We start from the raw sequence: 57,671 nt of genomic DNA, 5'->3' as shown, positions 1-57,671 counted from the left end.
AACATGACAATCACCGACTGTAGCAATTTTTTTTGCGTAGTGGTTTCAAAATCATGTCTATTAGCAATCGATCTTATCTCTACTTCAATATCGTTATCTAATGGATTTTCATTGTATAGATAGTCATACACGTTATCGAGGATAAAGAAGCGTAAATCTAACTCATTGCCTTTTAAAAACATTCCGCTGTTCGGCTTCCCTTGAATCGATAAATGATACGTCTCAAGAACAACAGCAGCCCTTTTTAATTCATTCACGAGGGTTGAACGGCTGAGATTCATCTCGTATGCCCACTCATCAAGCGTATTATTCTCCTCACTGTTAAGTAAGCGGTTGATAATAAAGGCAATTCGGCGTATCGGTGAATCTTGTTCCGTTTTCTCCTCATGGACTTTTTGCAGGAGTTCCTCAAACACTGGCTGATTTTCAATTGTCAGCCTGAATCCTTTTCCACGCTCATTCTCTAGAACCGCTATTCCCTTAAGGTCACTATTGAACCGCTTGATATCATTTCGGATTGTTCGAGTACTAACTCCAATGGATTCTGCCAGCTCGTCCAACGTGCAGTACGTTTTCTTTCTAGTCAGTTCAATAATTTGTACAATCCGCTCATCCATCATGAAATCAGACATGTAATTCACCACCTTACTTTAAAATGAATGTTATCTTTGGTTTATTTACGTTTCAATTCCTCAAATCCGACCTCAGCTAACATTCATTTTTAACAGAAAGGTTGGCTTTTCACCTTGAACACACCTCTTAACCGCGGGATTTACCGCCTGAGATGTTAACCGTTGTACCCGTTACATAGCTTGAACGGTCTGATGCAAGGTATGAAACTAAATCGCCAATTTCCTTTAATTGTCCTTCTCGGCCTAGAGGAATAGATTTACTGTAATCTGTATTTAAACCATCAACTGTTACGCCGCGTGTATAAGCAAGTGCTTCGTTATATGCATCCGTTCTTAAGCCCGTTGCTTCCATAATTCCAGGAGCAATCGCTACAACGCGAATATTGTATTTTCCTAACTCCTTCGCCCAGGCACGAGTGAAAGAAATCACAGCACCTTTTGTGGCTGAATAACAGCTTTGTCCTGCTGATCCTTCCTGACCTGCTTCAGACGCCACGTTCACAATGACACCCTTGTCCTGCTTTAACATTTGCTTAGCAGCAGCCTGCGCACATAGGAATGGTCCTTTTTGGTTTACCGCCACCATAAAGTCAAAATCTTTTTCGCTTAGTTCGTATTCAGGTTTTTCACCTTGAATATCGACTAACAAGCGTGGAAGATTAACCCCGGCATTATTTACTAGGATGTCCACAGAGCCAAATAATTCAACCGTTCGGGCTACCATATTGTCTACGCTTTCTTTTTTCGTTACATCACATTTTATAAAATAAATGCCGTCAGCCTGTTTTCCTTCTTCTACATTTAAATCTGAAACAACTACTGTTGCACCGTTATTTAATAGCTCCTTTGCAATATGCAAGCCAATCCCGGAGGCACCGCCTGTTACAATTGCTACTTTTCCTTCTAATTCAAGCCATGAATTGCTCATGTTCTTTCCTCCTCTTGAAACGTTTTCATCTGATGTACTCAGTATAAAAACTTTCGCTCCATTGATTAATACAATGTTTTTCACACAAAAGTGAAAACGGTTGAAATAAATGAAAAACGCCTGCTTCAACGTTGGAGGAATACACGTTTAAAGCAGGCGAAGTGTTTTTAAATTTTATATTTAGAAAAATGTTGGCGTGGGTTTGTAATTATTGTTTTATACTATTGATTTAATTACCTGTTCAGGCTTTGCGCGGAATACAGGATACTCCTGACCATTCTGAATAACGGTTTCTCCCTCATTGGTAAATCCCATTTTAGGAAGGACCTTTGCTCCCTCCGAGCTAACAGCAAAACCTCCAATTTCTTTTATTTCAATCCCTTTTTCACGAAGTCTCACTAATTCATTTGGGATATCTTTAATCACCATACTTGCATATTCTTTACAGCGGTCATCATGTATATCAACGATAAGCGTAATAAAGTAAAGATAAACTTCTTTTGGCTGATTGTAGGTCAGAAGATGTTCCCCAATCTCATATTCACTGAGCCTTCCTTCTAGAACTGCTGAATAAGCCTCTTGGTTCAGGGGAATCAGACTATACATTCCCTTCACACCCTCAGGAGTTTTGAGAATACGATAAATTTCCGGATTGACCTGCAGGATTTCTTTCAGCAGGTCTGGAGAGACATGCCACTCTTTTGGATATACTTTATCATTTAAAGCTGCCATACTTTCGCAATCTTGTAATATTGCGGCAGCCATTGCAGCCTGTTTAAAATTCTTGTATTGATTCATTTGTTTCCCTCCGATAGGACAGTTAAATTGATTTTCTGTTAAACATGCATTTTTTGATTAGTTTAACAGAGCCGGTAAAAAAAGAAAAAAAGCACAGGCAGTCTGCCCATGCTCAAAAAAGAAAATAGATGGATGATTTAAGAAATGGAAACACAAAATCATTTATTATTATAGCATTATTCCATTCTGCCTAAGAATGATATAAATCACAGGAGGAGCCAAATTACTTGGAATCTGTTTTTATCTCCCCTTACCTTATCTCCCTTACCTAAAAAAACCCTAAGTCCAGAAGCTTGGTCTTAGGGTTTTCAAGAGAATTTGGGGTTGTTTATGGGGAAAAGAATATTTTAATGGGGGATATCTTTTAGAGGAGTAAGGAGATTATTCAGGAATGGACTTTTCTGCGTTGATATAACCAGCACCATAGATATTAGGATCTCTTCCTTTCCACAAATCTGCATTCGTCATCAGTGCTGTTTTTACTTGATCAGGTGTTAGGGAAGGATTACGCTCTAACATGAGGGCGATAATTCCAGCGCATATCGGAGTGGCCATAGACGTTCCTGAAAGTACAAAATAATCATTCTCCACTCTGGCCGTTTTTTGCAGTTTATCTAAATAGGAATTTGGTGCTCGCAATGAAACAATATTCACACCTGGTGCTAAAATATCCGGTTTCTTTAACCCGTATCTCGTTGGCCCGCGGCTGGAGAAGCTGGCAACATCATCGTCTGTTCTTTCAATAGAATCACTGTCATCAAGCGCTCCGACTGTAATTACCTTATCGCTAATGCCAGGGCTGGCAATTGTTCCGCTGTTCGGACCCTCATTTCCAGCTGCGACGACGACGACAATCCCGGATTCCCAAGCTTTTTCAACTATTTTCACCATTGGATCAGCATCTTCGGAACCATAGTTTTGCGCAGTGCTTCCTAATGACATCGAGATAATATCAATTCGGTCTAACGGATGATCATTATTATACTGAATACACCATTCCACTCCTTGCATAACGGTTTCTAGCGAGCCGGACCCCAGTTTGTCCAACACCTTTACACCAACAAGACGGGCATTCGGTGCCGGCCCTGCATAGGTTGCAGAAGCAGATGCCGCATCGCCTGCACAATGTGTGCCATGTCCATTATCGTCATATGCATCCGTACGGTCGTTAACAAAATCAACAAAGTCTGTAATTCGATTAGACAAATCTTGATGCGGATGAATCCCTGTATCGATGACGGCAATTTTTACACCCTCACCTGTTAAGTTGATTCCTCTCCGATTCACTCCTTTTGCACCGGCTGCTGGCACAGCTACGTTAAGCAGCGCCTTCACCTCGCTGTTTAAATACACCTTTTTAATATGCGGACAGCTATTCAGAACCTCTTCCAATCCAGAAGGCGTCATATCCACACTGCAGCAGGATACCCGTGGAAAATAGTGCCTGACATTATTTCTCATGTGACTATCCATAATTCCCCTAATCTGTTTGCAGCCCTCTTCATAGCAGCCGTCCTGGAACTCCACAATGACGGAAAACTTTTTCCCCCTTTTAATCGTCCCCTCAAAAAATTTATGCAAGAAGCACGGGGTCCATTTAAAAGGTCTGTAAAGGTTCAAAATTAATTCTCTTAATGGCCGTTCCAGCTTATCGGCATGAGCTCGTACCATTTGAACCATTGAATAACCAAACAATTTTCTATCAACTCCATTTTTTGTTTTTAGTACATACTATGAAATACTAGAAGACTTGTATCAACGCTTGTCCTCTTTTCTAGCAAAAAGGGCTTTTACTTTCTATTAAGCTTTATTTATTCACATGGTTGATTTTTAACTTGTCTAAAGCTTGCATGGTTAGGAAGGGACATTTCTCACAGATGAGTCAAAAATCTGACTGATTAACATGATTCGCTAACATAGCCTTCTATTAAAATAAAATACCGTTCCCCCAAAATACAAAAAACCGGCCTCCAAATGGAGAACCGGTTATTTTATCTTATGCTAATTTTTCAAGAGAAGCTTTATCTTCAATTGGAAGATCCTTGACACCTTCTGGGTTAAAGCGGCCTTCCCATTTTGACATAACAACCGTTGCCAGTGCGTTTCCTACTACGTTAACGACTGTACGGGCCATATCTAGAAGTCTATCAATACCTGCAATAAAGGCAAGTCCTTCAAGCGGAATCCCTACTGTACCTAATGTTGCTAGTAAAACAACGAAAGATACTCCAGGTACACCAGCGATTCCTTTTGATGTAACCATTAGAACTAATACTAATGTTACTTGTTCCATGATGCTTAGATCAATACCGTACATTTGCGCGATAAAAATAGCTGCAAGTGCCTGATATAATGTAGAGCCATCTAGGTTAAAAGAGTAACCTGTCGGAACCACAAAGGAAACGATATCCTTTGGACAGCCAAACTTCTGCATTTTTTCAATTACCTTTGGCAGTACTGTTTCAGAACTAGAAGTTGAATAGGCTAATAGAAGTTCGTCTTTTAATGTCTTCATTAAGTGAAAAATGTTGACGCCCACAAGCTTTGCAATTCCACCTAGAACAACAACAATAAAGAAGAGCATTGTTGCATAAACAAGAATCATTAATTTTCCTAGCGGCAGTAATGATGCTAGACCAAATTTGGAAACCGTTACCCCGATTAAACCAAAAACACCAATCGGTGCAAATCGCATGATTAGGTTTGTCACCCAGAACATAGCTTCTGCAACACCTTCGAAGAAAGCAAGCACTGGCTTTCCTTTTTCCCCAATTGCTGCTACCCCTAAACCAAAGATAACCGAGAAGAAGATGATTGCCAGCATATCGCCGCCTGCCATCGCTGAAACGACGTTACTTGGAACAATATCAACAATAATGTCCAAAAGACCATGACTTGAGTTTTGAACGCTCTCCGTTGTTTCCACGTATTGATCAATGGAAGTTTTTGATAGTGAAGACATATCAATTCCTTCACCAGGCTTGAAAAGGTTAGCCGACATTAAACCAACAATAATGGCAATCGTTGTGACAATCTCAAAGTAAATGAGCGTTTTCCCGCCAAGCTTTCCTAATTGTTTGATATTCCCTGTCCCAGCAACCCCAATAATTAAGGTCGAAACAATAATTGGAACGACAATCATTTTAATCATATTTAAAAAGATGGTACCAAGCGGCTGTAAATACTTCTCTACACCAGGATTCCCGTAAAATACCGCACCGACAATGATACCTAAGATTAAACCAGCCAGAATTTGATAGGCTAATGAAAATTTAAATCTTTTCTTCATCAAAAAGTCACCCCTTTATTGAAATTATTTTTCATGCTAAAAGTGAGCTAATTCCAATAATAAGGAGCCCCTATTGAATCCGACAGAATCCGACATTTCTTTTTCTATCCATTAACCCTGTTGATATTTTTCCAACGTTTCCAAATATAGCACCTGCAAAAATTTCTTAATATTAATTTTGACTCTTACTTCATCATCCTTTTCTTCTTGAATAGACACCATATGCTTTCTAATCTCCTGAAAATCAAAATAACGCGGCGCATAGTATTCAAACTCAGGGTTGGTATAATCGATTGACCCTAACGAAACTAAGTTATTAAATGCCGTTAGAATCGTGCGGCGAATACGCTGCTCAATGGCTTTACTTTCTTTTTTCACATCCACATTAGTCCATTCGCCCTTCTCTGCCACTGCTTCGTATAAATCCTTCAAGGGCGGAAGCTGGGCAGCTCTTTCACTGGAATTCATCATATGTTCGATAATCAAAACAATGTCATCACTGCCAGCCCCCCCGATTATGCCCATATCATTCAAGATAGACATGACAATTTCTTTCACACTCTTCTCTTTCGTTTTAGATGTATCCAAGCCAATATGCGCCAGCGTTTCTTGAATGGTACGTAAAGAGTTTTTTAACAAGAACTGCTCAGCTGTTTTCTTTAAAATACTTTGCACTTCTACACGATTGATCGGTTTATGAATAAAAAATTCAACGCCCTTCTCGTACGCTTCCCCAACCATTTCCTTCGTGATAACTTGGGAAATCATGATAAATTGTCCTTGGAATCCGTCTGACCGAAGGCGTTCCATCGTTTCAATTCCGTCAAGTTCAGGCATGAGTAAATCAATTAACACAACATCAGGATTTCTAGCAAGAATGGGCGAGAGACTTTCTACACCGTTTTCCGCCTCCCCAATCACCATACCAAGATCACCATCGATGATGATATTTTTTAGCATGGACCTGCTTGCCTTGTCATCATCTACAATATAATAGCGCAGCTTTAATCCCCCTCACTTTCGTATGGACTTTATTGGAATATGGATGATAAAAACAGTCCCTTTTTCTGGTCTTTCTATGTATATTTTTCCTTTTAATGTATTTACAATCTCCTGCACGTGGGAGAGACCAATACCGGTTGCGGCCACACCATGCTCATTGTACTTTGTTGTATAGCCTGGCTCAAAGATAACAGGTACATCCTCTTCCGGAATTCCTTTACCCGTATCCTTCATGACAAATACAATGTTTCCCGATTCCTCATAGATGTTGATATGAATTTCACCTTTATCTGAGATCGATTCAACTGCATTGGCAGCAAGATTATTTAACAGCGCCAGCAGCGGTATTTGCTGATGGGTTTCGAAATCAACTTCTATTTTCTTATGAAAAAGAATCCGTTTCTTTAACAGCAAACTATATCGTTCATTGGCAATCACGACAAGGTTTAATACATCAGAAAGGTGAAGTTTCTTTTGTATTTTTTCAACACTTAATTTCGTCAGTCCCGAAAGAATCCGCTGGGAATCTTTTTTGACTTCATGAATTTCTTGGGCAATCTGCAGCGCTTGAACACTTAACAAATGCAGCTCCTTCTTTTTCAATTTACGGTATAAATCATGACTGGAAGCAGTGATTTGTTCAATATGATTCATCGATTTCTGCAAATAAAGACTTTCGGCATAAAGCTCCGATCCTACCTGAAGCATTTCCTGCATGCGCTTCTTCTGTTCCGAAATCGTAATAGAGCTGTACAAACCTACGACAAAATAACTGCGGACAAGAGCAACGCCGATTATCATTCCCAGCGCTTTCACGTCAAAGCTTCCCTCATGGAGCAGGACGTTTCGTGTGAGCTGCTCTGCACCATTTGCTATTAATTCAAACAAGAACGCCCAGCCTCCTAATTGAAGCGGAAGGGTTTTGTAACGATTGATTTTAATCAGATGAAAACCTATCGCAAAAAGAAAATAAAATAAAAAAGCTGGTGAATGGCTGATAAAGCTCGCTGACCAAAGGGCTTCTTGCAAAATAATGTCTTCGATTGTACGAATGCAAACAACAACCAGCCCTGTCACAATCCCTGTCCGGATGAAAGATACCTGCGGCCAAATCAAGATTAATAGGAAAAACGCAGCACTTCCCAGCCCAAATCGGAAATCCTCTCCTTCGAAAGGAACCACCTTGATTTCGCTGGCAATTGTCGTCAGGATTGCCGTCAAAAACATGACAAGCCCATTTTTTCTGCTAAGTGTTCGTGTTGAAAATCGTTTTGAACCTAACATGGAAATCTCCTATATAAAGCATAAATTTTACTGTTCACTAAAAGACTATAAACCGAGTATAGCATGATATCCATTTTTATTTTTCCTATTTATTGTTACTCACTTGTGAACGATTTATTTTAGAAAGAGAAGAGAATTGAAAAAGCAGGGACTGACTGTTATTGTAAGGATTGTTGTATAGTGTACCTTTCTAATAGTTGGAGGGAAATGAATGTTAAGAACAATGAAATTAGGCAGCAGCAACTTAGAAGTGCCGGTGTTGGCTGTTGGCTGCATGCGGATAAATAAGATAGACAAGTCTAAAGCTGAGCGTTTTGTTCAAACCGCACTAGAAGAAGGAGCCAACTTTTTTGATCATGCCGATATATACGGTCATGGAGAATGCGAGAAAATTTTCGCTGATGTGATACATATGAATGATGATATCCGTGAGAAAATTATTTTGCAATCGAAATGCGGCATACGAAAGGGATTGTTCGACTTTTCAAAAGAACATATTTTAGAATCAGTTGATAGGATTTTGAAACGACTAAGAACTGATTATCTTGACGTTTTGCTTCTACACCGGCCGGATGCTCTCGCAGAGCCTGAAGAAGTTGCGGAAACCTTTGATATTCTCGAAAGCTCTGGAAAGGTTCGTCATTTCGGTGTTTCGAACCATAATTCGATGCAAATTCAGCTGCTTCAAAAATTCGTTAAGCAGCCTCTTGTGGCAAACCAGTTGCAATTAAGCATTACCAACTCCACCATGATTACAAGCGGACTCAATGTCAACATGGAAAATGACGCCGCTGTTAATCGAGATGGAAGTGTGCTTGATTTTTGCAGACTTAACGATATTACGATCCAGCCATGGTCCCCTTTTCAGTACGGCTTTTTCGAAGGAGTGTTCCTTGGTAACGATAGGTTCCCAGAGCTGAATCAAAAGCTTGATGAAGTGGCATCCAAATACAACGTTTCAAACACAACCATTGCCATTGCATGGCTCTTACGCCATCCTGCAAACATGCAGCCAATCATCGGCACAATGAATACCGATAGACTAAAAGACTGCTGTCAGGCTGCCAATACCACCCTAACCCGTGAAGAATGGTACAGCATTTACCGTTCAGCTGGGAATATACTGCCTTAATAAAAGAGGACGGTTCTATTAGAACCGCCCCTCTGCATTATAGTCCAATTGAGAACAATAAGACAGCCAAGACTACACCGATGGCCGGTACAATAACGGTAAGTGCACCAAACATTGGGTAGGCATCTCTATGTGTTTCTCCTGCAATAGAGCGAATGGTTGTTACTACATAGCCCCCTGATGGCAAAGAGTCTAAGGATCCTGAGGAAATCGCTACAACACGGTGCAGCGCTTCTGGATCAACGCCGATATCTAAGTAGTGTGGAGCTAGTAATGGTAGAGCAATCGCTTGACCGCCAGATGCTGAGCCTGTTAAACCGGCAATGATTGATACGGCTAGGGCGCCGCCAATCAGCGGGCTGCCTGGAATTTCCGTCATATACGCAACGACCTGCTCAAAGGATGCGGTAGCTTTGACCACTCCGCCAAAGCCTACGACTGCGGAAGTATTTGCAATCGCAATAATTGCTCCGATTGTGCCCTCTGAAATCGCTTTCCCGACATTCCTGAAATATTTTCGATTAATGAGATAAGTAGCAATAATACCGCTTGTTAACGCAATAATTAAAGCAGATTGTTTAAGTGAATCATGGAAAATAAATGAAATCACTAATACAACTAATAAAGGAATTAAGCTTAACATTGGATTCGGTAAATGTTCACGAACTTCTAAGTTATCTGTATCTCTCTCAATAAATTTTTCCCCTTTGTTCACCGCATTTTTGATTACTTTCGTTAACCACCAATAACCAAAAACCATCATAAATACAGCTACAATTAAACTGACTTCCCACCCCGCATAAGCATTCGTACCTAAATATTCAATTGGGATCCAGTTTTGGATTTCAGGAGACCCCGCAGAAGTCATCGTGAAGGTGGTTGATCCAAAGGCCAGTGCCGCCGGGATAAACCGTCTTGGTAAATTAGCTTCTTTAAATAAGCTAACCGCCATTGGATAGACAGAAAAGGCAACCACAAATAAACTTACCCCGCCGTAGGTTAAAACAGCACAAGCAATAATAATCGCTAAAGCGGCGCGTTTCATGCCGATTTTTCCAACGATCCATTTCGATATACTATCTGCTGCGCCGCTGTCCTCCATGACCTTTCCGAATATAGCTCCGGTTAAGAACATTAAATACCATGAAGCAATAAACCCTGAAAATCCCGCCATATAGTTCGTTAAAAAGTTAGCCGCACCTTCCTCAGCAAGCTGAGGAAAAAGCGGCAATCCATTTAATAACGTGACAAATAAAGCAGAAAGAGGAGCTGCGATCAGCAAGTTCATTCCCCGCATGGTCAGGTATATTAACAAGCCCAAACCACCTATAAGACCAATAAACCCCAGTACCATAAAACCCTCTCCCCTGTATAAAAATTACTTTTTATTTCCGTATCTGCGTACACGTAATAGCGCTTGCTCTGCATGCCCTGCAAAGTTTTCAATCATACATAAACGGGCAGCATATTCTCCGATGTAAGCGCTCGCCTCAGGGGTTACTTTTTGATAAGTAACCGTTTTAATAAATTTACCTACCCAAAGACCGCCAGTGTAACGAGCTGCTCCTTTTGTAGGTAATGTATGGTTCGTACCGATCACCTTGTCTCCATAAGCAACATTTGTTTCAGGCCCCAAGAATAGACAGCCATAGTTTGTCATATTTTCTAAAAAGTAATCTGGGTTTTCTGTTAGGATTTCAACATGCTCAAATGCAAGGCGATCTGCTTCTACTACAGCCTCTTCTAAACTATCAACCACTAAAATTTGACCATAATCTTCCCATGAAACTCTAGCAATATCTGCTGTTGGTAAAACTTTAAGCTGTCTTTCGATTTCTTCGATTGTTTCATAAGCTAGTTTTTCTGAAGTTGTAATTAGTGCACCTGGTGATGTAGGACCATGCTCGCCTTGACCTAATATGTCAGTTGCAATCATCTCGGCATCGGCTGTTTCATCCGCAACCACCAATGTTTCTGTTGGTCCTGCAAATAAATCAATTCCAACGCGGCCGAATAATTGACGCTTAGCTTCTGCAACGAAAGCATTTCCAGGTCCTACAATCATATCAACGGCTTGAATCGTCTCCGTTCCAATGGCCATTGCTGCCATTGCTTGAATACCGCCAAGTAAATAAATTTCATCAGCCCCTGCCAGATACATAGCTGCAATCGTAGCATTTGGAACTTCTCCGTTAATCGGCGGTGTGCATGCAATTACACGTTTAACACCAGCAACCTTCGCAGTGAGAACACTCATGTGTGCAGATGCAACCATTGGATAACGTCCGCCAGGTATATAGCATCCAACACTGTTCATTGGGATATTTTTATGACCTAAAATAACGCCTGGTATATTTTCAACCTCTACATCATGAAGAGAAGCTAGCTGTGCTTCAGCAAATTCACGAATATTCTTTTGCGCAAATTTGATATCCTCAATAACCTCTTGTGGAACCTTCGCAACAATTTCCTTAATTTGTTCTTCAGTTAAACGGAAAGATTCTGGAGACCATTTATCGAATTTTGCAGAATACTCGCGTACTGCTTCATCTCCACGAGCTTCAATATCTTTAATAGCATTTGCTACAATTTGTGATACTTGCAAATCATTTTGTGATACTTCCTCTTGTGACTTACCTGCTTTAATAACTTTGACCATTTCTAGTTCCTCCTTATTTTTTGCATACGTATTCAAATTGTAATAAAAAAAATTATTATTAAACAAATCAATATTTATGAATACGTATGCAATTATAATCAAAAAAAATATTAAACGCTTTCAATACTAATTTAAAATATGAATACGTATGTATTTTTGTTAATGAATACGTATTCATAACTTATATATAAAGATTATTCTAAAAATAAGAATAAGTCAACCCCTATGTTGTCTTTCTTTTTATTAATTTTCCTCTTATTTCTACATTACCAGTTGCACCAGTATATTCCTCGATTTCAGCCAGCATATATTCTACTGTTTCATCCACCATTTCAGAGATTGGCTGCTCCCATGTGGTTAAATTATAGATTGGCCAGGAAGCCATATCAATATTGTCAAACCCCACGACTTTAACCTGTCCTGGAACTTCAATGGAATGCTCACGAAGGGCATCTAATACACCAAAAGACATAATATCGTTCGCAACAAAAAAAGCTGAAGGAATACGCCCTTTTTTTAAAATAAGCCTTGTTGTGTCGTACCCTCCTTGATACGAGTAGTCTGAATCATATCTTTCATACGGCAGCTGATGTTTTTCAACCACCTCAAAAAAGCCCTTTTCACGTTCCAAACTGGTTGACGTATTACGGTCCCCGGAGATATACACCATATCCGTGCACCCTTTTTGGATTAAAAACTCTGCAATTTGACGACTCGCCTCAAGATTATTAGTGCATACGGAGAAGAACTCTTGTTTCTCCACTTTCCGGTTAAAGAGCACAAGTGGAATTTTAAATTTTTTAAAATCCTCAGATAAGTTCAAAGAAAGTGCTGCATCCGTAATGATGACACCCGCAACATTATAATGTAAGAGCATTTTAACATCTTCCTTTTGTATTTCATCATGGTTTGTATGAACGAATAATATGCTATAACCTAATTTCTTAAAAGCAACCGTAAATTCCTTTAATACTTGTGGATAGAATGGATTTTTAATTCCCTTCATCACAAGGCCGATGATTTTCGATTTATTTGTGATTAAACTTCGAGCAAACTCATTCGGTATATAACCTAACTCTTCTGCCGCTGCTAACACCTTTTGGCGCGTCTTTTCCGAAACAGATGCCCCTCCAAAAAATACCCGTGAAACAGAAGATTGCGAAACGCCTGCCAGCCTGGCAACATCCTTTGCATTCACACCATTACTCATAATTCACCCTATCCTCTTCCAAAGTCATATTTTAATTAGATTATAGAGAATATATCAAAATTTGAAAAGCAAAGAAGCAATCCCTTCGCAATCTAAAATCCATTTATTAAGCCCAAAAAAACCAATTTGTATGTGATTTTTCACACATGATTACGCTTTCAATAGTCTAAAAATTATTTTATGAAATCCAATATTATACAAAAAAAGTGTGATTAGACAATTTTCGCCAAGTCTATTAAATTTAAAGTGTAAAGAAAATATTGGGGATTCGGATTATTATAGTAAGGGGAGGATCTAGTAATGATACGTTATAAAAAATTGGGATATGCCGTTTTATGTGTAACAGACCTTGATAAATCAATTGATTTCTACACAAATATTGTGGGAATGCAGTTCGTTGAGCGTGTAGGTGAAACCGCTTACCTTCGTACCAGCCATGACCACCACAACTTAATTCTTGAACAAGCTCCTGAAGCTGGCCTAAAGCGTGTTGGTTTTGAACTTGAAAAAGCATCGCAATTCCAGGATGTATTCAATTATTTAGAGGAAAAAGGCTTAAATCCAAGAGAATTAAGTGCAAAAGAAACGCAAGAATTAGCGCAAGGCAGAACACTGCGCTTTAAGGACCCACTCCTTGGTGTAACCTATGAAATGTACGTGGAAATGATGCAAATGGGTACTGCTTACAAACCAACAAACGGACTGGAAATTGAGTGCTTGCTGCACGTTGTATATGAAACAAATCAATTTGATGAAGTTTATGACTTCCTTGTTAATACAATGAACATGGCTGTCTCTGATATCCAAGGCCGTGAAATGGCATGGGCCTGGTTACGCGTGTGGCCTAACCCTTACCACCATTCATTCGCAATTACAAAAGGACCTGAAAATAAATTAAACCACATCGCTTATAAAGTAAAATCAATCGATGATATCGGCAAACAAGTGAACGTTCTAAAGAATCACGATGTAAAAATCCACTTAGGACCTGGCCGCCATCATCCATCTGGAAGCGTATTCCTATACTTTGCTGACCCAGATGGTCTTACATTGGAGTACAGCCAAGGAATGGAAGAATTCCCTGAAGAAAACCCACGCGAACCTCGCCGCTTAGAGCCTAGTCTCTTAACGCTTGATGAGTGGGGCGGACAGCCTGGAAAAGACTTTGGAAAATATGGAAAACTAATTGTTGAAGACGGAGAAGTTGTTCCTCAATAAAACGAATAGAAAAGAATCTTTCTTTTAAAAAGAAGGGTTCTTTTTTGAAAGATTAATAATAAAAAAAAATCCCCCATTATCCTTCACTAGGAAAATAATGGGGGTGCCTTATGAGCCGTACACTTACATTAAACATAAAGTAACTCGCCTTCTCTATCATTTACGTCCATGAACTCTGCTTCCCACCATAAACTAGAATCTGGGATGAGATCCTTCATGAAGTCTAGCTTTTCCTCCACTGGCTCAGCCTTCACCAAAACTGCTTCCTCCGCCGTCATTCCACAACAAATTTCATAAATTTCGTCGAAATGAGTGAATGACATCATCGGCACCTTCTTTCTTGTTTTGAGGGGATTTTCTTAAGTACCTCCCTCTTGCTATTATTATAAGCGCGAAAAGCGGATTAAAACCCCCTCAATTTTGTCAATATTTTGAATAGTATCGACATCAGAGTTTTCGATCGAACCTACTTAAACTTTGTCTATAAGAAATAGCATCTGACTACCGTACCGACTCGGCTTTTTTGCTTAACATAAAGCTCTTTGCTGCTTTTTTGCGAGAGGCAAAGCTATGCAGAATCACACCTAAAATAACGGTCAACACTCCGGCCCATGATAATAGGGATGGAATATCAGCAGATAAGAAGAACAATTCCCCAAGCAAAGCAAACAAGACGGCTACAGGCTGCGTTGCTTCGACTGCTGCCAATTTAGTCATTTCCCCATTAACCAAATCTGTTGCCCTAAAGAACAAAACAGTTGCAATGACTCCGGCAAAAAGGGCGACCATCCCGGATTGAACCGTTTGCTGCGAACTTGGCATTCCTTCTGTAAAAAGACCATACAGAGAAAGCAACAGCCAGAATGGCAGACTAGCAATGGTCATTCCCAAAACCCGTTCAAACGTATGCAGCCGGCCACCGCTGACTTCCATCATTTTACGATTCCCGAGCGGATAGGCAATGGCAGAAATCACCATAGGAATCGTGGCAAATAATAGCTCTTTTCCTGTAATGTCTTTTGCATGTTCAATTTGCATAAGAATAATTCCAGCTAAAATAATGAGCGAAAAAGAAAGCCCTCGAAACGGAATTTTACTCCGAACCCTTTTTATCCCTTCAGCTGTTTCAATATTTACGTAGAATAGCGGTGCAAGCAAAGATCCGAACACAATCGTCATTTGAAAGGTTGCCGCTACCAGCCATCCTGGAGCATAAGCAGTGGAAAAACACATAGGGGCATAAAATAAACCAAAGCCGATAGAGCTCCACCAAAGCCATTTTAACGGCTCTTCCCTCATTATTTTCCAAAGCGGCACCAGCTGTTTTCTCACCAGCACAATAATCAAAAGGAATAATACTGTCCAAAAGTATCGGAGGGAAGCACTCCAAATCCAACTGCCGCCTGATATTTCCATAGAACGATTAAGTATAAAAGTAAAAGCAAAAAAGAACGCACCACAAATGCCATATAATACAGGCCGCATTCTGCACCTCCTTGATGTTGTGAAATGATAATAAAAGAATGAAGCCTGATAGAGTTAACTCTATTCTAGTTATTTCGACTGAATTTTTCAATATTTTTGAATATAAACAAGTTCTGTCACTTCTATCAAAAAAAATGGTACGCCTATACGTACCATTCTTTCATAATATTGTTACAAAAATCCTCATGGTGATTAATGACCATCTCTCTCAGTATAGGGCTCCATCCTATCCTCTGCAGCAGTTTCAACCATTCCGTATAAACCGTTCATTTCCTGCTCATCAATATCTAGGCCCAGTGCTGCCTCGTTTGCATTTTGCTGATTGTTTTGCTGATTGTTTTCCAATGTATTATTCATTTGCTGACCTTTGCTATTTGGCATTTCCATCTCGACACCTCCTCATTATAGAGTGTCTAAATTAAGCATATGTAATTCAAATTAATTTTGAACATTTGGTGAAAACACGGTCCTCCATCATATATTACAAAACAATAGCACAAACTAGATATGGAGGTGATATATATGACAAATAAGGAAAGATTTCCAGAAGGTGCAAGCAACACAAAGGACAATCAAATCTTTGCCCCTGACGGCAGCTCCCATAAAGTAAAAGGCCAAAAACATTCAGCAAAAGGCTCCAACCGTGGTTATGGCCAGAAATAAGCAGGATATTTTCTCCTGCTTCCATCTTAAAAAGCAGGATGGCAGAGAATTTGAACATTTAGTGAAACTTTGGTAATCCCATTATAATAACCATCTATTCGTCAACACTAGAAATGGAGGTGATGAACATGAAACCAGAAGAAGAATTTTTAGAAGAAGAAAACACATTGGAGGAAAACCCGTTATTTGCTCCTGATGAAATCAATGAACCTGTTAAGCCTATTGCTGAACGTGGATTTAAAATGTGGTGGGATGGCTGGGAATAGAGAACCTATTTTGAATGCAGCAGAACATCCCTCAATAGCCTGCCCTTTAAACAAAAACAAATAGGGACAGCCCATGTAACTGTCCCCATTTTTTACATAACAGCTCTTTTTTCTTGCAGAATAAATGTATTTCGAATGATGTCACCGCGGCTTACCATACCGACGAGTGCACCGTTTCGCACCACAGGTATTTTTTGAATATCCTTTTCCCCTAGAAAAGCGGCGATATCCTCTACCTCTACCTCAGATGATATTTTGTATACCTTTGTCTGGGCAATCTCCATCACATTTAAGTCCATTAATCGTTTAGCCCTGCCCTCAAAATCATCATGGTCACCTTGCATAATCTGCGAAAAAAATAACGTGCCAAAGACTTGGTCCTTTTGTCTCCCGATATAACGCATGATATCACCGTCACTTATGTATGCAACCATTTCATTTTTGTCATTCACAACCGGGAGACCACTAAGACCATGTTCAATCAATTTTTCGATAACCAACCCTACACTGTTCTCTTTCTTTACTTTAATGACCTTTTTGTTCATGATATCAAGCGCTTTCAATTTTATCCCTCCTAATTTCTAATAAATTAATAATCAGAAATTCTAGGCTGTTAATTAATCATTTTCCTATACCGATACTAAAAAGTTGTATTATAACAGAAATATATCGTAATCTTCATAACATTACAAATATTCCGCTTGCAGAATCAAAGCATATTACATCCAAAGATGAGCACTATAACTAATGGGCATGTAAGTTCCAAATACTGATTCTGGAGGCTTATTCATGACACAGAATAATCAGAAGCATAACACTGAAAAACAGTTACAATATGCACAAAATGAGGTTCAAAAGGCACATGCAGAACTACAAATAGAGGAAAATGAATTATTAAAGGCCAAGCAGCAGGAGGAAATGGAGTTTCAGCAATTAAAACAAGCCCAACAGAAGGTAAAACAAGAACAATATGACGTTCAAAAAGCACAAGAAAAACTGCAGCGCGCACAAGAAGTGGTTATGACCTATCAAAACCTGCAATAAAAAAAGGTCTTTTGCTTCCGTCTGAATATCAATCGGAAGCAAAAGAACCTATATTCTGCTTACTGTTCTTCCAGTAGCTTTATTTTTTCTTCAATGTATTGTTTTTCTAATGCTCCTAACTGAAGTGATAGATTTATATATTTGGAGCTGTTTCCCCCGCTTTGAGTATATAGTTCCCCTAGGTTGTTCCTAAGTTTCAAAATTTGTTTTAGTATTACATAGTCGTTTTGAATGTGTTGTTCAGTGACTGCCATCATTATACACCTCTCCATAATAGAAATTTTGGAATGAATGACATATTGAACCGTAAAGACTCTTATATCAAATTCGCCCGTCGAATTTGCGTCCGGATTACCTGAGCTCGCTCGATAAATTACCCTTAAAAAATCCGAGACATCCGCCGGAGGCTTAACTTTATTCAGCCGAGGTTTGGGCCCACACTGAATCGAAGAGCAACTTGCATTCATCCCCCACTTGTAGAAGTGGAGGATGAATGCTGAATGAAGTTAAACCATTAAATTCATTCGATGTATCATAAGAGCGGATCATCTTAATTCCAATACGAGCGTATCATAATTACTAGTAACATGAAAATACGTAAAAAAATAGTAAAACAATTTACAAAAATCCCACTATATTTCAGTATAACTTTTTAGTCAACCCTACATGTTATCCCCTGAAAAAATACCTGCTTCCTTTAGAACTCTTGTTAGTATGAACCACCTTTTATAAATAAGATACTTTCCTATGATAACGACCCTTCATAAAGTAAAAATATTCAGAAAATATATAAAAAACCATTTCCAGCTTTTCATTTCTAAGTATTCAGATTGGTTAAATTAAAAAAGACCGAATTCAAAGCGCACAAAAATTAATAGTTATTGGAAATAATAGAATCATTTTGGTTTCTTCTGTTCTATGAATAGTAGAACAATTTTGTTATAATAAGAGTAGAACAGATAGGAGGGATGGAGGGTGATTATTCATATCGAACCCCAATCGGATATTCCGATTTATACACAGTTGTCGAATCAGATTATTGAGGGGATTGCTCGAGGGAAACTGATTCCTGGGGATTCACTGCCATCTGTAAGAGCGTTTGCCGCAGATTTAGGTGTGAATATGCATACAGTGAGCAAAAGCTATCACCAATTAGAGAAAAAAGGTATTATTCGAATCGTACCTAAGTCCGGTGCTATCATTCGCTCCACAGATGAGCTATTAAAAGAAAATCTCTATGATGAACGATTTATCGATGCATGTAAACCTGTTATTGCGGAAGCATTGGTTGCTGGATTGACTAGAGAGCAAATTGAAGCACTTGTCTCCAGAGTAATCGATGATTTCAAGGGCAAGACATAATCCAAATGTCCTCATTCTATTTCCACTATTTACAAACATTGAAAGGAGAAACCTATATGGCATTTATCGTCTTTTTCATATTAATCCTGTTTATGGCCTGTATGGAGTCTGCCATCCCCTATTTAGTTAGACGGTCAGTTATATTTGGCGTATCTGTTCCAGAATCACATGTAACAGATGATAAGCTTCTAAGTTTTAAAAAAACCTATTCCATTATTGTCGCTGCTGTTTCTGCCACAACCCTCATCTTTTTCTTCTTTTGGTATAGCCAAACGAACCCAAACGAAGAACTCATGGTTTTAATCGGGACAGCCATTCAATTTGGCATCATGATATTGAGCCTTGCGCTATACTTTTTTTACCATGGAAAAACCGTTCAACGAAAAAAGGCTGAGAAATGGGGAGAAAATGTAAAGCAGGTCAAAACCGCTGACTTATCGGCAAGAGTTCAGGATGAAATGCTTCCATGGTCTGTCTTCCTACTGCCGATGTTCATTACAATCGGTGTCTTAATCTATACCATTATGAAATATCCAGTCCTTCCCGAACAAATCCCAACGCACTGGGGAATCAATGGTAAACCAGATGCCTTTACAGCTAAAAATCCTGTTTCAGCCATTCAAATGCCGTTAATTCTGTTAGTCATGCAAGCAATGATGATGGCTATAAATCTATCGCAGAAGCGTTCAGGTATTAAAGTAAGTGCTACAAATCCAAAAGGAACTCGTACTCGGCAGCTTGCATTAAGAAAGTATTCAAGCTGGTTTACATTTATCATAAGCGTGTTGCTTACCATGTTATTTTCATTCTTTCAATTATCCACGATACATGAGAACTTAGCAGGAGATGCCGTTATGTTTGCCTTGCCTCTGGTATTCATGCTTATTGTGCTGGCAGGTACGATTATTTTTGCAGTAAAAGTAGGAACGGCTGGGAATAAGTCTGCAGATGTACAAGCGGAAGGAATCGGGGACTATGATGAAGATGAATATTGGAAAGGCGGCCTTTTTTACTTCAACAAAAGCGACCCTTCCATCTTTGTGGAAAAAAGATTCGGAGTCGGCTGGACCTTGAACTTTGCCAACCCAATCGGGTACATCATAATACTCGTACCGATCATTGTGATTTTGACGCTTAGTTACTTATAGGTTTTGATGTAATAAAGAGGCAAGACAGTGGTCCTGCTTCTTTTTTTGCTTGAAAAACACGTATTTTTGTTAAATAGCTTTCTACTGCATTTTCAGCAAAACTCACTTATCTCAAACTCCCTTGTTTCAAACTCTCAAATTTCTCATGAAACTCCTCCGGAAATAGCGGCGGACAGAAGAGATAGCCTTGGATTTGCTGACAGCGGCGACTTTTCAAAAATTCCTTTTGTGTGTCAGTTTCCACCGTTCGAAGATAAGTAGAAATAAGTATAAGTCTACTTAACGCAAGGGCAAGAACGATAACCCCCTTACGGTTCGCATGAGAGAATTTCACTCTCACATCAAAGGTGTCAAGCTACATCACACAGATAGCCGAGGACATCTGAGGACCAGTACCACTGCCTTGATGGGTAATCCAATACCTGCTAAGTCTTTCGGTGTTGCACGTAAATCTACGATTTCATGGGCATGCTTTCTTCCTTACAGGTTCAACATGGCATTGCCACCGTACATGCAACTAGATTCGATATAATACATACAGTTTATTGTTAAAACTATAGTTCTTCCATTGCTGACCAATCTCTTTCCACTGGCTCCGTCTGTCCATTTGTAAGATAGAGTCTTTCTTTTTCTGATTTAAAATGTGGTGTGGAGGAATTTTTTCGATTCTTTTGAAGTGTAAACCTCTTCTGCCAATGACAAGTGCTGCACTTTCGTGTGAGCTAATCCCGTACTTTTTCATAAACTTATGCTGTCCAATTTGACTCGTATAGGCAGGATTTACTGCAATCGATTCAATACCAGCTGCTTCACATTTGCTTTGCAACAGCGATTGATAAGTGGAATAAGCAAAGCCACTTAACATTTTTGCTTGTTTTGAGGACATCTGCTTCAAATTTTGTTTTTTCCTTTTGAAATCTAAGTTCTCAAACCCAATTGGTTTTGCTTTTTTTACCGCATATTGGACGACCGCTTTTAAAGCTACGCTGAGGCTTTGCTTTGTTTGTTCGCTTGTGCAATGAGTTGATTGATAGGGAACTTGAAAGGAATACACGAGATTTCCAAATCCGTCTACATCGGATACAGCTAAGAAACCGTAGTTAAAATCAATCGAAAGAACTCCGTTGTTTTTCAATGTGATAATGGGCGGAACATCCACATCAACCGAAACGCATGCATACCAATGGCCACTCTTACGAACAAACTTCCACGTTAACGCTCTGTAGTATTTAACTGGGTTCCTTTTTCCTTTGGTATAACCTAGGCTGGAGATTTTGGCCTTATCTATATTTTCTTGTCCATAACCGAACTGAACATTTTTAAGGGTGACATAGTTGCCAAACACTTCTTCATCTTTTGAAAACACACGAATTCTCAGATGATTCTCTAAATCATACGTGCATGATTGATTCCCGAATGTTTCGTCTTTTGAACCGATAAAGGTGAATTGGGCTGCTCTTTTTTCTCCCCATTCTTTTTTCCACTGTTGAAAAGTCAGGCCATTTTCCTCAAGATGAAATTGTTTTTGGAACAGTTCTTTTGAGCCAAAACAAATCCTTACAATCCCATGATGAAAATCGCTCTCTACTTTCTTTAGTTTCAGGTTCATAGAATATAGCTTTCTTTTCTTTTGGTGAATAAATCTCTTTATATTCCGATATCGCTTCACCTTTTTAAGGAAATTTGCTTCATTTCCCTTCATTTTGAGAAGTGTAGATTGAAGTTTCGCTTTCTGTTCTTCTTTTGATTTGATCCGTTTAGTCGTGCTTTTGATTTTTTCATTCCATTCTTTCATATATAACTTCGATAATTCCAACTTTGATGAAATTCGGCCATCTAATTGTTTTTTGATGCTGTTATATTGACGAGCCGTTATGTTGTATGTAGCACAATAGAATTTCTTTACATCACCTGATGGTTTCTTTCGCACATATAAATCAACAAAGAGCTTTCTTTCTAGCATGCCAAAGTATTTGGCAATCTGATGGAAATACTCATAAACAGGTAGGGTGCTAGTATTCTTGAGAACGATTAGGTCATTCTTCAACTTCGTTTGATAGGTTTTGAACATCCATAATCGACTCCTTCACTGTTTTCTGTCGTTCTTTGCATTTTTCATTATGAATATTCTGAATTATTTTAGTTGACGCTCTTATTCCTTCTTTTGCTTCTTTCATTGTCATTAACTGACCCTAAATCAATTGTAATATTTACCATTTAAATATTCAAATACTAAAATAACACATTATTAATTTCTATATATTTCTACCTTTTTATACGAAAACGGTCAACTGTTGTTAACCCCTTCAGCTATTACATTCAGGTTCAGGTTATTTGCGAGTGAGATAATTATTGAGACAATAGCTGTATCTGTTTCTTCCCGATTATAGACGATGTCACGGACAAAGGATTGATCAATTTTCAAACGGTCGACAGGCAGATGCTTTAAGTAGGACAAGGATGAATAGTCTGTCCCAAAGTCATCGATTGAAATCTGCACCCCGATTTCCTTTAAATCCCTTAGCTTTTTCATCGCATAATCCGCATTCATCATTATACTTTCCGTAATTTCTAAATCTAAATATTTGGGCGCAAGCTGTGTCGCAGCTAACACTTCTTTGACCATTCCGACTAAATCCTCTTGGTAAAATTGCCTGATAGAAAGATTAACACTAATTGTCAGGGGAGGAAAGCTGTGCATATGCCGAAAAGGAACCCTATCTTTTCTTCATATTTTCCATCAACTGAGGAATAATAAGCAAAAAGTAATGAAAAGTGGTGCGTTTATGAAAAAAGGAACTATTCTTTTTCTATGGGTATTTCTTTTGTGTTTCCCCTCACAGGCTTTTGCAGAACGAGGAATCCCGATTCTTGTTTATCATTCGATTGATGAATACAAAGGAACCGGCCAAAAGGAACTGTATGTCACACCGAAGAATTTCGAGGAGCAAATGAGGTATTTGCGTGACCATGGCTACACGTTATTAACCTTTGAACAATGGGAGGATCGAAAGAAAGTGAATAAACCCATCTTTATTACCTTTGATGATGGGTATAAAAACAATTTAAAAGCCTTCGACATATTAAAAAAACTGCAAACGAGGCGCTTTAAACCAGCAGGTACGATTTTTGTTATCTCAGATTTCATTGGCGGTGTCGGACGCTTAACTTCAGCCGATTTGAAAATGCTGGCGAATTCGGGATTTTCCATCCAATCCCATACAGCAACACACCCAGATTTGACGAAAAGAGAGAAACTAGAATACGAACTCAAGGAGGCAAAGGGAAAAATTGAAAACATAACCCGCAAACCTGTACTTGCCCTATCCTATCCGTACGGAAATTTCAATCCTAGGGTAGTAGAAGAAACAAAGAAATATTATCAATTTGGTCTCACTACAACACCTGGTCCCTATAAGGAGCAGAACATAAAGAACGAACGCTATCTCTTACCAAGAATCTATGTCAAATACTCAACGACCATGGAGGATTTTGCTAGGATAGTTGAATAGGAAAATCCCTCTGCTTCCAAGCGGAGGGATTTTATTTGATTGGACAGGTTGAAGTTTCCCGCCTTCATCCATTTTATCGCCCCATTTGAATCGTAAATTTATAACGATCTGCACGATAGATGGATTTCACCAATTCAACAGGTGTACCATTCTGGAGGAATGTGTTCCTTTGAATAAGCATGACAGGTGCTCCTACCTTTACTTTTAAAAAGTTTGCCTCCATTTCTTCAGCAAGGGAAGATTCTATCGTTTGTGACGCACTCTCAATAATTATGCTTTGAGCCTCCATATAAGCATAAAGTGATTGATTGATAATTTGTTCCGTAAGACCCTTCAATAAGTTAGCTGAAATATAATTCGTTTCTAAGGCCATCGGAACGTCATCGGCTAAGCGAATTCTTTTAATTTCATAAACGGGGTCATATTCTTTTATATACAATTGATTTGCGATATGAAGGGTTGCCGGGATGATTTCAAATTGCAGTAATCGACTACTTGGTTTTAGCCCTCTAGCAGTCATATCCTCTGTAAAGCTTGTTAAACCAAGAAGGTGCTTCTCAATTTTCTGCTCAGAAACAAAAGTACCTTTCCCTTGAATTCTATAGAGTTTTCCATTATTCTCAAGTAAATTCAAGGCTTGTCTAACAGTCATTCTACTGATTTGATATTTTTCTGCAAATTCTCTCTCAGATGGGAGAGCATCTCCAGGTTGTAGGTTCCCACTTTCAATTTCTTCTTGAATGAGTTCTGCTAACTGATAATAAATAGGAATAGGAGAATTTTTTTCTATCATGTTATATTCACCTTTTTTCTTTCTAAACGACTGCTATTCGATTGGACTGACAGCGGAAGGGATATAACACCTTCCACGAAATTAAACAGCTATTTTCCCTATTGCGGCCTTGTCTGCGATAATTGTAACACAAGGATGTGTTCTTAAAATAGATGCTGGAAAATTTTCATTTACATCTCCTTGTAAAAGTTGCACTAAAGCATCCCTTTTGCTTTCTCCGGAAACTAGCAATAGAATTTCTTTGCTTCTCATAATACTGGCAATTCCCATTGTAATCGCATGGGTTGGTACCTCATCCAGGCTGTTAAAAAATCTCGCATTCGCTTCTCTAGTGGATGCCTCCAATTCGACAAGATGGGTTTCCGATTGAAACGAAGTATATGGCTCATTAAAACCAATATGTCCGTTACTGCCAATGCCAAGGATCTGCAAATCCACTCCGCCATGTGCTGCCAGCAGCTTTTCATACTCTACACAGAATTGCTGAGGATTCTGAGTATCACCTAGCGGAACAAATGTATTCGATTTTTGAATATCAATATGGTTAAATAACTGTTCGTTCATGTAAAAACGGTAGCTATTCGGATTCTCCCCGGAAAGGCCAATGTATTCGTCTAAATTAAACGTTGTAACATTGCGGTAGGAAGTGTTATTTTGTTTATGATTCTTCACTAATTGTTCATATAATCCAACAGGAGTACCGCCTGTCGCTAATCCAAGATTTAGCTTAGGGTTATGTTGTAATTTTCCAATAATAAATTCAGCAGCTTTACTGCTCATTTCTGCATAATCACTAACTTTTAATATTTTCATTTTGTTTCTCCTCCTCTTATAAAGGCACATTCTCCGCGGCAAAATGTCATCGCAACTTCAAGATTTTCATCCAAAATGACAATATCTGCATCCTTTCCTGTTGCAATACTTCCTTTGCGGTTAAAAAGATTTAATTGTTTTGCAGGATTAGTTGAGGCCATTTTAATCGTATCCTCTAGAGTACAGCCGGCGAAATTCAGCATATTTTTCAGGGCCTGCCCCAGTTTTAGAATGCTGCCGGCGAGTGTTCCATCCTTTAGCAGAGCTTTTCCATCTGCCACAGTTACAGCCTGGCCGCCTAAATCATAAATGCCATTTTTCAAGCATTTTGCTCTCATTGCATCTGTAATGAGAATTAATCCATGTTTTCCTTTTTGTTGGAAGGCAAGATTCACCATTTCAGGCCGGACATGCACACCATCTACAATTATTTCTGCTTTTAGTTCCTCTTGTAAAAAGGCAGCACCTACCACGCCTGGTTCACGATGATGAAGCCCCCTCATTTGATTAAATAAATGAGTTACATGATTTGCACCTGCCTCAATGGCTTGGATTACTTCTTCGTAAGTAGCATCAGAATGGCCAATAGAGGCAATTATGCCGTTCTCTTTTAAAAATCGCACCATTTCTAATCCACCTGGTAATTCAGGTGCTAATGTCACAAGCTTAATTGATTGTTTCGCTAATGCATTCCACTTTTTAAAATCATCTATATTTGAATTCACAATAAAATTGACTGGCTGTGCACCAGCTCGCACCTTGTTAACAAATGGCCCTTCAAGATGAATGCCAAGGATTTCAGCCTTACCCGGCTGCTGATGGTCCTGTATATAATTTCCGGCATTCATTAATGCATTTTCAATGATTGTCTGGCTCTGTGTCATTGTCGTTGCCAAAAAACTAGTTGTGCCTTCCTTTGGAAGCGCCGTAGTCATGGTTTCTAATGCATCAAAGGTTGCATCCATGACATCTGCCCCATTCACTCCATGAATATGGACATCAATCAAGCCTGGAATGGCTTTATAGCCAGATGGAACATCAATGACCCAATATTCTTCGGATGAACTTACCTTTTCTATTGGACCGTACTCCACGATTTTTTGGTCCTTTAAAAGCATATATCCAGATTCAATCATTTGATCTTCAGCATATATTTGCATTCCTCTTAGCAAAATAGGTTTAACCTTCTGTTTCATTGCAAACCCATCCTTTCCGATTTCGACCCAATCTTAGCATGTAAAGATATAGTTGTCTATACCAATTATAACAACATAATTTAAACAACAATAATAATTCAATTAGAACACCATGCTACATAAGGATATTTATTCTTTTAATCCCTATCTTTTATAATGTGGTATAGACAACTATATTATCTTGGTGATATAGTTGTTTCTAATCATTTAGTCAAAAGGAGAGATACTCTTATGTTTGGTCTTTTTAAACGTAAAAATAAAGAAGCAGCCAGTACGACGAAGATACAGGAAGAAAAGGCTGAAAAAGCTCTTGATTTTATTATGCCAATTGAAGGCAGGATAATAGCGATTACGGAAGTGGAAGATCCTGTATTTTCTGAAAAAATGATGGGGGACGGATTTGCCATTATTCCTGAAGCGGGCTTAGTCATTTCACCTGTCGATGGTGAAATTATCAACGTCTTCCCTACAAAACACGCAATGGGAATTCGGTCAAAGGAGGGATTTGAATTTCTTATCCATGTTGGATTAGAAACAGTTAACTTAAAGGGTGAAGGTTTTACAGCACTGGTTAGTGATGGAGATTGTATTGAAAAGGGACAGGAACTATTGAAGTTTGATTTAGACTATATTAAGAAAAATGCCACTTCTTCTGTTGTTCCTATCATATTTACAGATAATACAAAGATACATGTCAAAAAGCTCGGAAAAGTAAAACAAGGGGAAAGTGATATCTTGTCCTTTGAATAACAAGGAGTACAGCTAGTTCGAGTATTTCTTCGTAAAAGACTGTTTGAATGGGATGAAGTCTCAATTCAAGCAGTCTTTTTGTTATGACCAAACAAATGAATAAAGAAGGGATATGTATAGAATACTTCATGTACATAGATGAAAAGATTTTCATAAATGAGAGCTGATTATTGAAAACAGATGAAAACGGATTCAACTCCATTGAATATCCTTCGTTAGGCCTCTATGATAACCATGTAACGTAAATTAAATCGTTGTTAAAACATGAAGGAGGTTTCATCAATGAAAAAAGCTTTTGAAAAAGCTCAGCAGTTTGGTAAATCGTTCATGCTTCCGATTGCCGTTTTACCTGCGGCTGGTTTATTACTGGGTATTGGTGGTGCGCTATCTAACCCGAATACCGTTTCAGCTTATCCATTTCTCGATATTGCATGGCTTCAGGCTATTTTTACAATTATGAGTGCTGCAGGTAGTATTGTGTTTGCCAACCTGCCAATTATTTTTGCTGTTGGTGTAGCAGTTGGACTCGCTCGTTCTGATAAAGGAACGGCTGGATTAGCAGCTATGATTGGTTATTTTGTTATGAATGCTACTATTAGCGCCTTACTTGCTCTTACAGGAGAGCTTGCTGCAGAAAATTTAGCAGGAGCAGGTCAGGGAATGGCTGTTGGGATTCAGACACTAGAAACAGGTGTGTTTGGCGGGATTATCATTGGAATTGTGGCAGCCGCGTTACACAATAAATATAACAAAATACAGTTACCACAAGTATTAGGATTCTTTGGTGGATCACGATTTATTCCAATCATTGTGTCTTTCACTGCTATTATTGTCGGTGCCATCTTATTTGTGATTTGGCCTTATTTCCAACTTTTTATCAATCAACTTGGAGCATTGGTAACGACAACAGGTGAAATTGGGACATTATTATATGGTTTTATTTTACGTATGCTTGGACCATTAGGACTGCATCATATCTTCTATCTTCCATTCTGGCAAACAGCTCTTGGCGGTACGATGGAAATTGGAGGAAAGTTAATCGCCGGTACACAAAACATTTTCTTTGCTCAATTAGCTGATCCAACAACCGAACAATATTATGAAGGTGTATCAAGATTCATGTCAGGTCGTTTTATTACGATGATGTTTGGATTACCAGGTGCAGCATTAGCCATTTATCATTGTGCTAAACCTAAAAATAGAAAAGTAGTAGCGGGTATCTTACTTTCAGCAGCATTAACTTCTTTCTTAACAGGTATTACAGAACCACTTGAATTCAGTTTCTTATTCGTTGCTCCTATATTATATGTCGTACATGCTGCCTTTGATGGACTAGCGTTTATGATGGCAGATATTTTCAATATTACAGTTGGTCAAACTTTCTCTGGCGGATTTATTGACTTTATCTTATTTGGACTTTTGCAAGGAGTAGATAAAACAAATTGGCCATATGTACTATTAGTGGGAATTCCATGGTTCTTCCTATACTATTTTACATTCAAGATTTTAATCACAAAACGAAACCTGAAAGTGATTGGTCGTGAAGATGAAGAGCAGCAAACAGCTGGTGGAGCACAAGTTACCGCTACAGACCGTGCGAAAACAATCGTAGAAGGATTGGGTGGAGCTGAGAACATTGATATCGTTGACTGCTGTGCGACTCGTTTACGTGTAACCGTTAAAGATGGAGACTTGGTAAATGATGATATTATTAAAACAACAGGTTCAAAGGGAATTGTGAAAAAAGGAACTGGTATCCAAGTCATTTACGGACCACAAGTGACGATTGTTAAAAATGAAGTAGAAGAGCTACTAGATAAATAATGAAGGTAATTTCCTATAAGGACGTGTGAATATGCAACAAATATTAGAAAAGATTGAAAAAGGATTGATCGTTTCTTGCCAAGCTTTAGAAGGTGAACCCTTACACAGCTCATTTATTATGGGTCGCATGGCATTAGCAGCAAAAGAAGGTGGAGCAGTTGGAATTCGTGCTAATTCCGCTGCTGATATCGTGGAAATCAAGAAACAAGTGGATCTCCCTGTTATCGGAATCATTAAACAGGTCTACGGCGAGAATCCTGTTTTTATAACACCGACCATGAAAGAAATTGATGCTTTAGCAGCCACAGGTGCTGAAATCATTGCAACAGACGCGACCGCACGAATTCGTCCGGATGGAAGTGATTTAGAAACATTTTATAAAAATATAAAAGCAAAATACCCTAATCTAGTTTTAATGGCAGATGTATCGACTGTGGAGGAAGCCATTTTTGCTGAAGAATTAGGATTTGATATTGTAGCACCGACTTTATATGGCTATACAGAAGAAACAAACGGTTTGAAAATAAATGACCATGATTATTCCGTAATTAAACAGATTGTTAAAGAAGTGAAAAAAGCAAAGGTGATTGCAGAGGGAAATGTATCGACACCAGAAATTGCCCGATCTGTGTTAGATATTGGTGTTCATGCCGTTGTCGTAGGCGGTGCAATTACGAGACCACAGATTATCACGAAACGATTTGCTGATGCTCTGAAAAACGAATAAGGTAATAAGCAAATGTTTGCATAAATAACTCAGGCTCTTGCCTGGGTTATTTTTTGCGGGATGGATTTTGTTCTTTCGTATAGGAGTCCTTTCTACTCAGCAAAATACATCTTAAGCAGTCTTTTTTTAAAAAATTAATCATCTGAGGAGAAAAGATATGGAGTATCTTGGTGAGAATCTACTTAATGGAATCCTATGCAATATGGGGAACTTTACAAGCTCTGAGGCCGAACTAGCACATTATATCATACATAATCCTGATGAAATCAGTCAGCTGTCTATTAGCCAAATTGCAAAGAAGATTCATATATCACCAGCAACAATCACTCGTTTCTGTCAAAAGCTTTCTTTCTCAGGCTTTAATGAATTTAAGCATGAACTGAAACGATATATTGATTTAAGAAACAAACCTGTGATGAATAGCGATATTAAAAACATCGATTATTTTGCCAAGTTGTATCAAAACCATATTGACCTCATTGAAAATACGTTTCGGAAAATAACTTATGATAATATCCAGGAGGCTGTGACCCTTTTAAATGCTGCAAAGAAGGTTCATGTCTATGGAATTGGCAATTCAGGGATTGCTTCACAAGAATTCAAATGGAAGTTTTTCCGGATAGGCCTAAACGTAGAATCCATCACAGACCCGCATCAGGCAGCGATGGATGCCGCCTTGTGTACAGAAAACAGTTTAGTCATTGGAATTTCTGTTTCAGGTAACACAAAAGAAGTCATTGATGCCGTTAAAATTGCTAAGCAGCAAGGAGCAGCCATTCTTGCCATCACAAGCGAAAAAGAATCAGAGCTGTCCCGTTTAGCCAATTTAACACTCGTTGTAACCAGTAAAAGTAATATGCACATGGGGCAGAATATTTCCCCTTCCCTGCCGCTATTTTTACTCTTTGATCTTCTCTATACAGAACTAGTAGCCAAAGACTACATAAATCGTAATCAAATCCGCGATAAAACATTAAAAGCCTTAAAAGACATTCATTGAAGCAGAGAAACGATTCCCAAGCTTCTATGTTCTTTATGATTTTCATAAGTGTATAAATATCCTTAATATACTTAATGGACCCAGAAAATTCAACTTGCTATACAACTCAACTAATGATATATTGAAAAAGCGATGAGCTAATTTGCATAAGTCAATGGGCATGCTTTTGCTAAACGTATGAATGTGGTCATACGGTCCATTGCCGCAATACGCAGAAAAGACGTCTGTCCCTGACAGGCGTCTTTTGCATTTTCGATAAAAAGAAGAGAGCCGATTATTTTTGTATTTGCTCTTCTTTTCAACCGATAATATTTCTTCCCATTTAACCGCACTCGTAACCTATATAGAAGCAACCAAACCAGCCTTCTGATTGAGTGATTTTTGCAGACGGATGGTTTCCTTTTGGATGCTTGGGTATTGTTGAATTTCAGGGATAATTTTTATAGACGGGGCTCGTTTTCGATTGGCGGCATTAGCCATGTTTTCAAATACAAATAGCAGCTGAGCTAAATGTTGGTCTGAAAGGATTGGGCGATTTGCATTTTTTGAGCATTTTTCTAATAAAAAGGCTAATTGTTCAATTGAAAATAGGACCGGCCAGTAATAGGCAACTACTTGTTGGTTCACAGGAATTTCTCCTGATGCAGTACTATAAAGAGTTTGTACATGAAATAGATTGGTTCTCATTTTCATAAGTTCCCGGCTGTCAGGAGCATGAAATCCAGTTCCTTGGTCCGTAAAAAGAACGAATAAGCATTGTGCCTGGCTTCGGATCGTTTTGGTAATGACATACGGAAGAAGGCTTGATGCCGATTTTCTTCCTACCAGCCAAACTCCAATCAGACCAATGGCAATCCCAATCCCTACATCAATCATTCTAGCAGAAGCAAAATAGGAGAAGCTAAAGCTTCCCTGACTGGTGCTTTCCGCCATTAACAAAGCATTCGGTGTAAAAAATAAAGCTGCCAGACCGTAATTTTTCACAATAAAAAGCTCCGTTATAAACGTTAATAGAAAAATAAAAAAGATGATCATGTATCCAGTCGGATTGGTTGCAAGAATCAAACTTGCAATCACAATTCCTAAAAGTGTTCCAAGACCCCTTTGAATGGCTCGGTGGAAGGTCGCAACGAGGGTCGCACCTGACATGACGGCTACACAGGATAACGGCACCCAATAGGAACGCGCGAGCTCAGCCTGATAAGCGAATATCGCTGCAATCATAGTGATAACACCGAACCGAATGGCAGAAATAAACACAATGGAATTTTTATCAAACGCCCCCAATAGAATCGTTCTTAGGGATGGTTTTGAAATTTGAATCACTTCCTCAATCTTCGTGCTCGGTTCATTCATGACAGCATCCGCATCAAAAATAGCAGAAAACAGATTGATAACCGATTGATCTATGTCATTCGGTTGGAGGATTTTTTTAGGTATTACCTCCTTTTTCTTCCTATCCATTGAATAGGCGATTTCCCTTACAGCTTCCCCTACTTCACGCGGCAGCGCGGCACTTTTTTTTGAAAAGTGTTCCAGGATATATATAAAAATCACATTGGCATGATCGTTCAATACATACAATCGCTTGAAAAAGTCGTCTTCCCTCCAAGAAATATATCCAGCAGCAAGCGTTTCTTCTGCTTCCTTTAGCACGGACATGACCCGGTGTCTCTCCTCATGAAAAACCTCCGTCCCCACTGAATCAAGGAAGTCAGCAAGACCAAGGAAGACCCTTTTGACAACGCTTGTTTCCGGACCATGCGGCTCAATAAACCAGCCCATCATCGCAATGAGCCAGGAAAGTGCACCACCCACAAAGACAAGGCCCGCACGCAGCAGTACCAGCTCTGGCTGAACTTGCATCCCTGTTGTCATGGAAAATACTAAGACAAAAAAAATGGCCGACGGACCAATCATTTTCAATGCGCCGAAAATAAATATCGCAACTGCTCCAATTAATCCCATTAAAATAGAAACCACTAGCGGATAAGGAGCCGCAATCGTACCTAAGGCTGTAACAAGAGTCATTCCAAGCACAACAAAAAACAGCTTTTTCGCCCGCTGTGCATAGGGAATATTAAATACATAGAGATAGGTAAAGCCTCCCATCCCTGCAATCAATCCATATTCCAAATTTCCAACCAACAGTCCAATCAAAACGGGCAAGGCTGCAGCTACCCCAGCGCTAAAAGCCTTTACCCAAGGAAACGGCTTTCGATTCACTGTTAAAGCCTGTTTGAAAATAGATGGCGGTTTAGCAGCTGTAGATTCAGTTGTTTCTATTTTGTTCACACTCATCATAATCGCTTCTTTCCAGTTATGTCCCTCTTTCTAACACATTCATATTTATCCTTCCTTTTACGCGTAGGTGCTATTCGCAACTAAACGATTACCATTCACCTGCTGCAATATCCTCTGCCATAAGCATTTAAACGATTTGGATAAAAAACATTCCTTCAAATAAAAGGTTGATCCTCAAAGTGATCAACCTCTTAATCCATGCTTATTTATTTTTTATTCACTTGCCGTCCGCTTTTTTTCTGGCTTTGCGAGCCTGAATTTCCAATTTGAAATTCATTTCCTAGTTCAATATCATTTCGGTTATCTTGTCTTTCTTTTTGTGCTCTTGTTTGATTATTATTTTGCATACCTTGTTTTGACATCCCTTTCCATCTCCTTTCAAATAGTAACGATATTATTATGTACAAGCTCTGCGGAAAATACTTTTTTATTTTAGGCTATGTTAACGAATCATGTTGATGAGTCAGATTTTTGACTCATCCGTGAGAAATATCCATTTCTCACGCCTTTCAGCTGTGCTGAAAGGTTGCTTTAGATGAGTCAAAAATCAACAATGTTAATAAGCAAAGCTTTATTTTAAAATTGAATTCTGTAATTACAACGACAAAGAGGACAAGGAGTAATCGCTTTACTCCTTGTCCTCTTTATCCTTTCTAGGACCAAAGTTGTTTAATGAATGATGAATGATGTCTCGAGAAATCACCGCAACCCCCGTCACAAGTATCCCTTGAACCACTGACTCTATTTCAAATCCGTAGTGCAGCAAACAAGCTATTACCGCAAAAAACAACTGAATCCAAACATGACTCCACAAAGGAAGATAAGGAGTCTGACGCAAGAATAGACCAAGAAAAAACAAAACAGGAACCAAAATAAATGCATCCGGCCTAATATACATATTTAAGTCCATTCATCTCACCTGTGCTCTACCAAAATGATTAACTCTACCATAATCTATGCATATCCTACTGACACTGCTTGGACAGTTATGAAGTATCTTATAGAAAAAAGAATTGAAAGTGAAGGTATTCTATTATTTAGGTTCAATAGTAATAAAGACTTTTATAATAGTGTAAGAAGAGCCATTTCACTGCAAATGAAAATAGGTTCATTAGATGAATGGCCGAATAAAAAAACAGCTAGGTAAATAAAATTTGATTAAAATAAGAATCTTTATTATTTAGGAGGAATGAAATTGGGGAAAAAAGTTTTAGATGATTTTCTAACACCACAGTTAAATGAATTACACGAAAAAGGGCTGTACAATATCATCGATACAGTTGAAGGCCCAAATGGTCCTAAAGTACAAATAAATGGTAAAACCGTCATCAATATGTCTTCGAACAATTACCTTGGTCTTGCTGACAATGACAGATTGAAGAAAAAAGCGATGGAAGCCATTAATCGGTATGGTGTTGGCGCCGGTGCGGTGCGTACGATTAACGGAACCCTGCCCATTCACAATGAATTAGAAAAAAGAATCGCTGCATTAAAACATACAGAAGCGGCCATTGCCTTTCAGTCAGGATTCAATTGCAACATGGGCGCCATTTCAGCTGTCATGACAAAGAAGGATGCCATTATTTCAGATGAATTAAACCATGCTTCCATCATTGATGGCTGCCGTTTATCAGGAGCTAACATTCTTCGTGTAAAGCACCAAGACATGGATGATTTGCGCCGGGTAACAAAAGAAGCAACAGAAAGCGGACCGTATGAAAAAGTCATGTATATCACAGATGGTGTATTCTCCATGGACGGAGATGTCGCAAAGCTTCCTGAAATTGTTGAGATTGCTGAGGAATATGGACTCATCACCTATGTAGACGATGCACATGGGTCAGGCGTCATGGGGGAAGGGGCAGGTACAGTGAAGCACTTCGGACTATCCGACCGCATTGATTTCCAAATCGGGACCCTTTCAAAGGCAATTGGTGTTGTCGGCGGATATGTTGCCGGCACACAAAAGCTGATTGATTGGCTAAAAGTTCGTGCACGTCCTTTCCTTTTCTCAACATCTATGCCCCCTGGCGATGCAGCTGCTTGTATAGAGGCAATTGACATCATGATGGAATCAACAGAAAAGGTTGAAAAACTTTGGGAAAATGGCAACTACCTAAAAGAAGGCTTGAAAAACTTAGGCTTTGACATCGGACATTCCGAAACACCTATTACACCTTGTATGATTGGCGATGAAACTTTAACACAGAAATTCTCCCGACGCTTAATGGAGGAAGGTGTGTATGCAAAATCCATTACCTTCCCAACTGTACCAAAAGGAACAGGAAGAATAAGAAATATGCCTACAGCAGCACATACAAAGGAAATGCTTGATGAAGTTCTTGCCGTTTATGAAAAAGTAGGAAAAGAATTGAACATTATCTAACCAGTGAAGCAATCCTTTCACAGTTTACTAAAGTTTGGAGTTCATTCCATGCGAATAAATAGGTTTTAGCCTAAGACATGAACATCAAGAATATTGCCGGCGAGATGAGAAATCCTAAAAAAGCAGGGTAAATTATTTTCTAATATAACGATATGGACACTTATGCAGAAATGGATCTAACTTAACAAAATAGGTTAGGTCCTTGTTTAAAAATACCTTTTCAAGAATACTCAGAAGACTGAAAAGGATAAAATTTTGTAGCGTAAATATTATATTAAGATTATAATTTATTTGTAAAAAGAACAATTGTATTTTTGAGGAGTACTCTACATAAAGGCTCTTATTTTTGCCTCATTATTGGAATTGCCTCAGGAATGTGAATAGCCCTACCTTTAACCAGGAGAGCAGGAGGAAACAAAAAATGGCAAAACAAGAATTAAGCAGAGGGTTGTCGAGTCGTCATATTCAAATGATTGCACTAGGCGGCACAATTGGTGTTGGTTTATTTATGGGTTCAGCCAGCACCATTAAATGGACTGGTCCATCTGTCATGTTGGCTTATGGAGTAGCAGGTATCTTTATCTTTTTCATTATGCGTGCCATGGGAGAAATGTTGTATGTTGAACCAAGTACAGGTTCCTTTGCAACATTTGGCTATAAATATATTCATCCGCTAGCCGGATATTTAACAGCTTGGAGTAACTGGTTCCAGTGGGTAATTGTAGGGATGGCAGAAATCATCGCAGTCGGAACATATATGAACTATTGGTTCCCGGATCTTCCTGCGTGGATTCCAGGCTTAATTGCGATGGTTATACTTGCAGCCGCAAACCTAGTATCTGTTAAATCATTTGGTGAATTTGAATTTTGGTTTGCTCTTATTAAAATTGTAACGATTGTATTAATGATTGTAGCTGGATTGGGACTTATTTTCTTCGGACTTGGCAACGGAGGCAATGCAATTGGATTATCAAATCTTTGGTCACACGGAGGTTTCTTTGCTGGCGGCTTTAAAGGCTTCTTCTTCGCATTAGCGCTTGTTATCGGTGCCTATCAAGGTGTAGAATTAGTCGGTATTACAGCTGGTGAAGCAAAAAACCCCCAAACCACTTTAACAAAGGCGATTAACAGCTTAATTGGACGTATTTTAATTTTCTATATTGGCGCCATCTTTGTTATCGTAACGGTTTATCCTTGGGATGAATTAACAGCCATCGGCAGCCCGTTCGTGGCTACTTTTGCAAAAGTAGGTATTACAGCAGCAGCCGGAATTATTAATTTCGTTGTTATCACAGCGGCCATGTCAGGCTGCAACAGCGGTATCTACAGTGCAGGACGTATGCTTTACACATTAGGAGTAAACGGACAGGCCCCTAAATTCTTTACAAAAGTAACAAAACATGGTGTACCTCTAGTTGGAACAATGGGTGTCGTAATCGGTTTAGCAGTCGGCGTATTCTTAAGCTATATTGCTCCAGAAAATATTTTCGTATATGTGTACTCTGCCAGCGTACTGCCAGGTATGGTTCCATGGTTTGTTATTCTAATCAGCCAAATTAATTTCAGAAAATCAAAAGGTGCTGCAATGGACAGCCATCCATTCAAAATGCCATTCGCACCTGTTACAAACTATTTAACGATTGCATTTCTTGTCATGGTACTAATCGGCATGTGGTTCAACGACGAAACACGCATATCACTAATTGCAGGCTTCGTCTTCCTAGGCCTAATAACAGCAAGCTTTTACGCATTCGGAATCAACAAAAAAGTACCCGCAGAACTTGATAAAGAAGATAAAATAGCCTAATTAGAAGGTTTCCCCTTCCAAAATGACTAGTTAATATATGACTAAATCAACCATAAATAGGGCCGGTTCCTTTGTTTCTAAAGCTGGAGGCAAAAGAACCGGCCCTATACCTTTTCTAATTATTTCTTCCTCAAATAAATGGTATATTCTAATTTTTTTAAACATCAAATAAAATATTCCTAATAATCTCGCAATTTTACTATTATAATAGAAGTAGATAAGGAAAAATACTTAAAGGAGTGAGTAAATCATTTTGCGCAAATGGGTTTTACTGTTCGTTATATCAGTCCTTTCATTTAGTAGTATGGGTGTAAGTACTATGGCTGCAACGTTTTCAGATTTACCTGTCAGTCACCGATTTTATGGAGAAATGATGTATCTAGAAAATAATAAGATTATTACCGGCTTTCCAGATAACACGTTCCGGCCTGAAGCAGAGGTTACACGGGCTGAAGCAGCAATCATTATTGGGCGAACACTGCAATTAAATGGCGAGCAGCGAAACACGATGTTCTCCGACGTTAGTGCCGAACAAATAGCCAGCGGTTATATTGCATCAGCCGCGGATGCAGGAGTAATCAAAGGCTTTCCAGACGGGTCTTTTCGTCCACATCACATCATCACTCGCGAACAAGCCGCTATTTTAATTTCAAGGACCTTTAACCTTACAGAAGAATCGGAAATTCCTTTTACAGACATCTCACCATCTATGGAAAGTTACTTACATATTAAAAGAATGATTACAGAAAACCTCACTCAAGGATATCCAGATAACACATTCCGGCCACAGTTAAAAGTAACCCGCGCCCAGTTTTCGACATTTATAGCCCGTGCATTAAATGATGATTTCAAGGTGGATTTGCCGCTTATTTTCCTAAAAGATCCACTTCATGTTTATCATTACCACTATAAAGATGGAGGCAATGTTCGCTTTGTCTTCCAGAATGAAGACAATGAAAACTGGAATCTATGGCATGTCTACCAGGAGGATGGAACATCGTATTCCATTGTGGAAAGACAGGACAGCGAAGGCTATAAATTCGGCTACCCCTTCTCTGAATACTCATTAGAGGTCGCTAACCCGGTTGAAGTTGGACATACATGGGACGGCTATGGGGAAATGCCGGATTATTATAAAATAACAGCCGACTCACTCACCATCACAACACCTGCTGGGACATTCGAAAACGTTGTAGAAGTAACCACAACAGATGGATATGTCCGTTATTTTGCACCGATGACAGGGCTGATCAAAGCGACCAAGGACGGAGAAACCATTGCAGAGCTGATGAAAATAGAATAAGAATGGTTTAGGTTTATGGGACGGTTTTCCAGCTTTCGACAACAGCTAGAAACCGTCACCTTCCCTTTCATCTCAAGCTTACTTTTTAACACTGATAGTATTTTCCAATGAAGTGCCCAATCGATCTCGGTTGGGCACTTTTATCTTTTACTCTAAATGAATCTAAGCCCCAGTCTATGAGGAAAGCAGGATGAGAACCTTCCCTTCGCTTCAAAAATTGCTTCTATTCTTTTCCCATTCTTTCATACATTTTAAATAAAATCGTTTTTTCAGGGAGGGGCTTTGGGTTGGGGTATTATGTGAAAGTTGAGCGTAATGTGAATATTTATATGGAGGATTTGAACCCGAAAGGAAGCAGGACCATTGTGTTTGTTCATGGGTGGCCGTTGAATCATCGTCTGTTTGAGTATCAATTGAATGTACTCCCTGAATTGGGATTTAGGTGCATCGGAATTGACTTGAGGGGATTTGGAAAATCGGATAAGCCGTGGCATGGGTATGATTACAACCGGATGGCAGATGATATATGGATGGTCATTCGAACACTGCAATTACAGAACATCACGCTAGTCGGCCATTCTATGGCAGGCGCTATCTCGATTCGATACATGGCACGCTACAATGGATTTGGTGTTTTCAAACTGGTCCTTGTAGATGCTGCGGCACCGACCGGTTTTACAGAAGAAACAGCGTCCCAGCTCTTTACCAAGGCCAGCAATGATCGTCCCAATATGCTCGAGGATGTGGCAGATATTTTTTTCTATAAAAACACAACAAGTCCCTTCACAGAATGGTTTATCGACTTGGGCTTAGAAGCAGCCAGTTGGTCTACCCTGAAAACCATTATCTCTCTAAAAGATGAAAATGTAGCACCGGACCTAGCGCATATATCTGTCCCCACTCTCATCATTCATGGAATTCATGATCAGGTTATCCCATTTTCTCAGTCACAGCTGTTACACCAATCCATTCGAAATTCCCATGTCCTCCCCTTCAAATACAGCGGACATGGCCCTGTTTGGGAAGAAAAAGACAAATTTAATAAAGCGCTTGTTGCCTTTATTGGCTGATACCTAGAACCATTCATCTGGAAACAAGCGGCCTAATTCTATTAGAAAGGAGTCCCATTTCTAATAACTTCAAAATCAAGTTCTATTCCTTCCCAATCAATTTTTACTCTAATAAATAGTCGACCAAGAATGTTAAAGCTTCAAAAAAGGGACAGTTTAGTGCTGCCCCTTTTTTATTTACTTATTTTGTTCATTCAGCCCTTTTAATGCCACTTTTTCAAATCCATTTCCTCTTTCTTCAGCAAATTCTACATCTACTTTTGGAAGAGCATTATTCCGTTTCGCTTTGTTGTTCTTATTTTTAGCCATACTTCCACCACCCCTTTTCGTTATTCATTCAAGGATGCCAACAAAGTAAATACACTATTGTAGGATATCAGTTCCGTTATAAGCACCCACTTGTTTAGTTTGCATTCTTTTTTCTATGATATGCGATTTGATTTACAATCCCTTTATTAAAAGGCTCTTTCCTCATAACAAAAGGAGAGAAAACCGTTGCCGGCTTCCTCTCCTTTGAATTCCCATAAATTTCTTATCACTTAATGCTCTCTGCAAGATTTTGACCATGTTCGTTTGTTGTATAAACAACGGTCAATTCTTGTCCATCTTCCATATCTGCAAGTTTTGCTCCCATTTCTTCATCATAAAATTGGAAGGCCATAACTCCCTCAGGTACTTCATTCGTCTTCAACTCAAATGTATGAGGGTCAGCTAAACCGCCAAACGTTCCCTTTACAGTCTGCACGTTTGCGTCTTCATCGTCTCCTCCAACTGATTCATTATCAGTACCCGGTTCCACTTCTGTCGGTTCTTCGTCCGTTACCTGCTCGTCAGTATCCGTTGGTTCCTCTGAATCATCTTGTTCATCCTTACCAGGCTCTTCCGTTTCACCTGTCTCTTGAACTTCACCACTTGATTCTTCATCAGCAGGATTCGCAGTTTCCTCCTTAGCCGGTGCACAAGCAGCTGCCATTGTCATAATAGCCATAATCAGCAAGGCAAGAAATACAAATCTCCAATTTTTTTTCATGGTACATACCCCCTTATCTTTTTATAACATATTTGCCCAAAAAAATGTTGAAATATGTGGAAATGTGTAGAAAAGTTCGTCAAAAAACACAAATTCGTACTTTTGCCGCAAATAGCAAATAAGGCTGGAGGTACAAGAAACCTCCGGCCATTTTACGATTTATGAAAGAAACTGGTTTCCTCTGTTATTATCGGTCCTGATAATTATAAATCTTCCATTTACCACTTAACGAGTCTTTCTTCAGATGATATACTCCATTGTCCATTCGGCTAGTAAAGTCTTCATTAAGTTCCGGCTGAGATGGAATCTTTGCTTGAACGGTGACAGCGATGCCAGATGCTTGAACTTTTGCAAAACGGTCAGATTTTTCCAAGATCTTAAATTCTAGGTTCTCATCATCGATTTGGATGGTAATCTCTGCTTCATCTACTGCGGGATAAAACCAGTCAAAGGGCTTCGGGTCTCCCCCGCCTGCTTGATAGAACCCTGTTCCGTATTCTGCCCCTAAGGCAGACAGCTCTGCAAATTGATTAGTTTCTACCAGCTTATTTTCACGGGTAATGTACTCTCTTAGAACAGCTATAAGGTCAGAATCCTCCGGCACACTCGACTGTTCGAGCTTAAATGCCCGATGCAGCATAACAAACGCTTCCGCTCTAGTAGCAAATTTGTATGGACTAAAGGTAATTCCATGCCCATTCACAATATTTACGGAAGAGGCCTTTCGAATAAATTCTTCTGCCCAGTTTTCATGATCTACATCTGCAAACACTTTTACATTTGTGCTTGGGAAAGGCACTGTTTTTTCAAAAGCCAACACAAGCATCTTAGTAATTTCCGCACGAGTAATAGGATGATTAGGATAAAAAAGACCGTTATGCCCGTCGATGAACCCTGCACTTGCCGCAATACTGATTGCATCAGCGTACCACTCATCCTGTTTTACATCTGAAAAATTCTTTGTCCTACCTTCATTTGATAACCCTAACGCAGTGACAATCATTTGTACAAATTGAGCGCGGGTAATCGGTTCGTCCGGCTTCACATGGATTCGGCCATCAGCATCCGCGAAACCATCCATTACACCGGCATAAAGAAGATTCTCCATTTCCTCATAGGCCCAATGCTTATAGATTCCTTCATCATGAAATTCATAGAAATTGATTGTTTTCTCCTCCTCTGCCAACGCTATTTGAAACGGGAGTAAAGCAACTAACAAAACAAGAAATAACATTTTCACTGTTTTCATGCTTGTTCACCCCTCAAAAGTACTCATCATTCGATGACAGCCATGTTGATAGAAAATGATTATTTTAAATATTCGATAAATTTCTCCTATTTCCTCCATAAATGAGCCATACTTACAAAAAAGAGCTAGGTCGGCTTGTACGCAAAATCCCTGATTATTAAAATTCATCATATAGTCACATATTATATAAAGGAAGTATTTTATAGTTCTTATCTATTCGCTTATGATAAATACAAAAACACACTTTATGTAAGGTACCGGAAATGAGGAAAAGTGTATGGAGAGACGAACCCCTTCCATTCGAGGCATCATTAGTATATCTTTTATCTTCCTGATGGTTAGTACTTTAATTACTATTGGCTTTATTATTTTCTCAAATTGGAACGCGTCTTCGGAAAGAATAATAGAAAAGATAGAAAAAAGTACGAGTAAAAACATCCTCAATGAAATTGACGAACTAATCGACGTTCCGTCGGAAATGAACGAATTAAACCAGCATATTGTCGCGGATAACATCATCGATTTCTCCAATAAATCGAAACGCGAAGCCTTTTTTTCTAATATTGTCCAATCAAGCAGCGAAGAAATTTACAGTTTTAGCTATGGATTGGAAAACGGAGACTATTACGGAGCCCGCCGAAACGCCAATAATGAAATCGAGCTCTATAAAAGTACAGCTGAGACAAATCATCACTCTATCTATTACACTGTTACAAATAACTTGACAGAGGGTGTGTTTGTCGAGGACTTTGGCCAGTTTGATCCACGGACAAGGGTTTGGTATACCATGGCCAAGCAATCTGGGAAACCCATTTATTCTCCGTTATACAAGCATTTTGTCAAGGATGATCTTGTTCTGACTTCAGCTTTCCCCATTTATCGGAAAGACGGGCAGCTTCAAGGCGTACTTGGCACACACATCACACTTTCAAGTCTAAATACATTTCTAAAGGATATCGTGTCAGACCGAATGGCAACGGCCTATGTAGTTGAGAAAAGCAACGGGGACTTGGTAGCCAATTCATTAGAAGGTCCTAATTTTGAAAAACAGGCCGATGGAACATATAAACGTATCTCAATTGATTCAATAAAAGACAAATCCATAACAGATGCTTATCACCATTATATAACAACTAACGAAGATAAAATGATCAAGAAAACGGATAATGGCGGTCTTCATATTAAACTAACAGAATATAAACGTGACGGCATCAATTGGCTGATTATTACGGCCATTCCTGACTATCAACTAACAGCAGATATTTATAATAGCATCCAAACGGCTATCCTCTTATCGATTGTTGCTTTGCTATTATCTATCGCAATCTATAAGAAAAGTACCGATTATATCTTAAAACCCATTCATCACTTAATCGGTGCTGCAGAAAATTATTCAAAAGGAAATTTACAGCAAAGAGCCAACGTCTATAAACATGATGAAATTGGCATGCTGGCAAAATCCTTTAATAATATGGCAGATGAATTAAATAAACATATTTATCATTTAGAGGAAAAGGTAAAAGAGAGAACGGCAGAAATTGAAAAGACCAATCTTGAATTAAACCTTGCAAAACTAGAAGCAGACAAGGCCAACGAGGCTAAAAGCGAGTTTCTCGCCAATATGAGTCATGAAATTCGTACGCCGTTAAATGCCATTATCGGTTTTAGCGAGCTCCTGCAAAATACCGTTGAGAATGAAAAACATAAAAGCTATATTAAAACCATTAACACAGCTGGAAATAGTTTGCTTATGATTATTAATGATATTCTAGACCTTTCTAAAATTGAAGCAGGAAAAATAGAACTGCATACAAAACCAGTTAAACTACCGAATATCTTTTATGAAATAGAAAACATCTTCAGGCAGAATGTACAAGAAAAGGGAATTGATTTATTCATCAACATGAAGGGAGACATTCCTGAGCTTATCTTATTTGACGAAGTAAGAATCCGCCAGATTCTTTTAAATTTAGCTGGTAATGCGGTTAAGTTTACAGAAAAAGGCTATGTGAGGCTTTCCATGCAAGTAAGCCCTTCAACAGCGGACGATATTAGTTGTATCGATGTCCAGATTTCTGTTGAAGATACAGGCATCGGCATTCCTGATAATCAAATAGAAAGTATATTTGAATCCTTCACACAGGTTTCAGGCCAAAGCAGCAAAAAATATGGCGGTACAGGCTTAGGACTTGCCATTACGAAGAAATTAGTTGAGATGATGAATGGAAGAATTACGCTTGAAACCGAAGTCGGCAAAGGCAGCGTGTTCACTGTGACTTTTACCAATGTACAAATTGCTGCCACTGAAGCACTTGCAGAAAAACGAGATACCACTTACCTGCTAAAATATCAATTTTCCAATGAAACCATCCTGGTTGTAGACGATATCGAGACCAACCGTTTCTTGTTAAAAGAGTTGCTCTCGAAAGCAGGATTGCGTGTCCTGCTTGCTGAAAATGGACTTGAGGCAATCAGAATCTGTTCGAAGGTAAAGCCCGACTTGATTATTACGGACCTTGTAATGCCAGTCATGGATGGATTTGAAGCTTCTGCTAAACTAAAAGCACAGCCTGAAACAAAAGACATTCCCATTATTGCTTTAAGCGCATCCACATCCGAAGGAGTGCCAGAGGGAAGTGGGTTTGATGATTATTTGCTAAAGCCTGTCCATTCAGAGCTGCTACTGGGCAAGCTGGTGCAATTTTTATATAAGAAGGATCTATCGGAACCTTCCTTCATTAATGGAGATAAGATTAAAGACACTCCTCTTGCACCTGAAGTATTGGAAGAAATGAGAAATCAGCTGCTTCCAACCGTAAAAAAATTAGAAACATCTATCATCATTAGCAATGTAAAAAACTTAGCAAATGAGTTCATCACATTTGGTCAAAAACATCACTCTCATTTATGGATAACCGAAGGTAAAGAACTAATGAACTATGTAGATTGCTACGATATAGTTAAAATTAAGTGGAAACTAAAACAGATTGAAAAAATATTAACAGAGGGTCTACCGGATGAAGAATAAAAACAAAGATTTAGTACTAATTGTCGATGACAACCCCAATAACATACAAGTATTAGCGACGATTATGGCGAATCATGGGTATGAGTTAGGTATTGCCCAGAATGCACAAGAGGTCTATCAATTTCTTAAAGAACATACCCCAGATTTAATTTTGTTAGATGTAGAGATGCCTGATATCGATGGATATGAAGTATGCGCAACTATTAAAGCAGACCCGCGATATCAGAATATCCCTGTAATCTTTTTGACAGTAAAAAACGAGCTTGAGGACATTGTCAAAGGCTTTGACTTAGGGGCCGTTGATTATATGACGAAGCCCTTTCACCGAAAAGAATTAATTTCAAGGGTAAAAACCCATCTTTCACTCAAACATTCCAAGGACGAACTTACGAAGAAAAATCAAGAGCTCGAAAAAGCTTTAGAGGTGCAAAAACAACTAGAAGAAGAAAAAGATCAGCTAACGTCGGAGTTAATCTATCATAGGAATATGCTTGAAGATACAGTAGAAATGCGTACAAAAGAACTAGCTGCTGCCAATAAAAGAATTATGAATATCGTAGAAAGCATTACGCACGGCTTTGTTGCGTTAGACAAAGAGTGGAAATACATTTATGTGAACAATCACCCCTATTTTCCTGATAAGTTAGCAGCAAGTGATTTACTTGGTAAGAAAATATGGGATGTTTTCCCGAAACTAGAGGATTCCGATTGGGGCAAGGAATATCTCCGGGCAATGGAAGAACGGGTTCCCGTTCATTTTGAAGCGATTTTTCCATATGATGATGCATGGTACGAAATCACCGTTTATCCGTTCGATGACGGAATCTGCAGTTTTTTCAGGGATATAACAGAAAAGAAAAAATATGAGTATGAAATGAAACGTTTATCAGGGCTTGATTTAATCGGGCAAATGGCTGCAGGAATCAGTCATGAAATTCGAAATCCCATGACAACTGTAAGAGGGTTTCTTCAACTGTTAAGCAGCAATGAGGAATGTACGAAATTTCATCATTATTTTAGTTTGATGATTGACGAGCTTGACCGGGCCAATTTAATTATCACCGAATTTCTCTCAATGGGAAATACAAGGTCAGCCGGTTTACTGCAATGGGATTTAAATTCAATCATTCAGGATATGGCTCCATTACTTCAGGCGGACGCTTCTAATCAGGATAAACAGGTTAAGCTGGAATTGTCGGACATTCCTAGTCTAATGGTCAACCGGAATGAAATTCGTCAGCTTATCCTGAACCTTTACCGAAATGGCTTAGAGGCCATGAGTCCGGGAAAGGTTATAACCATCGCCACATTCAAAGAAGAGAGTTATGTAGTCCTTTCCGTTAGCGATCAAGGCGGAGGAATTAAACCCGAAGTATTGGAAAAAATCGGGACTCCTTTCTTCTCGACAAAAGATAACGGAACCGGTCTCGGGCTCGGTGTATGCTACGGCATCGCAGCCCGGCACAAAGCCAAAATTGAAATCCAAACAGGCCCAGAAGGCACAACCTTCCTGGTTAAATTTGAAGTTTAAAAGTAAAAAAGTGTCAGGCACCGCAGATGGACAAATTTGAACATTTGTCTTTTTACGGTGCCTGACACTTTTATTGACATTTTTATCTTCCCAAAGCCGCTTCTAATGCAGCAACTTCTTCTGGTGAAAAACGAGAATAGGCCATCTGGATTGCCATTTTTTCCTGTTCAGGTGTTAAACCTTTTGCAGAAGCACGGTTATAAAGAGCAATTTCCTCCGCGGTAAAACGGCTGAAACCGAATGCTATAGCTTCTTCCCGTGTGGCAAAATGCAAACCGCCTGCAGCCGGCTGCGATGGAGCAGGAGCAGCATTCTCTGCCGGCGTATTGCCTGTTGCAGGTGTTTCTGCTTCCGTTGCTGGAGCTGGAGTGTTCACAGCCTCCCCTGTTTCAACATTTCCTTCGACGGATGGAGCCGCTCCATTAACAGCAGTCTCTTCCGCTTGACTACCCTCCGCCAAAGAAGTATCACTTTTTTCGGACCCGTCCTCCGCTTCTTTTTCCTCTTCAGCTTCCTTTGCCTTTTTCTCTTTCATCTCATTTTTTGCAATGGTATTCTGCTCTTCTACTTTACTGTTATAATCAACTGCTAGAAAAGCAACAATTGCCACAAGCACGATGCTTACAATCGCAATAATCTTATTTCTCAATTTCAATTGAAACGCCTCCCTAATCATGGAGAGGATACAAAAGTACCAATCTCCCGCTAACTCTATCATATATTTCAAGTAAATCTATCGTCAATGGGAGATTGTGTTATCTCTAATAGAATAATAGTGTCAGGCACCATAGATGGACAAATAATCTACATTTGTCCATCTATGGTGCCTGACACTATTTTTACGGATTACATCCTCTTTCGCAGCATTCGATGTGCTACGAGGATGACAATGAGATTGAAGATAAGCACAAAAGGCGAATAAATGACATACGCAACAAATAACCAACCTGCTGTAGCTTCGGCAACATCAGGAAACATGGCAATCTGCATAAAAATAAAGCCAACTAAAAGGATGGTTTGGACAAGAGCCAATAAGATGAAATTTCCGATACTCTTTAACACAATGGCTTTGTTTGATTGTATAATCTTCTTTTGTAAAAATACACTTAAGACCAGAGGCAAGATAGCAAAACCTAGTAATAAAATGATTTCTGTCATTATCTTCCTCCCTCTTTTATAAATGCTTATACAAGGTTTAAGAACGTACAACATTCTTTGGCTTTTTAGCTATAAATGCCTTTATATTGTCAACTGCCATATCCAAAAGACGGCTGCGAGCTTCCTTCGTAGCCCAGGATATATGCGGCGTGATGAGACAATTCTTCGCTTGAAGCAACGGGTTGCTATCCTCCGGAGGCTCTACAGCTAATACGTCCAAACCGGCACCGCCTATCGCTCCTGTATTGAGCGCTTCCGCTAAATCTTTATTGTTGATTAACTTGCCGCGCGATGTGTTGATAATAATAGCAGACCGTTTCATCAGTGATAAGTTTTCGGAATTAATCATCCCTTCCGTTTCTCGCGTCAATGGACAGTGTAGGCTGACTACATCGGATAATCTCATTAATTCATTTAAATCACACCACCGAAAATTGGGTAAATCCATTTCACGAGGATTCCTGCCATATGCCAAAATACGCATACCAAACGCCGAAGCAATCCGTGCGGTTTGAAGCCCAATGCTCCCTAAACCGACGATACCCATCGTCTTTCCAGCCAATTCAACAAGCGGATAATTCCAGAAACACCAATCAGAATTCTTTCCCCACTGCCCTTCCATCACCGCGTCACTGTGGCGCTGAACACGATGGCAATGTTCTAAGAGCAGCGCAAATACCATTTGGGCCACTGACTCCGTCCCGTAAGCCGGAATATTAGTGACAACGATTCCCCGCTCTTCTGCCGCTTGAATATCAACCACATCGAAACCTGTGGCCAGTACTCCAATATACTTGAGTTTAGGCAAAAGATTGAGCGTAGCTCTGCTTAGCGGAGTTTTATTCGTTAAAATGATTTCAGCATTTACAGCCCTTTCCACGATAAGCTCCATAGACGTCCGATCGTAGATAGCCGTTTCTCCAAGCTTCATCAATTCACTCCAGCTTAAATCACCAGGATTTAATGTATATCCATCCAACACACAAATATTCATACAGAATAAATTCCTTTCTATCATTTCCTATTTCCATCACTACCCATCCTAATTATAATAAAATTTCACCATAGCTCATACATGCAAAATAGCGCAATTCATATTCTCAAATTGCGCGTAAAAAAATGATAGTGAAATGGATAAGTCCACCGCATTAATTCTTTATTAATAGGTCACGATCATCTGCCTGTGGAGGTTCCTCCAGCCATCCGTGTTTAATCATAATATTGGCCCCATCTTCGGCATAGAGTGAAATTTCAGGGATTAATGAAGCATATTTCACTCCTAAATCTCTTCTTGGACTTGCCGCCATTGCCATTCCATAATTTCCAATCCCTGCAGCAATCATCGCTGATACATGAAACATGATAAGTTTATCCGAAAAGACTTTTTCTGTTGTATCTGTAATGGCTGAATCCCAGCTCATAGGGGCAGGCAAATCTTCCTTTATTAAAAGGTCACTAAATATATCTACATGTTTTTGGGCCATTTGTTTCCCTCTTACCATATATTGTTTGACTTCATCGTTTTGAGCAATCTGAGCAAACCCCGTAATCAGTGCTTTCCCAATCGAGTTAGTCTGAACATTTAAAAACAAATGAGTGACTTCTATTGATGTAACAGATCTCTTCTTCCCCAAAAAACCAGCTAAAAACTGTTGTTTTTCTACAAAATCCACCTTGTCAGGAGTCGAAATAAAAGGAGGTCTTACATAGGTCCCTTGTTTGACCATTAAATCGCGTGTTTTATCTTGCAATTCAACCCCTATCTTTAACACACGCTTATGAAAATCAACCACATCTGGACGTGTAACCAATCCTAGAGCTCCACTGCTAGCCGCCATAGCGAGAATAGACATTTGTCGTAAATACATTAAAACAAATGTGTCTGAAAAAAGTTTTGGAGCTTTCGGATTTACGTCTTGCTCCGTAAATCCAATGGGCACTGGAAAATCTTCTTTTTGAAACAGTTCCTGCATGATGGACATATTCTCTTTTGACGTATCGAGTGTCCATTCAATAATAGGTCGTACCTCTTCATCCTCTACTTTTTCTAAAAAATAGCTATTTACACAAAAAGATAATGTATCATTTATGTACTGGGTCCATAAAAAAGACATTTCTGCAGCAGTTAAACGAATATTAGTTTTATCATTCATTACAGCAACCTCCTATCGATCTGTCCTGTTTAGAATAATATTCCCAAAATCTGTAACAAATATAGTTTCAGAAAAAAAGAAAAAGGGGTTGAAACAGCCCCTTCACATCTAGTCGATTATATATCAAATATCAATTGTTTATTTAGTAAGATTGAACGCAATTTCTTCCTTCGTTTTTCGCCTTGTATAAAGCCTTATCGGCCTTTGAAACAAGATCCATATAAGAAGTATATACTGTCGGTATGATGCTTGCGGTTCCTACACTAATAGTGACCCAAGGAAGAATTTTTGAACCCGCGTGGGGGATTTTCAATTTTTCAATTGAATACCGAATTTTTTCTCCTACTATCTTTGCTCCAACTTCTTTTGTATCTGGTAAAATCACACAAAACTCTTCCCCGCCGTAGCGGCAAAGAAGGTCTGTAGAGCGCCCCAGTGTTTCTTTAATAACTGAGGCAATCTGTTGTAAGCAGCCATCTCCGCCTTGATGTCCATACGTATCGTTATACGCTTTGAAATAATCAATATCCAACATAATCAATGACAGGGAAGAAGAATTTCGGCGTCCGCGATTCCATTCCAATTCCATTCTCTCGTCAAATGCACGACGATTAGACACACCAGTCAGTCCATCAATTGTCGACAGCCTCTGTAAGATTTCATTTGCTTCTTGAAGCTTTTGTTCAGACAACTTTCTTTCATTAATATTACGCGAAACGGCAATGAGCTTTTGTTCACCCGAATGACTTTCATCTAATAGCTTACATGCACACTCAAGCCAAATATATTCACCGTCCTTCCCCCGGAAACGGTAAGGGATGACAGTATAACCTGTATCAAATAACGTTTGAAGCTTTTCTGCCACGATATTTTGATCATCTGGATGTACAAAGAGCGACGCATCTTTCCCTACTAATTCTGCCTCATCATATTGCAGAATTTCCTTGCATGCAGGGGAAATATAAATGAAATGACTATTCACATCGTGCAGCGTAATCAAATCGCTTGAGTATTCAGCAAGCAGACGAAATCTCTCTTCACTTGCTTTTAATTCCTCTTCGTATTCCTTACGCTTGGTTATGTCATTCGATGTACCCAATGTACCTATAATCTCGCCCTGATTATTTAAAGCGATTCGAGTATACACCTCAATCCAGCAGTATCCTTTCTCTTTTGTTAGATATCGAACTTCTACTCGAAAATACTCTTGTTTTCCCTGTATTAGCGACTGAAATTGCTCGATATATTGTTCACGATCTTCCTCATATACATAATCATAAAAATAATGTCCCATACTTTCATCAATCGTATAACCTGTGATTTTCTCCCAGGCTGGATTTAAGAATGTCCATTGCCCCTCTGAATCTGTTTGAAAGATGACTTCTTTCACATTTTCAACGACCGAACGGTATTGTTCTTGGGATTGATTCAGCTTCCGCTCTATTTCTTTTCTTTTCGTAATGTCATGAATAATCACTTGAAAAGCAGGCTTATCCATATACACAATCGGAGTAGCAATTACTTCGACATCGATAACAGAACCATCAAAGAGTACGTATTTTTGTTCTAATACTCCAACAGGTATATTCTGTTCTAACAGTTCAATTCTTTCCTTAACGATTTCATGATAATCCTTATGGATATATTTAATAATATGCTGGCCTATTATGTCGTCATCAGAAGTTGCCTTTAATAAACTTGAAAATTTAGGGTTTGCATAGGCAATTTTACCTTCCTGGTGAACAACAATGGCATTTGGAGAGGATTCAATCAATGCACGATAGCAATCCTCATTTTGATTGAATTCCTTTTCCATTCTCTTCCGTTGTGTAATGTCTTGAATCTGCGCGATTGTATACAATGGATTATTTTGATTATCCTTCGCCAGTGAAACACTTAATAATCCCCATACAATGCATCCGTTCTTGTGAATATAACGTTTGACTATTTCATAATAGTCTATTTCTCCCTTTAACAGCTTCTTGAGATTGCTGAGATCAAGTTCTAAGTCATCAGGATGGGTAATATTCTGAAATGTCATTTGTTTAAGCTCTTCTTGAGAGTATCCTAGACTATTAGATAAAGCAGGATTAACCATCAGCCATTTTCCATCCAGAGATACAATTGCCATTCCAATAGCAGAAAAATTGAAAGCGTTTATAAAAAAGTCATTTATTGAGAAATTATTCATTATCATTTTCTCCTAAATACATTTACAGTATATATAACATCTATTCTTTGTATCTTTAAAAATACAAATATTTTATTCTTAATAATAAAACTTTTCTTATTAAACGACAACCTGCTTTTTTGCTCCTCTAGCAGCAGGATGCCGTTTCTATCCATTTCATAAGAATAATACAAGTCACACTTCACATAAGGTAGATATAACTGTACAGATATTAGAAACGCTGTCCATACACGGTTATAAGTGTCCTCGAATCTGTGATTAGCTTCTTAAAAGGAGCGATTGCAATGAGAAGAAAAAACAAGCACCTGCAGCTCATTCAATTTCTAAGTCTCTCCCTGCTAATCTACATCCTTGTCAACGCCATGCAAAACATTAAAATCCATGTCGTCTACAGCTCAGGCCTCGGTCCCTTCTTTTTCATCGGTTTCGTTATCCTGCTTATTGTATTTCTTTATATGAAAGGATAGTCCAAGGATTGTGCAGGAAGAATCTCTTACCATTTTCAAGCAAGAGATCCTTCCTTTGTCGATACCAAAAATTATCCAAACACTCCCGATATATGATAATCTTAAATTATATTGAAAGGAGTGATTGTGATGGGGATAACTATTCCAGAAATTACCCTAAATGATGGAATTCATCTGCCTGTTGTGGGCCTGGGTACTTATTTACTGAAGGGAAATGCAGGGGTGAATTCCATGCTGACGGCGATTGATGCCGGCTATCGCTTAATTGATTCTGCTTATAACTATGAAAATGAAGGAACCGTAGGGGAAGCGGTTCGACGAAGTTCTGTTCCGCGGCAAGAATTGATTATTACCTCCAAATTGCCCGGCCGCTATCAAGAATATGACAAAGCAGTTACAACCATTCAAGAATCCTTATACCGTGCGAACTTAGATTATTATGATTTATATTTGATTCATTGGCCAAACCCTAATGTCAATACATATGTAGAAGCTTGGCAGGCGTTAATTGACGCAAAGAAATGGGGTCTTATCCGCTCAATTGGTGTGTGCAACTTTTTGCCGGAGCATATTGACCGTTTAGTTAAAGAAACCGGTGTGAAGCCAAGCGTCAACCAAATTGAACTGCATCCCTTCTTCAACCAGGAAGAAGCAAGAAAGTGGCATCAAGAAAATAATATTGCGATTGAATCTTGGAGTCCGCTCACTCGCGGCATTCGCGACATCCATATTGCCTCCATTCAAGAGATTGCCAACCGTCATAATAAAACCATTCCACAAGTGGTGTTACGCTGGCATTATCAACTGGGTGCGATTTCAATTCCAAAATCCGCCTCACCTGAACGTCAGCTCGAAAATATCTCCATCTTCGACTTTGAGCTAGATCAAACAGAAATGAGCATCATTTCAGGATTAACCCGCCCAGACGGTCGAATTAATAATCAAGACCCGGCTGTTTATGAGGAATTTTAATCTAGAATCATAACAAAGCGCACTCTCTATAGGAATAGTGCGCTCTTTTTATAAAATTACTCTATTACTATTACTGCAATATATAAGGGATGGCCATTCGGATATAATCTTCTGGTGCAATATCGCTGCTATTACGAAGCCAGTCTTGGGAGGCGCCATATAGGCCGGAGCTTAAGATGACAGCAGTAATTCTGAGGGCTTCATTCTGGTCTGAATGGTGTTGTTTGAGCAGCATTTTGTAGAAGATTACCTCGAGTTGTTCTTTAATGATGACTCCAATGGTCTCTTCGTAGCCGCGGTGACAGCGGTTGGACAGGGATTTTTGAAAGTTGGTAACGGCTAGGAACATGCTGACAATATTCTCTTCATTCAGTTCACTTTCTACCATTTCACTCTTTAAATTAATTAAAAGAACCTCAGATAACGCGTTTTCCAATAAATCATATTTATCTTCAAAATGATAGTAAAACGTCGCACGGTTTATTGTGGCTTCCGCCGTGATATCTTTGATAGTAATATCTTTAAAATCCTTTCTACTAGAAAGTTCAATAAAGGAATCCATAATTAACTTACGCGTACGAAGATAACGGGGGTCTGTTTTTGACTCTGTCATGGAAAACCTCTCTCCCTTCTATGTCTTTGGCTATGTTAACGAATCATGTTGATAGGTCAAATTTTTGACTCGTCCGTGAGAAATGTATATAAGTATGTATATACATTCTAGTTTCCTATTTTACACTAAATATTCAAAATGGTGGAATCACTTATTCAAATAGCCTCCTAGAAAGCAAATAAAAAAGGGAAGATTCCATTACTTCATATAGAAGCAATCAAACCTCCCCTCTGCTTAGATTCCGAAAAAAAGATTCTTCCTCTGTCTTCATGCTAGTTCTCTTATCAAAATTGCTTGATATTTTGCAATATATTCATCAAGCCGCTGACTTAAGGTTATCGTATTCGTGCTGGTAAGTCCTTCTTTCATACCAGTTCGGATCATTTCTTCACGTACAGTTGCAATAATATTTAATAGGTCATTCTTCTCATCATAATTAAATCTAAAAAACATAACAATGACCCCCTTTTTCAGAATATAGTAAAATTTTATTATAAATCACTCGATAAAACAGTGACTTTACTCACATATAGCAACCTATTAAATTCAAAATTTTTTGTGAACAAACGGTTACCTATTGCGCGATTATGAACATTTTTATTTCTTAGTACTATTTAACCATTTTTCTGGCAAAAAATCTATTGGTAATCATTGAACACTCAGAAAAAATAATGACCTTGTTCAAATACTTTCGAAAAGAATCATACAAAAAATTCTATATTCGACAGTTAGAAAAGGTTATATTAATAAAAAGGTATATTTTTATTTAAAGAAAGACAGGTGTGAACATGAGTAAGACAATTGGATTTGTTGGAGCAGGAAATATGGGAAAGGCTATGATGAATGGAATTCTTAAGGCGGGCATTGCTTCACCGCGGGAAATCGTCGTTTATGATGTGTATCCTCCTTCATTAGATGCTGTGCAAACAGAATTAGGTGTCAATACTGCTGCCAGTGAAAAGGAAGTTGTGCAAAAAGCGGATATCGTGATTTTGGCGGTTAAGCCAAATATGATTGCTGACGTCCTTACTACCATAAAAGAGGTCCTTTCAGAGGATAAGATCCTTGTATCAATCGCAGCTGGCGTTACGCTTGAGAGGTTAAGCGCTCATGTACCGGAAAAGACAAAAATTGTGCGTGTAATGCCGAATACACCGGCATTAGTGGGTGAAGGCATGTCTGCCCTTTCTTGCAATTCATTTGTGACGAAGGAAGAGCAACAGGAACTGTTAGCGATTTTCAACAGCTTCGGCGAAGCAGAAATCGTCGGTGACTACTTGATGGATGTTGTGACAGGCTTAAGCGGATCTGGTCCAGCATTTGTTTATATGTTTATTGAAGCATTGGCTGACGGAGCAGTTGCCGAAGGAATGTCAAGATCCAGCGCTTACAAATTTGCTGCGCAAACCGTGCTTGGCTCTGCTAAAGTGGTGCTAGAAACAGGCAAACATCCAGGCGAATTGAAAGACATGGTTTCCTCTCCAGGTGGAACAACCATTGCCGGTGTCAAGAGCCTAGAAAATGACCGCTTCCGTGCAGCCGTTATGAATGCTGTTGTGGCAGCTACAGAAAAAAGCAGAACATTGTAAGAAGCAGAGGGCCATTCCCCTGCTTCTTTTTCGCGTGATATCAAAACCACCTGCACTCTTAAACAAACGTTTGATTAAGAGTACAGGTGGTTTTGATTGGTTAATGAATATTTACTTTTATCATAGCAGAAAGCAATTAGAGATGGTTCCGATCTTCTAATCTTGCCTTCAAACGAACAAGTCTTGGTCTGTTAAACCGTTGAATTAAGCAAAATGGAATTTGAACAACCACATTCACAATTGAACAGATCATAGCCATTTGAGCAGAGTCACGCGGATTAACTAGGACACATGCAAATCCAAGTACCGCCATTCCAATATGACCGATTTCAGCTCGGTAAGTTTCAAGGATAAATCGATTCACATATTCTAAACTTAGCTCTTGTTTTAAATGATTTTTTTCGAAACTCCATACCTTTCCCCATTCTGGGAGCTTATCCTTCCATTTGACAAGATGTATCATACGATAGAAGCTCTTTTCAAATGAACGCTCCTTAAAAAGCCATTTCATTTTCTCATATATTGAACTTGGCAGCAGTTTGTGGACAACCCAAGCAGTCCCAAAGCAGCAGACTAACCAAAAGGTAGTATTAATCACAATCATCCATAACGTGAACAACGACATACCATTCCCCCAAAGCAAAACCTTTATGTCCCTCTGTATTTCTGCAGCTCTCTATGAATTCCTTCCAAATCTATTCAAATTCTTATAAAATTCTTATGATTCCCTTCTTATCATTATGAGAAAAATAAAAGGGCGACTCTCATAGAATCGCCGCCTTGCATCCTTTCTCTGTTCAGGAAATTATCGATTAGGAAGGATTTTTTCTTTAACGAGCCAGGCTGCTCCAGTTACTCCTGCTTGATTGCCTAGTGTGGCTGGGACAATTTCTGCCGCCTGAGCTACTCTTGGAAAGGCAAATGAGGTAAAATATCGTTTTAGCGGGACTAACAAGGTGTCACCTGCCTTTGATACGCCGCCGCCGATGACAATTTTTTCAGGATTTATGCCATTGGCTATATAGGAAAGCGCCAAGCCTAAATGATAGGCCACCTGTTCAATGACAGTGTTAGCAAGCTCATCACCTTGTTTCGCTGCATCAAAAACGTGTTTGGACGTTACCACATCAAATTCTCTTAATTTACTTGGCTGACCAGATGAAAGCTTCTCTACTGCCAAGCGAACAATTCCTGTTGCAGAGGCTATCGTTTCTAAGCAGCCTGTTTTCCCGCAATTACACGGGGCACCGTGGGCAGGAACAGAGGTGATATGACCAATTTCACCGCCGGCTCCATTTGCACCGTGAACAATTTCTCCATTGACGATAATTCCACCGCCAACACCCGTACCTAATGTGACACAGAGCAGGTTTTTAGCTCCTTTGCCGGCACCCTTCCACATTTCTCCGAGTGCCGCCACATTCGCATCATTTTCAACAGTTACCGGTAAGGACGTTTCACGCTCGAGAATTTCCTGAAGCGGAAAGTTCCTCCACCCTAGATTAACCCCGATCTCAACAGATCCGTCAGCCTCATTAACCGGCCCAGGAGCTCCAATGCCAACCCCAATTAACCTCTCTTTTGTTACCTCATATTCAGACAGCTTTTGATGAATCGAGCTTGCAATTGCTGCAGGAATATGACTTCCATTTTCCCTTTTGTCTGTGGGTATTTCCCAAGAGTAAAGTATATCGCCAGCAAGACTGATAAAAGCCATCTTAATCGTCGTTCCGCCTAGATCAACACCAACTAACCATTTTTCTTCCATCGTCTATTCCTCTTTTTCTATATATTTTTATCATAACTGTATGAATAAAATACTGAATAGCCTGTCGGGTATGTGTTCAAAAAAGAAGAACATGCTAAACACATCCCTCACAGGCATAGAGCACCACACTTTTGTTTCGCTCAGCCCAAACATAGGTCAAGCCGCCAACAAGATGCGGCGGCACTTCATTATATCAATTTTTTACAAGAACCCCTTACGGTCATTTGATAAGGCACAATGATTCTCTTAGCAGGTTCATCCGGGTTATTAATGATTTCTATTAAGTTTTTTGCGGCATGATAACCTAAATCAAAAAT

57 protein-coding genes and 2 pseudogenes (2 of these 59 cut by a window edge) are annotated in these 57,671 nt (G+C 39.1%); 22 read left to right on the top strand and 37 right to left on the bottom strand.

What is annotated here, in order from left to right; translation table 11 throughout:
* The 7 genes from F4V44_RS03055 to F4V44_RS03025 all read right to left on the bottom strand — a co-directional run.
* Positions 1-632, bottom strand: partial view of a BglG family transcription antiterminator gene (locus F4V44_RS03055; RefSeq protein WP_150438518.1) — the 5' portion only. 1,291 nt of this gene lie to the left of the window's left edge; only the first 632 of its 1,923 coding nucleotides appear in the window; it begins with the start codon at positions 630-632; the stop codon falls past the left edge of the window.
* A 127-nt stretch (positions 633-759) separates the two neighbouring features.
* Positions 760-1,560, bottom strand: a complete 801-nt coding sequence (locus F4V44_RS03050; RefSeq protein ID WP_150438517.1) for an SDR family oxidoreductase — start codon at positions 1,558-1,560, stop codon at positions 760-762.
* Between the two features lie 216 nt (positions 1,561-1,776).
* Positions 1,777-2,358, bottom strand: a complete 582-nt coding sequence (locus tag F4V44_RS03045) for a hypothetical protein (protein ID WP_150438516.1) — start codon at positions 2,356-2,358, stop codon at positions 1,777-1,779.
* A 381-nt stretch (positions 2,359-2,739) separates the two neighbouring features.
* Entirely contained in the window at positions 2,740-4,053 is a 1,314-nt protein-coding gene (locus F4V44_RS03040) for a S8 family peptidase (RefSeq protein ID WP_150438515.1), read from the bottom strand.
* 301 nt (positions 4,054-4,354) lie between these two features.
* Complete coding sequence (locus F4V44_RS03035; protein WP_150438514.1) at positions 4,355-5,647, bottom strand: cation:dicarboxylate symporter family transporter; 1,293 nt, start codon at positions 5,645-5,647, stop codon at positions 4,355-4,357.
* A gap of 111 nt (positions 5,648-5,758) precedes the next feature.
* The gene (locus tag F4V44_RS03030; RefSeq protein ID WP_150438513.1) at positions 5,759-6,649 is read right to left on the bottom strand and encodes a response regulator; all 891 of its coding nucleotides are present in this window, start codon (positions 6,647-6,649) and stop codon (positions 5,759-5,761) included.
* A gap of 12 nt (positions 6,650-6,661) precedes the next feature.
* A complete protein-coding gene (locus tag F4V44_RS03025; protein WP_150438512.1) occupies positions 6,662-7,933 on the bottom strand; it encodes a sensor histidine kinase in 1,272 nt (423 codons plus the stop codon).
* A 211-nt stretch (positions 7,934-8,144) separates the two neighbouring features.
* Here F4V44_RS03025 and F4V44_RS03020 point away from each other — a divergent pair, with 211 nt between their 5' ends.
* A complete protein-coding gene (locus F4V44_RS03020; protein ID WP_150438511.1) occupies positions 8,145-9,065 on the top strand; it encodes an aldo/keto reductase in 921 nt (306 codons plus the stop codon).
* 37 nt (positions 9,066-9,102) lie between these two features.
* Here F4V44_RS03020 and F4V44_RS03015 read toward each other — a convergent pair whose 3' ends face one another.
* The 3 genes from F4V44_RS03015 to F4V44_RS03005 all read right to left on the bottom strand — a co-directional run bounded on the left by F4V44_RS03015 (position 9,103) and on the right by F4V44_RS03005 (position 12,934).
* On the bottom strand, positions 9,103-10,419 hold the full coding sequence (locus F4V44_RS03015) for a GntP family permease (RefSeq protein ID WP_150438510.1): 1,317 nt from the start codon (positions 10,417-10,419) through the stop codon (positions 9,103-9,105).
* Positions 10,420-10,443: 24 nt separating this feature from the next.
* Positions 10,444-11,724 (bottom strand): histidinol dehydrogenase, encoded by a 1,281-nt coding sequence (gene hisD / locus F4V44_RS03010; RefSeq protein WP_150438509.1) that lies wholly within the window; start codon positions 11,722-11,724, stop codon positions 10,444-10,446.
* 223 nt (positions 11,725-11,947) lie between these two features.
* Positions 11,948-12,934 carry a LacI family DNA-binding transcriptional regulator gene (locus F4V44_RS03005; RefSeq protein ID WP_150438508.1) on the bottom strand — a complete coding sequence of 329 codons (987 nt, stop codon included), beginning with the start codon at positions 12,932-12,934 and terminating at the stop codon, positions 11,948-11,950.
* A gap of 300 nt (positions 12,935-13,234) precedes the next feature.
* Here F4V44_RS03005 and F4V44_RS03000 point away from each other — a divergent pair, with 300 nt between their 5' ends.
* On the top strand, positions 13,235-14,152 hold the full coding sequence (locus F4V44_RS03000) for a VOC family protein (RefSeq protein ID WP_150438507.1): 918 nt from the start codon (positions 13,235-13,237) through the stop codon (positions 14,150-14,152).
* A gap of 128 nt (positions 14,153-14,280) precedes the next feature.
* Here the strand turns inward: F4V44_RS03000 and F4V44_RS02995 are convergent, their stop codons facing one another.
* The 3 genes from F4V44_RS02995 to F4V44_RS02985 all read right to left on the bottom strand — a co-directional run bounded on the left by F4V44_RS02995 (position 14,281) and on the right by F4V44_RS02985 (position 16,024).
* Complete coding sequence (locus F4V44_RS02995) at positions 14,281-14,478, bottom strand: hypothetical protein (RefSeq protein WP_150438506.1); 198 nt, start codon at positions 14,476-14,478, stop codon at positions 14,281-14,283.
* Positions 14,479-14,653: 175 nt separating this feature from the next.
* A complete protein-coding gene (locus F4V44_RS02990) occupies positions 14,654-15,637 on the bottom strand; it encodes a DMT family transporter (protein WP_150438505.1) in 984 nt (327 codons plus the stop codon).
* 192 nt (positions 15,638-15,829) lie between these two features.
* Complete coding sequence (locus tag F4V44_RS02985) at positions 15,830-16,024, bottom strand: DUF4021 domain-containing protein (RefSeq protein ID WP_223881771.1); 195 nt, start codon at positions 16,022-16,024, stop codon at positions 15,830-15,832.
* Positions 16,025-16,159: 135 nt separating this feature from the next.
* Between F4V44_RS02985 and F4V44_RS27175 the strand changes: the two genes are divergently transcribed.
* Both F4V44_RS27175 and F4V44_RS27170 read left to right on the top strand, forming a co-directional pair.
* Positions 16,160-16,300 (top strand): hypothetical protein, encoded by a 141-nt coding sequence (locus F4V44_RS27175; RefSeq protein WP_191090540.1) that lies wholly within the window; start codon positions 16,160-16,162, stop codon positions 16,298-16,300.
* Positions 16,301-16,428: 128 nt separating this feature from the next.
* On the top strand, positions 16,429-16,566 hold the full coding sequence (locus tag F4V44_RS27170; RefSeq protein WP_191090539.1) for a hypothetical protein: 138 nt from the start codon (positions 16,429-16,431) through the stop codon (positions 16,564-16,566).
* Positions 16,567-16,658: 92 nt separating this feature from the next.
* Here the strand turns inward: F4V44_RS27170 and F4V44_RS02980 are convergent, their stop codons facing one another.
* Positions 16,659-17,129: a CBS domain-containing protein gene (locus F4V44_RS02980; protein WP_150438504.1), complete on the bottom strand. Its 471-nt coding sequence runs from the start codon at positions 17,127-17,129 to the stop codon at positions 16,659-16,661.
* A 226-nt stretch (positions 17,130-17,355) separates the two neighbouring features.
* Between F4V44_RS02980 and F4V44_RS02975 the strand changes: the two genes are divergently transcribed.
* A complete protein-coding gene (locus F4V44_RS02975; protein ID WP_150438503.1) occupies positions 17,356-17,610 on the top strand; it encodes a hypothetical protein in 255 nt (84 codons plus the stop codon).
* A gap of 59 nt (positions 17,611-17,669) precedes the next feature.
* Here the strand turns inward: F4V44_RS02975 and F4V44_RS02970 are convergent, their stop codons facing one another.
* The gene (locus tag F4V44_RS02970) at positions 17,670-17,867 is read right to left on the bottom strand and encodes a hypothetical protein (protein ID WP_150438502.1); all 198 of its coding nucleotides are present in this window, start codon (positions 17,865-17,867) and stop codon (positions 17,670-17,672) included.
* Positions 17,868-18,585: 718 nt separating this feature from the next.
* Between F4V44_RS02970 and F4V44_RS02965 the strand changes: the two genes are divergently transcribed.
* A complete protein-coding gene (locus tag F4V44_RS02965; protein WP_150438501.1) occupies positions 18,586-18,972 on the top strand; it encodes a GntR family transcriptional regulator in 387 nt (128 codons plus the stop codon).
* Between the two features lie 56 nt (positions 18,973-19,028).
* Positions 19,029-20,120: a DUF1648 domain-containing protein gene (locus F4V44_RS02960; protein ID WP_150438500.1), complete on the top strand. Its 1,092-nt coding sequence runs from the start codon at positions 19,029-19,031 to the stop codon at positions 20,118-20,120.
* A gap of 517 nt (positions 20,121-20,637) precedes the next feature.
* Here F4V44_RS02960 and F4V44_RS02950 read toward each other — a convergent pair.
* Both F4V44_RS02950 and F4V44_RS02945 read right to left on the bottom strand, forming a co-directional pair.
* A complete protein-coding gene (locus F4V44_RS02950; RefSeq protein ID WP_150438498.1) occupies positions 20,638-22,191 on the bottom strand; it encodes an IS200/IS605 family accessory protein TnpB-related protein in 1,554 nt (517 codons plus the stop codon).
* A 216-nt stretch (positions 22,192-22,407) separates the two neighbouring features.
* Positions 22,408-22,821, bottom strand: coding sequence for an EAL domain-containing protein (locus F4V44_RS02945; protein WP_150438497.1), 414 nt, complete (start codon positions 22,819-22,821; stop codon positions 22,408-22,410).
* Between the two features lie 85 nt (positions 22,822-22,906).
* Between F4V44_RS02945 and F4V44_RS02940 the strand changes: the two genes are divergently transcribed.
* Positions 22,907-23,632, top strand: coding sequence for a polysaccharide deacetylase family protein (locus F4V44_RS02940; protein ID WP_150438496.1), 726 nt, complete (start codon positions 22,907-22,909; stop codon positions 23,630-23,632).
* A gap of 73 nt (positions 23,633-23,705) precedes the next feature.
* On the opposite strand, the gene F4V44_RS02935 is transcribed toward F4V44_RS02940, so the two are convergent.
* From F4V44_RS02935 to nagA, 3 genes are all read right to left on the bottom strand, one after another.
* Complete coding sequence (locus F4V44_RS02935; protein ID WP_150438495.1) at positions 23,706-24,425, bottom strand: GntR family transcriptional regulator; 720 nt, start codon at positions 24,423-24,425, stop codon at positions 23,706-23,708.
* An 81-nt stretch (positions 24,426-24,506) separates the two neighbouring features.
* Positions 24,507-25,238, bottom strand: a complete 732-nt coding sequence (gene nagB / locus F4V44_RS02930) for a glucosamine-6-phosphate deaminase (RefSeq protein ID WP_150438494.1) — start codon at positions 25,236-25,238, stop codon at positions 24,507-24,509.
* Entirely contained in the window at positions 25,235-26,434 is a 1,200-nt protein-coding gene (gene nagA, locus F4V44_RS02925) for an N-acetylglucosamine-6-phosphate deacetylase (RefSeq protein WP_150438493.1), read from the bottom strand. Before nagA ends, nagB begins: the two co-directional genes overlap by 4 nt.
* A gap of 231 nt (positions 26,435-26,665) precedes the next feature.
* Here nagA and F4V44_RS02920 point away from each other — a divergent pair, with 231 nt between their 5' ends.
* The 4 genes from F4V44_RS02920 to F4V44_RS02905 all read left to right on the top strand — a co-directional run bounded on the left by F4V44_RS02920 (position 26,666) and on the right by F4V44_RS02905 (position 30,735).
* Positions 26,666-27,184, top strand: coding sequence for a PTS sugar transporter subunit IIA (locus F4V44_RS02920; protein WP_150438492.1), 519 nt, complete (start codon positions 26,666-26,668; stop codon positions 27,182-27,184).
* 282 nt (positions 27,185-27,466) lie between these two features.
* Complete coding sequence (locus tag F4V44_RS02915) at positions 27,467-29,008, top strand: maltose/glucose-specific PTS transporter subunit IIC (RefSeq protein WP_150438491.1); 1,542 nt, start codon at positions 27,467-27,469, stop codon at positions 29,006-29,008.
* A gap of 31 nt (positions 29,009-29,039) precedes the next feature.
* Entirely contained in the window at positions 29,040-29,735 is a 696-nt protein-coding gene (locus F4V44_RS02910) for an N-acetylmannosamine-6-phosphate 2-epimerase (RefSeq protein ID WP_150438490.1), read from the top strand.
* 157 nt (positions 29,736-29,892) lie between these two features.
* Positions 29,893-30,735: a MurR/RpiR family transcriptional regulator gene (locus F4V44_RS02905; protein ID WP_150438489.1), complete on the top strand. Its 843-nt coding sequence runs from the start codon at positions 29,893-29,895 to the stop codon at positions 30,733-30,735.
* 137 nt (positions 30,736-30,872) lie between these two features.
* Here the strand turns inward: F4V44_RS02905 and F4V44_RS02900 are convergent, their stop codons facing one another.
* The 4 genes from F4V44_RS02900 to F4V44_RS02890 form a co-directional block, all read right to left on the bottom strand.
* The gene (locus tag F4V44_RS02900) at positions 30,873-31,088 is read right to left on the bottom strand and encodes a hypothetical protein (RefSeq protein ID WP_150438488.1); all 216 of its coding nucleotides are present in this window, start codon (positions 31,086-31,088) and stop codon (positions 30,873-30,875) included.
* Entirely contained in the window at positions 31,075-33,039 is a 1,965-nt protein-coding gene (locus F4V44_RS02895) for an FUSC family protein (RefSeq protein ID WP_223881770.1), read from the bottom strand. Before F4V44_RS02895 ends, F4V44_RS02900 begins: the two co-directional genes overlap by 14 nt.
* A gap of 206 nt (positions 33,040-33,245) precedes the next feature.
* Positions 33,246-33,401: a hypothetical protein gene (locus tag F4V44_RS27165; protein WP_191090538.1), complete on the bottom strand. Its 156-nt coding sequence runs from the start codon at positions 33,399-33,401 to the stop codon at positions 33,246-33,248.
* Positions 33,402-33,667: 266 nt separating this feature from the next.
* Positions 33,668-33,949: a phage holin family protein gene (locus tag F4V44_RS02890; protein ID WP_150438487.1), complete on the bottom strand. Its 282-nt coding sequence runs from the start codon at positions 33,947-33,949 to the stop codon at positions 33,668-33,670.
* A gap of 285 nt (positions 33,950-34,234) precedes the next feature.
* Here F4V44_RS02890 and F4V44_RS02885 point away from each other — a divergent pair, with 285 nt between their 5' ends.
* The 4 genes from F4V44_RS02885 (at position 34,235) to F4V44_RS02870 (ending at position 39,605) form a co-directional block, all read left to right on the top strand.
* Entirely contained in the window at positions 34,235-35,425 is a 1,191-nt protein-coding gene (locus F4V44_RS02885) for a glycine C-acetyltransferase (protein WP_223881769.1), read from the top strand.
* A gap of 421 nt (positions 35,426-35,846) precedes the next feature.
* Positions 35,847-37,232, top strand: coding sequence for an amino acid permease (locus F4V44_RS02880; protein WP_150438485.1), 1,386 nt, complete (start codon positions 35,847-35,849; stop codon positions 37,230-37,232).
* A gap of 319 nt (positions 37,233-37,551) precedes the next feature.
* Positions 37,552-38,535 (top strand): S-layer homology domain-containing protein, encoded by a 984-nt coding sequence (locus F4V44_RS02875; RefSeq protein ID WP_191090537.1) that lies wholly within the window; start codon positions 37,552-37,554, stop codon positions 38,533-38,535.
* 287 nt (positions 38,536-38,822) lie between these two features.
* Positions 38,823-39,605 carry an alpha/beta fold hydrolase gene (locus F4V44_RS02870; protein WP_150438483.1) on the top strand — a complete coding sequence of 261 codons (783 nt, stop codon included), beginning with the start codon at positions 38,823-38,825 and terminating at the stop codon, positions 39,603-39,605.
* A 177-nt stretch (positions 39,606-39,782) separates the two neighbouring features.
* Here F4V44_RS02870 and F4V44_RS28100 read toward each other — a convergent pair whose 3' ends face one another.
* The 3 genes from F4V44_RS28100 to F4V44_RS02860 all read right to left on the bottom strand — a co-directional run bounded on the left by F4V44_RS28100 (position 39,783) and on the right by F4V44_RS02860 (position 41,884).
* Positions 39,783-39,914 (bottom strand): hypothetical protein, encoded by a 132-nt coding sequence (locus tag F4V44_RS28100; RefSeq protein WP_263406652.1) that lies wholly within the window; start codon positions 39,912-39,914, stop codon positions 39,783-39,785.
* A 226-nt stretch (positions 39,915-40,140) separates the two neighbouring features.
* Positions 40,141-40,635, bottom strand: coding sequence for a hypothetical protein (locus F4V44_RS02865; protein ID WP_150438482.1), 495 nt, complete (start codon positions 40,633-40,635; stop codon positions 40,141-40,143).
* 187 nt (positions 40,636-40,822) lie between these two features.
* Positions 40,823-41,884 carry an S-layer homology domain-containing protein gene (locus F4V44_RS02860; RefSeq protein WP_150438481.1) on the bottom strand — a complete coding sequence of 354 codons (1,062 nt, stop codon included), beginning with the start codon at positions 41,882-41,884 and terminating at the stop codon, positions 40,823-40,825.
* 277 nt (positions 41,885-42,161) lie between these two features.
* On the opposite strand from F4V44_RS02860, the gene F4V44_RS02855 reads away from it, so the two are divergent.
* The 3 genes and pseudogenes from F4V44_RS02855 to F4V44_RS02850 form a co-directional block, all read left to right on the top strand.
* A complete protein-coding gene (locus F4V44_RS02855) occupies positions 42,162-44,912 on the top strand; it encodes an ATP-binding protein (protein WP_150438480.1) in 2,751 nt (916 codons plus the stop codon).
* Positions 44,902-45,252, top strand: a pseudogene (locus F4V44_RS27745) (response regulator); the annotation flags it as partial. The gene F4V44_RS02855 and the pseudogene F4V44_RS27745, both read left to right, overlap by 11 nt.
* A gap of 78 nt (positions 45,253-45,330) precedes the next feature.
* A pseudogene (locus F4V44_RS02850) lies at positions 45,331-46,443 on the top strand (two-component system sensor histidine kinase NtrB); the annotation flags it as partial.
* Positions 46,444-46,525: 82 nt separating this feature from the next.
* Here F4V44_RS02850 and F4V44_RS02845 read toward each other — a convergent pair.
* From F4V44_RS02845 to F4V44_RS02825, 5 genes are all read right to left on the bottom strand, one after another.
* Positions 46,526-47,098 (bottom strand): hypothetical protein, encoded by a 573-nt coding sequence (locus F4V44_RS02845; protein WP_150438479.1) that lies wholly within the window; start codon positions 47,096-47,098, stop codon positions 46,526-46,528.
* 191 nt (positions 47,099-47,289) lie between these two features.
* A complete protein-coding gene (locus F4V44_RS02840) occupies positions 47,290-47,601 on the bottom strand; it encodes a hypothetical protein (RefSeq protein ID WP_150438478.1) in 312 nt (103 codons plus the stop codon).
* A gap of 37 nt (positions 47,602-47,638) precedes the next feature.
* Positions 47,639-48,595, bottom strand: a complete 957-nt coding sequence (locus F4V44_RS02835; RefSeq protein WP_150438477.1) for a D-2-hydroxyacid dehydrogenase — start codon at positions 48,593-48,595, stop codon at positions 47,639-47,641.
* A 154-nt stretch (positions 48,596-48,749) separates the two neighbouring features.
* Positions 48,750-49,754 carry a DUF3231 family protein gene (locus F4V44_RS02830; RefSeq protein ID WP_150438476.1) on the bottom strand — a complete coding sequence of 335 codons (1,005 nt, stop codon included), beginning with the start codon at positions 49,752-49,754 and terminating at the stop codon, positions 48,750-48,752.
* 142 nt (positions 49,755-49,896) lie between these two features.
* Positions 49,897-51,945 carry a PAS domain S-box protein gene (locus F4V44_RS02825; protein ID WP_191090536.1) on the bottom strand — a complete coding sequence of 683 codons (2,049 nt, stop codon included), beginning with the start codon at positions 51,943-51,945 and terminating at the stop codon, positions 49,897-49,899.
* A gap of 284 nt (positions 51,946-52,229) precedes the next feature.
* On the opposite strand from F4V44_RS02825, the gene F4V44_RS02820 reads away from it, so the two are divergent.
* The gene (locus F4V44_RS02820) at positions 52,230-52,412 is read left to right on the top strand and encodes a hypothetical protein (protein WP_150438474.1); all 183 of its coding nucleotides are present in this window, start codon (positions 52,230-52,232) and stop codon (positions 52,410-52,412) included.
* A 129-nt stretch (positions 52,413-52,541) separates the two neighbouring features.
* On the top strand, positions 52,542-53,384 hold the full coding sequence (locus F4V44_RS02815) for an aldo/keto reductase (RefSeq protein ID WP_150438473.1): 843 nt from the start codon (positions 52,542-52,544) through the stop codon (positions 53,382-53,384).
* 70 nt (positions 53,385-53,454) lie between these two features.
* Here the strand turns inward: F4V44_RS02815 and F4V44_RS02810 are convergent, their stop codons facing one another.
* Both F4V44_RS02810 and F4V44_RS02805 read right to left on the bottom strand, forming a co-directional pair.
* Positions 53,455-53,997 carry a TetR/AcrR family transcriptional regulator gene (locus F4V44_RS02810; protein ID WP_150438472.1) on the bottom strand — a complete coding sequence of 181 codons (543 nt, stop codon included), beginning with the start codon at positions 53,995-53,997 and terminating at the stop codon, positions 53,455-53,457.
* Between the two features lie 267 nt (positions 53,998-54,264).
* Positions 54,265-54,450 carry an aspartyl-phosphate phosphatase Spo0E family protein gene (locus tag F4V44_RS02805; RefSeq protein ID WP_150438471.1) on the bottom strand — a complete coding sequence of 62 codons (186 nt, stop codon included), beginning with the start codon at positions 54,448-54,450 and terminating at the stop codon, positions 54,265-54,267.
* Between the two features lie 335 nt (positions 54,451-54,785).
* Here F4V44_RS02805 and proC point away from each other — a divergent pair, with 335 nt between their 5' ends.
* Positions 54,786-55,586, top strand: coding sequence for a pyrroline-5-carboxylate reductase (gene proC, locus F4V44_RS02800; RefSeq protein WP_150438470.1), 801 nt, complete (start codon positions 54,786-54,788; stop codon positions 55,584-55,586).
* A gap of 136 nt (positions 55,587-55,722) precedes the next feature.
* Here proC and F4V44_RS02795 read toward each other — a convergent pair whose 3' ends face one another.
* The 3 genes from F4V44_RS02795 to F4V44_RS02785 form a co-directional block, all read right to left on the bottom strand.
* The gene (locus F4V44_RS02795) at positions 55,723-56,211 is read right to left on the bottom strand and encodes a glycosyl-4,4'-diaponeurosporenoate acyltransferase CrtO family protein (RefSeq protein ID WP_150438469.1); all 489 of its coding nucleotides are present in this window, start codon (positions 56,209-56,211) and stop codon (positions 55,723-55,725) included.
* A gap of 180 nt (positions 56,212-56,391) precedes the next feature.
* Positions 56,392-57,354, bottom strand: a complete 963-nt coding sequence (locus F4V44_RS02790) for an ROK family glucokinase (protein WP_150438468.1) — start codon at positions 57,352-57,354, stop codon at positions 56,392-56,394.
* Between the two features lie 188 nt (positions 57,355-57,542).
* Positions 57,543-57,671, bottom strand: the 3' portion of a protein-coding gene (locus F4V44_RS02785; RefSeq protein ID WP_150438467.1) for a LacI family DNA-binding transcriptional regulator. The gene runs 894 nt beyond the window's last position; 129 of the gene's 1,023 nt are visible here — the last part of the coding sequence; its start codon lies off the right edge, out of view; it ends in the stop codon at positions 57,543-57,545.

The sequence above is a fragment of the Niallia endozanthoxylica genome (assembly GCF_008710145.1).
In the GTDB taxonomy this organism is placed as follows: Bacteria; Bacillota; Bacilli; order Bacillales; family Cytobacillaceae; genus Bacillus_BD; species Bacillus_BD endozanthoxylica.
Note: the sequence above shows the minus strand (reverse complement) of the source record. Positions and strands in the feature narration are given on the sequence as shown.

Excerpts from the sequence above, each read along its gene's own strand:
- F4V44_RS03050 (WP_150438517.1), bottom strand. The coding sequence starts at position 1,560 with ATGAGCAATTCATGGCTTGAATTAGAAGGAAAAGTAGCAATTGTAACA.
- F4V44_RS03045 (WP_150438516.1), bottom strand. The coding sequence starts at position 2,358 with ATGAATCAATACAAGAATTTTAAACAGGCTGCAATGGCTGCCGCAATA.
- F4V44_RS03035 (WP_150438514.1), bottom strand. The coding sequence starts at position 5,647 with ATGAAGAAAAGATTTAAATTTTCATTAGCCTATCAAATTCTGGCTGGT.
- F4V44_RS03025 (WP_150438512.1), bottom strand. The coding sequence starts at position 7,933 with ATGTTAGGTTCAAAACGATTTTCAACACGAACACTTAGCAGAAAAAAT.
- F4V44_RS03020 (WP_150438511.1), top strand. The coding sequence starts at position 8,145 with ATGTTAAGAACAATGAAATTAGGCAGCAGCAACTTAGAAGTGCCGGTG.
- F4V44_RS03015 (WP_150438510.1), bottom strand. The coding sequence starts at position 10,419 with ATGGTACTGGGGTTTATTGGTCTTATAGGTGGTTTGGGCTTGTTAATA.
- hisD (WP_150438509.1), bottom strand. The coding sequence starts at position 11,724 with ATGGTCAAAGTTATTAAAGCAGGTAAGTCACAAGAGGAAGTATCACAA.
- F4V44_RS03005 (WP_150438508.1), bottom strand. The coding sequence starts at position 12,934 with ATGAGTAATGGTGTGAATGCAAAGGATGTTGCCAGGCTGGCAGGCGTT.
- F4V44_RS03000 (WP_150438507.1), top strand. The coding sequence starts at position 13,235 with ATGATACGTTATAAAAAATTGGGATATGCCGTTTTATGTGTAACAGAC.
- F4V44_RS02995 (WP_150438506.1), bottom strand. The coding sequence starts at position 14,478 with ATGATGTCATTCACTCATTTCGACGAAATTTATGAAATTTGTTGTGGA.
- F4V44_RS02990 (WP_150438505.1), bottom strand. The coding sequence starts at position 15,637 with ATGCGGCCTGTATTATATGGCATTTGTGGTGCGTTCTTTTTTGCTTTT.
- F4V44_RS02985 (WP_223881771.1), bottom strand. The coding sequence starts at position 16,024 with ATGGAAATGCCAAATAGCAAAGGTCAGCAAATGAATAATACATTGGAA.
- F4V44_RS27175 (WP_191090540.1), top strand. The coding sequence starts at position 16,160 with ATGACAAATAAGGAAAGATTTCCAGAAGGTGCAAGCAACACAAAGGAC.
- F4V44_RS27170 (WP_191090539.1), top strand. The coding sequence starts at position 16,429 with ATGAAACCAGAAGAAGAATTTTTAGAAGAAGAAAACACATTGGAGGAA.
- F4V44_RS02975 (WP_150438503.1), top strand. The coding sequence starts at position 17,356 with ATGACACAGAATAATCAGAAGCATAACACTGAAAAACAGTTACAATAT.
- F4V44_RS02970 (WP_150438502.1), bottom strand. The coding sequence starts at position 17,867 with ATGATGGCAGTCACTGAACAACACATTCAAAACGACTATGTAATACTA.
- F4V44_RS02960 (WP_150438500.1), top strand. The coding sequence starts at position 19,029 with ATGGCATTTATCGTCTTTTTCATATTAATCCTGTTTATGGCCTGTATG.
- F4V44_RS02950 (WP_150438498.1), bottom strand. The coding sequence starts at position 22,191 with ATGTTCAAAACCTATCAAACGAAGTTGAAGAATGACCTAATCGTTCTC.
- F4V44_RS02945 (WP_150438497.1), bottom strand. The coding sequence starts at position 22,821 with ATGCACAGCTTTCCTCCCCTGACAATTAGTGTTAATCTTTCTATCAGG.
- F4V44_RS02940 (WP_150438496.1), top strand. The coding sequence starts at position 22,907 with ATGAAAAAAGGAACTATTCTTTTTCTATGGGTATTTCTTTTGTGTTTC.
- F4V44_RS02935 (WP_150438495.1), bottom strand. The coding sequence starts at position 24,425 with ATGATAGAAAAAAATTCTCCTATTCCTATTTATTATCAGTTAGCAGAA.
- nagB (WP_150438494.1), bottom strand. The coding sequence starts at position 25,238 with ATGAAAATATTAAAAGTTAGTGATTATGCAGAAATGAGCAGTAAAGCT.
- nagA (WP_150438493.1), bottom strand. The coding sequence starts at position 26,434 with ATGAAACAGAAGGTTAAACCTATTTTGCTAAGAGGAATGCAAATATAT.
- F4V44_RS02920 (WP_150438492.1), top strand. The coding sequence starts at position 26,666 with ATGTTTGGTCTTTTTAAACGTAAAAATAAAGAAGCAGCCAGTACGACG.
- F4V44_RS02915 (WP_150438491.1), top strand. The coding sequence starts at position 27,467 with ATGAAAAAAGCTTTTGAAAAAGCTCAGCAGTTTGGTAAATCGTTCATG.
- F4V44_RS02910 (WP_150438490.1), top strand. The coding sequence starts at position 29,040 with ATGCAACAAATATTAGAAAAGATTGAAAAAGGATTGATCGTTTCTTGC.
- F4V44_RS02905 (WP_150438489.1), top strand. The coding sequence starts at position 29,893 with ATGGAGTATCTTGGTGAGAATCTACTTAATGGAATCCTATGCAATATG.
- F4V44_RS02895 (WP_223881770.1), bottom strand. The coding sequence starts at position 33,039 with ATGATGAGTGTGAACAAAATAGAAACAACTGAATCTACAGCTGCTAAA.
- F4V44_RS27165 (WP_191090538.1), bottom strand. The coding sequence starts at position 33,401 with ATGTCAAAACAAGGTATGCAAAATAATAATCAAACAAGAGCACAAAAA.
- F4V44_RS02890 (WP_150438487.1), bottom strand. The coding sequence starts at position 33,949 with ATGGACTTAAATATGTATATTAGGCCGGATGCATTTATTTTGGTTCCT.
- F4V44_RS02880 (WP_150438485.1), top strand. The coding sequence starts at position 35,847 with ATGGCAAAACAAGAATTAAGCAGAGGGTTGTCGAGTCGTCATATTCAA.
- F4V44_RS02875 (WP_191090537.1), top strand. The coding sequence starts at position 37,552 with ATGGCTGCAACGTTTTCAGATTTACCTGTCAGTCACCGATTTTATGGA.
- F4V44_RS28100 (WP_263406652.1), bottom strand. The coding sequence starts at position 39,914 with ATGGCTAAAAATAAGAACAACAAAGCGAAACGGAATAATGCTCTTCCA.
- F4V44_RS02865 (WP_150438482.1), bottom strand. The coding sequence starts at position 40,635 with ATGAAAAAAAATTGGAGATTTGTATTTCTTGCCTTGCTGATTATGGCT.
- F4V44_RS02860 (WP_150438481.1), bottom strand. The coding sequence starts at position 41,884 with ATGAAAACAGTGAAAATGTTATTTCTTGTTTTGTTAGTTGCTTTACTC.
- F4V44_RS02855 (WP_150438480.1), top strand. The coding sequence starts at position 42,162 with ATGGAGAGACGAACCCCTTCCATTCGAGGCATCATTAGTATATCTTTT.
- F4V44_RS02840 (WP_150438478.1), bottom strand. The coding sequence starts at position 47,601 with ATGACAGAAATCATTTTATTACTAGGTTTTGCTATCTTGCCTCTGGTC.
- F4V44_RS02835 (WP_150438477.1), bottom strand. The coding sequence starts at position 48,595 with ATGAATATTTGTGTGTTGGATGGATATACATTAAATCCTGGTGATTTA.
- F4V44_RS02830 (WP_150438476.1), bottom strand. The coding sequence starts at position 49,754 with ATGAATGATAAAACTAATATTCGTTTAACTGCTGCAGAAATGTCTTTT.
- F4V44_RS02825 (WP_191090536.1), bottom strand. The coding sequence starts at position 51,945 with ATGAATAATTTCTCAATAAATGACTTTTTTATAAACGCTTTCAATTTT.
- F4V44_RS02820 (WP_150438474.1), top strand. The coding sequence starts at position 52,230 with ATGAGAAGAAAAAACAAGCACCTGCAGCTCATTCAATTTCTAAGTCTC.
- F4V44_RS02815 (WP_150438473.1), top strand. The coding sequence starts at position 52,542 with ATGGGGATAACTATTCCAGAAATTACCCTAAATGATGGAATTCATCTG.
- F4V44_RS02810 (WP_150438472.1), bottom strand. The coding sequence starts at position 53,997 with ATGACAGAGTCAAAAACAGACCCCCGTTATCTTCGTACGCGTAAGTTA.
- F4V44_RS02805 (WP_150438471.1), bottom strand. The coding sequence starts at position 54,450 with ATGTTTTTTAGATTTAATTATGATGAGAAGAATGACCTATTAAATATT.
- proC (WP_150438470.1), top strand. The coding sequence starts at position 54,786 with ATGAGTAAGACAATTGGATTTGTTGGAGCAGGAAATATGGGAAAGGCT.
- F4V44_RS02795 (WP_150438469.1), bottom strand. The coding sequence starts at position 56,211 with ATGTCGTTGTTCACGTTATGGATGATTGTGATTAATACTACCTTTTGG.
- F4V44_RS02790 (WP_150438468.1), bottom strand. The coding sequence starts at position 57,354 with ATGGAAGAAAAATGGTTAGTTGGTGTTGATCTAGGCGGAACGACGATT.